We start from the raw sequence: 55,295 nt of genomic DNA, 5'->3' as shown, positions 1-55,295 counted from the left end.
GCGCGCGACGGCGCCCGGGCGCTCGCCGAGGACGGCCGCCGCGTCCGACAGCATCTCGGCTAGCCGCCGCGGCGATTCGAAGAAGACGAGCGTGCCGGGAATGGCGGCGAGTTCGGTCAACCGGCCGCGCCGCGCCGCCGCCTTGGGCGGCAGGAAGCCCTCGAAGAAGAAGCGGTCGGTCGGCAGCCCGGCCAGCACCAGCGCCGCCAGCACGGCGGAAGGACCGGGAATGCCGGTGACCGGCAACCCCTCCGCGACGACCTCCGCCACCAGCTTGTAGCCGGGGTCGGAAACCAGAGGCGTCCCAGCATCGGAGATCAATGCGAGCTTGCCGCCCTCGCGCAGCTTCCCGAGGATCTTGGGCCGCATCTGCTCGGCGTTGTGCTCGTGATAGGGGTAGAGCGGTGTCGAGATGCCGTAATGCGCCAGCAGCGTCTTCGAGGTCCGCGTGTCCTCCGCGAGGACGGCATCCGCTGCCGCCAGCGTCGCCAGCGCGCGAAACGAGATGTCGCGCAGATTGCCGATCGGCGTCGCGACGATGTGCAGGCCGGGCGCCAGCGCTTCCGCCTCCGCCCTGATCCCGAAGGCGGTGTAACTGGGTGCGCGGGGCGCGACGGGAGCGGGGGTCGACATGGCCACGAACCTGCCACAGCCGTCGCCAGCGCGCCATCCGCGCAGGCGACGGGCTCCACGCCCGCGGCCGCAACTCAGAGTTAACAACTTGAAAATACCCTGCCGCACTGGCAGGAGATTCCCCACGGTCGGGGGACTGTAACGCCGGATGGGCCTGCACCGTCCGGCACGAGATCTGGAGATCGCCCGTGTCGCGTCATCCGCTCAGGGAATCGGTCAGCCGCCGCAGCCTGTCATCGCTGGTGGCGCTGGCCTGTCTTTCGCTCGCCGCCTGCAGCGGCGGGCCGAGCGGGCTGCCGGGCTTCGACACCGGCACCCCGCAGGCGCAGCCGGCCCAGCCCACGGGCCAGACGATCGGCACGGGCAAGGTCAAGGTCGGGTTGATCCTACCCCTGACCGCGGAAGGCCAGGGCGCCGTCGTCGGCAATTCCCTGAGGAATGCCGCCGAGATGGCGCTCTCGGAATTCCCCAACGCCGATCTGACGCTGTTGGTGAAGGATGACCGCGGTACGCCCGAGGGCGCCCAGGCCGCGGCGCAGGAAGCGATCGCCGAGGGCGCCGAGCTCATCATCGGGCCGCTCTTTGCGCCCTCCGTCCAGGCGGCCGGCCAGGTCGCGCGGGGCGCGAACCGTCCGGTCATCGCCTTCTCCAGCGACACCAACGTCGCTGGCCGCGGGGTCTACCTGCTCTCCTTTCCGCCCGAGAACGACGTCAACCGCGTGATCGCCTATGCCTCGCAGCAGGGCCGCAAATCCTTCGCCGCCCTCGTGCCGGACACCGCCTATGGCAAGGTCGTCGAGGCCGCCTTCCAGCAGGCTGTCGCCGGGCGCGGCGGCCGCGTCGTCGTGATCGAGCGCTTCTCGCCTGACTCCAATTCCATGGCCGCCGCGGCCAGGCGCCTGGTTCCAGCACTGCAGCAGGCCGATGCGCTCTTCGTGCCCGCCGCCGCCGACACCATGCCGGCGCTCGGCCTCGCTTTGCAGCAGGCGGGCTACGATCCTGCCAAGGTCAAGCCGCTCGGCACCGGCGTCTGGAACGACGCCAATGTCGCGCGCGTCCCGGCGATCCAGGGCGGCTGGTTCGCCTCGCCCGACACGGCCGGCTTCAACGCCTTCGCCGGCCGCTATCAGGCGCGCTTCAACAGTGCCCCGACCCGCACCGCGACGCTGGCCTATGATGCGGTTTCGCTGGCGGCGGCGCTGGCGCGCACGCAAGGGTCGCAGCGCTTCTCGGAAGCTGTCCTGACCAACGTTTCGGGCTTCGCGGGTGCCGACGGCGTCTTCCGCTTCCGCCCCGACGGCCAGAACGAGCGCGGGCTCGCCGTGCTCGAATTGCGCAACGGTCAGATCGTCACCGTCAACGCGGCCCCGCGCGATCTCGGGGCGCGCACGCAGTAATGAAAGCACGTCATGCTCGGGCTCGACCCGAGCATCTCCTGCAGGAGAATCTCGCGTCTACGCTTTGCTCCGCCCGAGAATGACGGGTGTCACGCCGCCAGATCCGCCACCACCGCGTCCAGCACCAGCGCGCCTTCGGGCGTGCAGGCGAGCTTGCCGCCGGGCTTGCGGACGAGCAACCGGTCGAGCACGAGGCTGGTCACACGCCGTTCGTTCAGCGCGCGGCCCGACAGCGCCTTGAACACGGCGGGGTCGATGCCCTCGAACCAGACGCAGCCCCATCAGCAGATATTCGTCGCCCTGCGCCTCGGCATTGAGCCGCTCGTTCTCGACCAGCGCCTGACCCTCCGCCTCGACGCGCTCGAGCCAGGCCTCGGGACGTTTCTCGGTCGAATGCGCCATCCGTCCCTCGGCTGTGACCAGCCGCCCATGGGCTCCGGGCCCGATGCCGGCATACTCGCCATAGCGCCAGTAGACGAGGTTGTGGCGGCATTCCGCGCCGGGGCGGGCGTGGTTGGAGATCTCGTAGACCGGCAGTCCGTGCTTGGCCGTGATCTCCTGCGTGATCTCGTAGAGCGCAGCCCCCGCCTCATGGTCCGGCACGGCGAGCTTGCCGGCCTTGAACAGCCGCTCGAACATCGTGTCGGGCTCGATGGTGAGTTGGTAGAGCGAAAGGTGCTCGGCGGCATGGCTGATCGCCAGCTCCAGCTCCGCCCGCCACAAGGCCGGCGTCTGCTCCGGCGAGCGGGCATAGATCAGGTCGAAGGAGTAGCGCTCGAAGTATTTGCGGGCGATCGCGACCGCATCCAGCGCCTCGCGCGTCGAGTGCATCCGCCCGAGCGCCTTGAGATCGGCATCGTTGAGCGCCTGCACGCCGAGCGAGACGCGGTTGACGCCGGCGGCCCGGAAATCGGCGAAGCGGCCGGCCTCGACGCTGGTCGGGTTGGCCTCCAGCGAGACCTCGCAATGCGGGTCGATCGCCCAGACCTCGCCGATCGCGTCGAGGATCGCGCCGACGGTGCGGCCCTCCATCAGCGAGGGCGTGCCGCCCCCGAAGAAGATCGAGGTGACGGTCCGCCCCGGCGCCAGCGCAGCCCGATGGGCGATCTCGCGCCGGAAGGCTGAGACATAGCGGGCCTGGTCGGGCGGCTGCAGCCGGACATGCGAGTTGAAGTCGCAATAAGGGCATTTGGCCAGGCAGAACGGCCAGTGCACATAGACGGCGAAGCCCGCATCCGCGGTCGGATGCAGGATCGGGGAGGTCGGCGCGAGGGCGGTGGCGCCGATCACGCCGGGGCCCTGAGGCAGGCGGCTGCCAATTGCTTGAAGGCGCGTGCCCGGTGCGACAGTGCGTCGTCGGCGCCGCTCTTCACGGTGCTCGTCATTTCCGCGAAGGTCACGTCGTAGCCGTCGGGCTGGAAGATAGGGTTGTAGCCGAAGCCGCCCGTCCCGCGCGGGGCGTCGACGATGCGGCCATGGACGCGTCCCTCGAACAGCTCCTCATGGCCGTCCGGCCAGGCGATCACCAGCGCCGAGACGAAATGCGCCTTGCGCTGGTCCGGCGCCGTCGCGCCGCGCTTGGCCATCTCGGCCAGCACGCGCGCCATCGCCGGCTTAAAATCCTTGCCCGGCCCGGCCCAGTTCGCCGAGAACAGGCCCGGCGCGCCGTCGAGTGCATCGATGCAGATTCCGGAATCGTCCGCCAGCGCCGGCAGGCCAGAGGCTTTCGCCGCCGCATGCGCCTTGATCGCGGCATTCTCGGAGAACATGTAGCCGGTCTCGTCGGGCTCGGCTAAGCCGAGTTCGCCGGCCGAGACCAGCTCGATCCCGAAGGGCGCCATCAGCTCGCGCATCTCGACGAGCTTGCCCTTGTTATGGGTCGCGATCACGACCTTGCCGGTAAGGAGGCGGTGTTCAGTCACTGGTCCAGCCCTTCCTGGTTCGGAAACGCGCCGTCATCCCGGAGCTTCGCTTCGCTGCGTCCGGGATGACGACAGGTTCACGAGGCAAACGACAGGGCTGTTCAGGCCACAGCCGCCTTCTGCAGCGCCACGAGCTTGCTGACCCCGCCCTTGGCGAGCCGCATCAGCGCCATCAGCTCCTCCTCGGAGAAGGGCGCGCCCTCCGCCGTGCCCTGCACCTCGACGAGGCCGCCGGTGCCGGTGATGACGAAATTGGCGTCGGTCTGCGCGCCGGAATCCTCGACGTAATCGAGGTCGAGCACCGGGTTGCCGGCGACGATGCCGCAGGAAATCGCCGCGACATGGTCCTTCAGCGGGTTGGAGCCCTTCAGCATCGAGCGCGCCTCCATCCATTTCAGCGCGTCGTGCAGCGCCACCCAGGCGCCGGTGATCGAGGCCGTGCGGGTGCCGCCATCGGCCTGCAGCACGTCGCAATCGACGACGATCTGGCGCTCGCCGATCGCGGTCAGGTCGACCACGGCGCGAAGCGAGCGCCCGACCAGACGCTGGATTTCCTGGGTGCGGCCGGACGGCTTGCCGGAGGTCACCTCGCGGCGGTTGCGCTCATGGGTGGCGCGCGGCAGCATCGCATATTCGGCGGTGACCCAGCCCTTGCCGGTGCCGCGCAGCCAAGGCGGGCCCTTCTCCTCGACGGTCGCGGCGCAGAGCACTCGGGTCTCGCCGAACGAGACCATGCAGGAGCCTTCCGCATAGCGCACGACGCCGCGTTCGAGCGTGACCTTGCGCATTTCGTCTGCGGCGCGTTTCGAGGGTCGCATGGCGATATCCTGATTGTTCGGGGTTGGCGGCTTGTAGGCGGTCGCCGCGGGTGCGGCAAGGCGGACAGGGGTCGCACGCGTTTTCGCTTGATCGGGCGCCGGTCCGGATCAACAATAAGCCCATGTCGAGAAAGCCGTTTCGCCGCAGATGAGCGCCCACACGCCGCGTCCCGACACAGCCAGCGGGTTGATCGAGACCGATCAGCGCTCGCGCGAGATCTTCCGCCAGATCGTCGACGGCTATCTCGCCACTGGCGAGCCGGTCGGCTCGCGCAACATCGCCAGGCTGCTGCCGATGGCGCTGTCGCCGGCGACGGTGCGCAACGTCATGACCGATCTCGAACTGGCGGGGCTGATCTACGCCCCCCACACCTCCGCGGGGCGTCTCCCGACGGAAAGAGGCCTGCGCTTCTTCGTCGATGCGATGATGGAGGTCGGCAATCTGACCTCGGACGAGCGCACCCGAATCGAGGCGCAGATGAGGGCCGCCGCCACCGGCCGCACGCTCGACGGCACCCTGACCGAGGCCTCGGCCCTGCTCTCGGGCCTCTCGCGCGGGGCGGGCGTCGTCGTCACCACCAAGGCCAATGCCCGGCTGAAGCATATCGAGTTCGTCCGGCTCGACCCGACACGCGCGCTCGTCGTGCTCGTCGCCGATGACGGCACGGTCGAGAACCGGCTGCTGAGCCTGCCGCCCGGCCTGCCGGCCTCCGCCCTGATCGAAGCCGCCAACTTCCTCAACGCCCGCATCCTCGGCAAGACGCTGGGCGAGTTGCGCGCCGAGATCGCCCAGCATCGCGAGCAGATGGAGCGCGAGCTCGACTCGTTGACCGCAAGGCTGGTCGAGAGCGGCATCGCCACCTCCTCGGGGCCGACGAGCGACCGCCATCTCATCGTGCGCGGCCAGGCCAATCTGCTGGAGGATCTCAAGGCGCAGGAGGATCTGGAGCGCATCCGCCTGCTCTTCGGCGATCTCGAAACCCAAACCGACGTCATCGACCTGCTGGCGCGGGCCGAGGCCGGCGACGGCGTGCGCATCTTCATCGGCTCGGAGAACAAGCTGTTCTCGATGTCCGGCTCCTCGATGGTGGCGGCCCCCTTCCGCGATGCCGAGCAGCGTATCGTCGGCGTCGTCGGCATCATCGGGCCGACCCGGCTGAACTATGCCCGCATCGTGCCGATGGTGGACTACACCGCCAAGGTCGTCGGGCGGCTGCTGGACGGGGAGCGGTAGAACGACCGTTCGTACACGGCCTCCCACTCGCCGGCCTGCCCGTTTCGTGCTACATATCATTTCGATCTGATATGTACCGGAGGGTGCCTGTGACCGGAGCCAGAGCGAAGACCGCCCGATCGAAGGCGAGCCCTCCCGGTGAAGCCAAGCTGTTCTGGTCCGGACGCTCCCAGGCCGTGCGGCTGCCGAAGGAATTCCGCTTCGAAGGAGAATCGGTAAAGATCCGCCGTGAGGGACGGCGGGTGATCATCGAGCCCGTCGAGGACCAATGGGCTTGGCTGGACAAGATCACGGGAGAATTCGACCCGTCTTTCGAAGATGCGATCAACGAGGAGGTGCCTCAGCAGGAGCGACCCGAACTCGATGACTTCTTCAAATGATCTACCTGCTGGACACCAACGCCATCACGGCATTGATGCGGGGTCATAACGCCGTTCGCGAGAGGATAAGGGGTTCCGACATCGGCGACATCGCGCTCTCCAGCATCGTGATGCACGAGTATTATTACGGCGCGTTTTTTGGCAGCCGGACGGATGATACCCTGTCGCGGGCCGAAGCGCTCCCGTTCGCCCGTCTCGATTTCACCGACGCCGACGCCCGCAGCGCCGGCCGGATTCGTGCCGCGCTCCGCGCCCGTGGCACGCCGATCGGCCCCTATGACGTCCTGATCGCGGGACAGGCACTGGCGCGAGGGCTGGTCCTCGTCACCAACAATACCGCCGAGTTCGCCCGGGTCGATGGGCTGCGCGTCGAGGATTGGCAGGGCTGATCTGCAGGATTTGGCATCGCCGCCGGATCGCGCTACCTGTGCGCCAAGGCGGCCTGGCCGCCATCCGACACGCGATTCCTAAGGCTCCCGCCATGACCGACACGCTCCCCGACCGCCTATCCTCCAATCCCAACAGCCCGTTCTACAACGAGGAACTGCTGGCGCGGGACATCGGCGTGCGCTTCAAAGGCGTCGAGAAGACCAATGTCGAGGAATACTGCGTCAGCGAAGGCTGGGTGCGCCTGACCGCCGGCAACGCCAAGGACCGCTTCGGCAACCCGATGACGGTGAAGCTCAAGGGTGAGGTCGAGCCCTATTTCCGCCAGCCCACCGAGGGCTGAGCCGCCTCAGCGCAACTCCTTGTAGAAAAACGTCGAGCCGCAGTCGCTTCCATCCGGCATCAGCGCATAGCGCGGGATGGTGCCGACCTCGGTCCAGCCGAGCTTGCCGTAGAGCCGGCGCGCCGCGCTGTTTTCGTCGGTATCGAGCACCAGCAGGTCGCGCTTGGCGCATCGCGCCGCCGTTTCCGCCGCCTGCATCAGGGCTGCGCCGAGACCGCGCCTGCGTGCGCTGGAATGCACCAGAACCTTGGCGATTTCGGCGCGATGCGGCTGGTTTGGCTTGCCGATGAGCTGCAATTGCGCCGTGCCGAGCACGTCTGCGCCCTGGCGTGCGGCGAACAGGATCGTGCGTCCGGCCACCACATCGGCCGCGACGCCCGTCCAGAACGCGACATAATCGGACAGCCCGTTCCAGTGCATGAAGCCGACCGAGGCCCCGCTCTCGACGGCGTCGGCGAGGATCTCCGCCAGAGCCGGGATCGCGGCTCGCGCGGCCTCCCCATCGAGCAACTCGACCGTGATCGCATCGTCCTGTGTCATGGGTTCTCAGTCCGTCTCAGAGGTCTGCGGCGGTCAGCACCACCGCGTAGCGCGCTGGGACATCGCCCGGATTGTGGAAGGCGATCGGTCCGTCGAGCAGCATGGCGAGGCAGTCTCCCACCGCCAGCCGATGCTCGCGTCCGCCGACATTGAGGCTGAGCTCGCCCTCAAGCAGCCAGAGCTGCTGGTTGAGCCGGAAGCCGCCTCGCGGCGCGTCGAGCAGGACGCGCGCGCCCGCCGGCATCTCGACCTCCACGATCTCGAGGCGAGAGCCCGTTCCAGCCGGCGAGACGTTGCGCCGGACATAGCCGCTGGCGGGATCGGTCCAGACCGGTTGGTCGGCCCGCTTTGCCAGCGGGCCGGCTTGCGCCTCGTCTCTAAAGAGGGCCGACAGCACGATTCCGAGCCCGGCGCAGAGCCGGTCCAGCAGGGCTGCCGTCGGGCTCGATTCGCCGCGTTCCACCCGCGAGATCATCGCGCGGCTGACGCCCGAGCGTGCCGCGAGCTGGTCGAGCGTCAGGCCGCGGCTCTGGCGCAGCCCCTTGATGCGGGCGCCGAGACGGCGGTCCAGGTCGATGTCAACGAACGAATCCATGATGAGAGAATATTTCTATGATCTCGGAAATCAAGTGATTTCCAGCCGAACCGCCCCTACGCGCTCGCACAGTCCGTCAACGCGGATTTCACCACGATTCCAGCTTCCCGCCAGCGACCGGGCCGATCTTTCCAAAACATCAGGGAAACCGCGCTCATATGCGGGGAACGACGCTCAGAAGGGCGCTGGTCGAGGGAACGGCCATGGATCGAGGTCTGGAGTGGCTTGGGAAGGCCGTCGTCGGCTTCATCACCCGCGGCAGGGCGGAGCCGCGGGCCTGCGACGAGAAGGCCCTGGCGAGGCTGCGCGCGGCGCTGCGTCCCGGCGACGTGCTGCTGGTCGAGGGCGGCATGAAGGTCTCCTCGGCGATCAAATACCTGACGCAGTCGACCTGGTCCCATGCTGCGCTCTATGTCGGCGAGACCGGCGAGTTCTCTGACGAGGGTGAGCCGCTCGTGCTGGCCGAGGTCGAGATGGATGTCGGCTGCGTGCTCTCGCCGCTGTCGAAATACGGCGCCTTCGGCACCCGCATCTGCCGCCCGCAGGCGCTCGACGACGAGGGCCGCACCGTCGTGGTCGAGCATGTCCTCAGCCGGCTCGGCACCCAGTACGACCTCAAGAACATCATCGACCTGATGCGCTGGCTGATTCCGCTGCCCTGGGCGCCGAAATCCTGGCGCCGGCGCATGATCGCGCTGGGCTCGGGCGATCCGACGCGGGCGATCTGCTCCACCCTGATCGCCCAGGCCTTCGAGGCGGCGCGCTACCCCGTGCTGCCGACCATCGAATATGCCCGCGCCATGGAGGAGGCGGATTTCGAGGAGATCCTGCACATCCGCCATCACTCGCTCTACATGCCGCGCGACTTCGACATCTCGCCCTATTTCGCCGTGGTGAAGCCGACGCTGGAGGCGGGCTTCGACTACCGCGCCCTGACCTGGGCCCGCGAGGCCGCGCCGGCCGGCCACCGGATGGCTGCGGCGGAATAGCCGGGCTCGCGGCAAACCCTTGGCGTGCTGGGGCTTGGCTGCTATGGCCCGCGCATGAGCACCCGCACCTTCGACAACATCCGCAACTTCTCGATCGTGGCCCATATCGACCACGGCAAGTCGACGCTCGCCGACCGTCTGATCCAGCAGACCGGCACGGTGGCGGCCCGCGACATGAGCGAGCAGATGCTCGACTCGATGGATATCGAGAAAGAGCGCGGCATCACCATCAAGGCGCAGACCGTCCGGCTCGATTATCGCGCCCAGGACGGCAAGGATTACATCCTGAACCTGATGGACACGCCCGGCCATGTCGACTTCGCCTATGAGGTCTCGCGCTCGCTGGCGGCCTGCGAAGGTTCGCTGCTGGTCGTCGATGCCTCCCAGGGCGTCGAGGCGCAGACGCTGGCCAATGTCTACCAGGCGCTCGACGCCAACCACGAGATCGTCACCGTCCTCAACAAGATCGATCTGCCCGCCGCCGAGCCTGAGCGCATCAAGCAGCAGATCGAGGACGTGATCGGCCTCGACGCCTCGGAAGCCGTCGCGATCTCGGCCAAGACCGGCATCAACATCGAGGGCGTGCTGGAGGCGATCGTCCAGAAGCTGCCGGCCCCCAAGGGCGACAGTGAGGCCCCGCTGAAATGCCTGCTGGTCAATTCCTGGTATGACGCCTATCTCGGAGTCGTCGTGCTCGTGCGCGTCATCGACGGCGTGCTGAAGAAGAACATGACCATCCGCATGATGCGCGCCAACGCCGCCTATGGCGTCGACCGCGTCGGCGTGTTCAAGCCGAAGATGACCGAGGTCAAGGAACTGGGCCCCGGCGAGGTCGGCTTCTTCACCGCCTCGATCAAGGAGGTCGCCGACACGGCGGTTGGTGACACCATCACCGACGAGAAGCGCCAGACGCCCCAGGCCCTGCCGGGCTTCAAGCCGGTCCAGCCGGTGGTGTTCTGCGGCATCTTCCCGGTCGATGCCGCCGATTTCGAGACGCTGCGCGCCGCGATGAGCCGCCTGCGCCTGAACGACGCCAGCTTCTCCTATGAGATGGAGACCTCGGCCGCGCTCGGCTTCGGCTTCCGCTGCGGCTTCCTCGGCCTGCTGCATCTGGAGATCATCCAGGAGCGGCTGGAGCGCGAGTTCAACCTGAACCTCATCTCGACCGCGCCTTCGGTCGTCTACCACCTCAAGCTGCGCGACGGCACGGTGCTGGAACTGCACAACCCGGCCGACATGCCCGATGTGATGAAGATCGAGACGATCGAGGAGCCCTGGATCAAGGCCACGATCTTCACCCCCGACGAATATCTCGGCTCGGTGCTGAAGCTCTGCCAGGACCGCCGCGGCGTCCAGACCGACCTGTCCTATGTTGGCTCGCGGGCCAAGGTCGTCTACGATCTGCCGCTGAACGAGGTGGTGTTCGACTTCTACGACCGGCTGAAGTCGATCTCGAAGGGCTATGCCTCCTTCGACTACGCCATCACCGACTATCGCGAGGGCGACCTCGTGCGGATGTCGATCCTGGTCAATGCCGAGCCGGTCGATGCGCTCTCCATGCTGGTCCACCGCTCGCGCGCCGATGCCCGCGGCCGCGCCATGTGCGAGAAGCTCAAGGACCTGATCCCGCCGCACATGTTCCAGATCCCCGTCCAGGCGGCGATCGGCGGCAAGATCATCGCGCGCGAGACGATCCGCGCGCTGCGCAAGGACGTCACCGCCAAATGCTATGGCGGCGACGCCACCCGCAAGCGCAAGCTTCTGGAGAAGCAGAAGGAAGGCAAGAAGAAGATGCGGCAGTTCGGCAAGGTCGAAATCCCGCAGGAGGCCTTCATCGCCGCGCTGAAGATGGACAGCTGAGCCGTGGAGGTCGCTATCCTACCGCATGCGCTGGAGCGGGCGGAACTGAGGGGCGCGACGGCAGAAGAGATCGTCGAGACGGTTCGGCAGGGCGAGTAGGCTCCTGCCAAACTGGGAAGAACGACCTTTACGCTCAACCATCCGGGTCGCTGGATGTGGCGAGAGCGCAGTTATGATACAAAGCAACTTGAGGTGATCGCCGTCTTCGAGGACGGGGCTTGGTTGGCCATCACTGTGATCGTGAAGTTCTTCTGAGGGGTCGGGCCGCGATGCAATTCACCTATGATGCGACACACAACATTGCCTATCTGCGCTTCGCCGAGGCTGCTGGAGATGTCGAGACGGTACGCGTCAGCGAAGATGTGCTGATCGATCTCAACCCCGATGGCTCGGTCTGCGGCATCGAGTTGCTGGATGCCGGCAAGCAGCTTGCCGGCGTAGGTGGGGCCTCTCTTCTGGTCGAAGCCGGCGGCCGCACTGTCACTCTGCCGCTGGTCGCAGCGGAATAACGCTACAGGCTCGTCGACGCGTCATCCCGGACAAGCTGCGTAGCAGCGCAGATCCGGGATCCATCGAAAGGCGCCGGAGCTCTATGATGGATCCCGGCGCTTCGGCCGGGATGACCCGTGGTGGCTCCGGCGCCGGTGCCGGATCAAAGCGCCGAGAAAAGCTTCACCAGCCCAGCGCGCAGCCGTCCTTGCGGTGGTCGGAGCCGGCCGACAGCACGCCCGTGACGGGATCGATCGCGATCGCCTGGCCGCCGCCGATCGCCGCTCCCGGCGCCGTGAAGACGAAGCCGCGGCGCTCCAGCTCGGCGCGCGCGGCCGTAGGCACCGTCTTTTCCGCCTCGATCGCGGTCTGCCCCGGGCGCGGGAAGACGCGCGGCAGCGAGATCGCGCTCTGCAGGTTGAGCCCGTAATCCAGTAGCTTGCTGACCAGATGGGCGTGGCCCATCGCCTGGTAGTGGCCGCCCATCACGCCGAAGGACAGGCAGACCTTGCCGTCGCGCAGCATCATGCCGGGGATGATCGTGTGCAGCGGGCGCTTGCGCGGCGCGATCGCATTGGGGTGGCCGGACTTCAGCACAAAACCCTGGCCGCGGTTCTGCAGCAGCACGCCGCTCTTGGGCGCGACCAGCGCGGCGCCGAAGGGGTGGAACACCGAGTTGATGAAGCTCACCGCCATGCCGTCGCCGTCGACGACGCTGATATAGACCGTGTCGGCATGCTCCACCTCGGTGGGCGCGAAGCTCGGCAGCTCCTTGATCGCCTGCTTCAGGTCGATCTGGCTGCGCAGCTGCGCCGCCAGCTCTTCCGAGAGCAGCCAGTCCAGCGGCACGTCGCTCTGGCTCGGGTCGGCCAGCACGGCGTCGCGCACCGAATAGGCGAGCCTGGCCGCCTCGATCTCGATATGCAGCCGGTCGGCCGACAGCGGGTCCTCGCCCGGCTCGAAGCCGGAGAGGATGTTGAGGATCATCAGCGCGATCACACCCTGGCCGGCGGGCGGGCACTCGAACACGTCATGGCCGCGGAAGCGCGTGTGGATCGGCGTGACATAGCCGCCCTTGGCCTCGCGGAAATCCTCAAGGGCATGCAGGCCGCCGAGCTCGCGCAGCCGGTCGACCATGTCCTGCGCGATCGCGCCCTCGTAGAAGGCGCTCGGCCCTGTCTCGGCGATGGCCTGCAGCGTCGCGGCCAGTTCGCGCTGATGGTGGATCTCGCCGGCGCGCGGCGCGCGGCCCTCGGGCAGGAAGACGCGGGCCGTCGGCTCGTCCTTCGCCATCAGCGCGGCCTGCCCGGCCCAATCGGCGGCGGCACGCGGCGCGACCACATAGCCGTCCCGCGCCAGATCGATCGCGGGCTTTAAGAGCTGAGCCAGCGGCAGGCGGCCATGGTCCTTGACCAGCGTCGCCCAGGCCTCGACCGAGCCCGGGATCGTCACGGCATGGGGGGACTGGCGCGGGATCTCGCTGAAGCCCTGCTCCAGATACCAGTCGAGCGTCGCCGCCGCCGGCGCGCGGCCCGAGCCGTCATAGGCGAGGACTTTGTCGCTACCGCTCTTGGCCATCAGCACGAAGCAGTCGCCGCCGATGCCGGTCGAGCCCGGCTCGACCACGCATTGAACCGCGCAGGCCGCCACGGCGGCATCGATCGCATTGCCGCCGGCCTGCAGGATGTTGATCGCGGTCAGCGTCGCGGTCGGGTGGGAGGTCGCGGCCATGCCGCGCCGGCCCATCACCACGGAACGGCCGGGGAGTTCGTAATCACGCTGGTTCGGGTTGCTCACGTCGTCGTCTCCCAGGGCGGCCGGCTTTGTCAGGCTCTCCAGACCGCACTCGCTTAGCCGGCCGGATTTGGCAAGCGCCGCTGGCGCGCTGCGGCCCTGCAATGGGTTCCACACGGGCCGGAGCGCTGATAGGACCTGAGGATCGCGAAGAGATTCCGGCGTCGAGGAATCCGAAGCTGGGGAGATCGCCACCGTGCCGCTACCGACCACGCTCGCCGGGCGCCTGCGCCTGCCCGCCATCGCTTCGCCGATGTTCCTCGTCTCGGGCCCGGATCTCGTCGTCGAAACCTGCAAGGCCGGCATCCTCGGCACCTTCCCGGCGCTGAACCAGCGCACCAGCGAGGGCTACGCCGCCTGGTTGTCGGAGATCGAGGCGCGCCTTTCGGATGTGCCCGAGGCCGCGCCCTTCGGCGTCAACCTGATCGTCCACCGCTCCAACCCGCGGCTGGAAGCGGATCTGGCGATCACCGCCAGGCACAAGGTGCCGCTGGTCATCACCTCGCTCGGCGCGGTGCCCGATCTGGTCAAGGCCGTGCATGGCTATGGCGGGCTGGTCTTCCATGACGTCATCAGCCTGCGCCATGCCCAGAAGGCGGCCGAGGCCGGCGTCGACGGCATCATCGCGGTGGCGGCCGGCGCCGGCGGCCATGCCGGCACGATGAGCCCCTTCGCGCTGGTCTCCGAAATCCGCCGCTTCTTCGCGGGCACGATCGTGCTGGCGGGCGCGATTTCCAACGGCGCCCAGATCGCAGCCGCACAGATGATGGGCGCTGATCTCGCCTATCTCGGCACCCGCTTCATCGCCACGACCGAGAGCATGGCGGATCCCGAATACAAGGCGATGCTGCTGCGCAGCCAGGCCTCCGATATCCTCTACACCCCGGCGATCAGCGGCGTGAACGCCAACTTCATGCGCGAGAGCATCCAGGCGGCGGGGCTCGACCCCGACAACCTCACCGGTCACGGCAAGCTCGATCTCGGCAACGAGGCCAAGGTCTGGAAGACGATCTGGTCGGCGGGTCAGGGCGTCGGCGCGATCGAGGACGTGCCGACCACGGCAGAGCTGGGCGCGCGGCTGCTCGCCGAATACCGCCAGGCGCGGGCCTCGCTCGCGGGCTGAGCGAGCCAGTCGGCCGGCCCGTCATTGCGAGCGAAGCGAAGCAATCCAGGGGACGTCGAGCGAGCCGTTCTGGATTGCTTTGCTACGCTCGCAATGACGACTTCACATGCAAAGACTTGATCATCCCGGGCAAGCCCGGGATGACGGTCGTGGGTCCGAGCCCGCTGTAGGCCCGATCAGCCCTTCAGCTTGGCGTTGCACTGGCTCCAGTAGCCGCCGCCCTTCTCGATCCACTTCAGCTCGCCATTGGCGTTGGCGGTCTTGTTGGCGTTGTACTGGTCGGCGCAGGTCTTGAGGCGCGCCTTGCCGGCGGTGAGGTCGTTGTACTTGGTCGCCACCGCCTTCGGGAACACTGCGGGTTTGGCTTTGGCCGTGCTGGCGGGCTTGGCCGGCGTGGTCGCCGGGGCGCTCGCGGGGGTCACGGCCGGCTTGGCGGGCTCGCTCACGGCCGCGGCGGCCTCGGCCTCGTCGGCGTCGTCATCGGCGCATTGGGCCTTGCGGAAATCGTTCCACTTCTGGCCCTTCAGCGTGTTGGCCGTCTTCGCCGCCTGGTACTTCGCGCTGCATTCCTTCATCGTCAGGGCCGCCGCCGGGGTTACCGGCAGGGCGGTCAGCGCCAGTAGGGCCGCGCCGGCAAGGATGGTAGTCCTCAACATGGTCGTCTCCATCGCAGGGGCGCGTCTGCCCCTGCGGCATGGCACTCCCATTCCGGCCGGCTGGCAAGCGGGATTTTTGACGACCAGCCGGAATCCCGACGGACGCGGCCGGAGGATCAGCCCAGCGAGCGGAGGTCGAAGGCCGGGTCGCCCGCCTGCTCCGGTGTCGGCGAGAGGCCCGCTGCGATCAGGCGCCGGCCCATCATATGGTCGGCCGGCCGGTTGATGCTCTCGATCGCGGCGAGGCGGGGCCCGTCATAGCGAAACAGCGAGAAGCGCCCCTCGGCCGGCGAGCCGCGCAGCACGGCGGGTCCACCCGGAACGCCGATCCCGACCATCTGCAGCTTGACGTCGTACTGATCCGACCAGAACCAGGGCACGGCGGCATGAGGCTCCGCCCTGCCGGCGATTGTCGCGCCGACGATGCGCCCCTGATCATTGGCGTTCTGCACGGAGCTGAGGCGCAGGCGCCGCCTCGCATGGACATTCGGGTGGCTGGTGCAATCGCCCGCCGCGAAGATCAGCGGGTCGGAGGTGCGCCCGCATTCGTCGACCGCGATCCCGTCCTCCATCGCGAGGCCCGCGGCCGCTGCGAACTCGACATTGGGCACGGCCCCGACCGCCGCCAGCACGAGGTCGCAGGGCAGGCGGGACCCGTCGGCGCAGAGGACTGCCGTGACCCTGCCACCCTCGCCCTCGATCCGCTCGACGCGGGTGTCGAGGCGAAGAGTGACGCCATGGCGCTCATGCACGCCCTGCAGATAGGCGGAGATCTCCGGCGCGACCGCGTGGCCGATCAGCCGCGGTCCGGCCTCGACCACCGTGACGGGCTTGCCGAGCGTTACCGCGGCGGACGCGACCTCGAGCCCGATGAAGCCACCGCCGATGATCACGATCGCCTGCGCTGCCGCGAGCCGGGCGCTGAGCGCCTGCGCGTCGTCGAGCGAACGCAGGGCGAGAACGCCGTCGCGCTCCGCACCCTCGCAGCGCAGCGTTGCCGCCCGCGCGCCGGTCGCGAGCGCCAGTTGCCCGTAGCTCAGCACCGAGCCGTCCGCGAACCGAACCTGCCGTGTCTGCCGGTCGAGCGCGACCGCATGCCGGCGCGGCAGGAAGGCGATGCCGGCCTCGGCGAAGAAGGAAGCGGCTTTCAGCGGCAGATGGGCCCCGGCCTTGCCCAGCAGGAAGCCCTTCGACAGGGGCGGGCGCTGATAGGGCAGTTCGGCCTCGTCGCCCGCGAGCGCGATGCTGCCGGCGAAGCCCGCCTCCCGCGCGGCCGCGGCGATGGCGAGCCCCGCATAGGAGGCGCCGATCACGAGGAGATCGAACGCGTCGGCGGGCGGCGGGGTCGGGGAAGGGGTGGTCGGCATCGGGCGGACGTCCAGGCTCTCGGCGCCCGAGGGGATATCCGGGGCGCACCACGCCCGAAGGCGCGCCCCGTATCTAGGCGAGACGGCCGCCGCCGCCTATCCGAAAAGCAAAGGCGGCGGCTGCAGCGGATGGGGCTTCAGAACGAGGTCGTGAGCCGCGTCAGCCACTCCGGCGAAGCGGCGACGAGGGCGGCTTCGAGGCTCTTGTCCCAGCCGGTGAGGATCAGGATGCCGACGGCGACCAGGAAACCGCCCAGCGCCGTCTTGAAGCCCTGGCCGGCCGACATCATGCGGTTGCGCAGGCTCATCAGCCGGGCCCGCGACAGCATGCCGAGCGCGATCAGTGGCAGGCCGGCGCCCACGCCGAAGGCGAGCATCGTCAGCGTCACTGCCCCGAGATTCTCCCCCTGCGCGGCAAGCACCGAAGCCGCCCCCAGCGTCGGCCCGACGCAGGGGCTCCAGACTGCGCCGAGCAGGAGCCCGACGCCGAACTGGCCGCGCAGGCCGTTCGGCGAGAAGCCGCCGAAGCGCTGCTCGGTCCAGTTGCTGAGCGGGCCGCCCGCCGCCGCGACCCGCGCATGCAGCACGGGCAGCATCAGCACGAGGCCGAGCAGGACGAGCATGACCGCCGCCGCCATCCGGAAGACGCCGGTATCGAGGCCGATCGCGAAGCCGATCGTCGCCACGAACAGCCCGATCGCGGTGAAGGACAGCGCCAGCCCCGCCGCCAGCGCGACCGGCCCGTGCCGATGCTCCGACACCGCCGTGCCGAGCACGATCGGCAGCAGCGGCAGGACGCAGGGCGACAGGATCGACAGGATCCCCGCAATGAGGGCGAAGCCGGCGCTGGCCATGATGAAGCCGCCTCAGATCGCGCGGGCGAGGAGGGCTTCGATCGACGTCTTGTTGGTGTCGCCGACCGAGCGCCCCATTTCCGCGCCGCCCTTGAAGACGATCAGCGTGCTCTGCTGCTGCGCCTTCAGCCCGCGCAGCGCCTCCTTCTGGCTGTCGAAGTCGACATTGAAGACGACGAGGTTCTTGAAGCGCGGCTGCTTGGCGAGCTCCGACAGGATCGGCGCCTGGGCCTTGCAGGTCGGGCACCAGGGCGCAGAGACGTCGATCAGCACCGGCTTGCCGGCCTTCATCGCGGCGTCGAAGGCGGCCTGCGAGAAAGCGGTCTTGTCGAGTGCGAGGGCCGTGAACCCGGACAGTGTGACGGCCGAGGAGGCGAGGGCAGCGAGAGCGTGGCGACGGTTGAGCATGGGAACCTCTGCGGATGACAGGACGGCGGGACTCTGAGGAGCCGACTTTCACCTCTTCGGCCCGCCGGATGTTTCCGTTACGTCTTCACATCGAGTTGATGACGAATCGCGGGTGAGGCCCGGCCCGAAGACAGTCCGAGACCATGGTCCGCGCAGGACTCCGCCTGAGCCCTGACCCGTGCCGCGAGGTGCCCGTCTCCAGTCCCGGCACTTAACCTGGCTGCGCTCTTGCCCGAGGCCGGTGGCATGGGGCAGGACCAGCATCGTGGCGGCCGCTGCCACCAAGGCGGCGACATCACCCCTGGTCTCAGTCATCATGTCGGCGCTCCCCGTCGAAACCTCGGTGGTCGCCGCTGGGGGGGCTAGCAGAGCGGTCGCAGCCGCGGGACGCTGCGTGGAGATGTGAGCGTAACGAAACGCAGCCTTGGCCCGAAACATGGTTATGGGCGGCGCGGGTCTTCAACGGTGCCCTACGCCATCCCGTCAGTCCCCTGCATTCGATGATCGGGCCACGATGATGCAGCGATTCGATCTGATCCTCGCGGCCGCCAATGCCGATTCCACCGGCAGGAGCATGGTGAAACACGCCGCTGGGGCTTGGCCGCCGGCCCATGCCCCGCACCGGTTGCGGCCGCTGGTCGCTTGCGTCCAGCGCTGGCGGCGGGGCTAGCCATGCTGGACCGTTTTCTCCTGCCCGTCGTCAAAAGCGTTCTGCAGCCGGTCGCCGCGGCGCTGGCGCGGCGCGGCGTCGGTGCGGACGGCCTGACGGTGGCGGGCTTCGCCATCGGCCTGGGTGCCGTGCCGGCACTGGCCCTGCAGTTCTACGGGGTCGCACTGATCGCGATCCTGGTCAGCCGCCTGTTCGATGCGCTGGATGGGGCGGTGGCGCGGTTGAACGGCCCGACCGAGCGCGGCGCCTTTTTCGACATCACTCTCGACTTCGCCTTCTATGGCTGCATCCCGCTGGGCTTCGCGCTCGCTGATCCGGCCCAAAACGCATTGCCGGCGGCGGTGCTGCTCGCGGCCTTCATCGGCACGGGATCGAGCTTCCTTGCCTTCGCCGCCATCGCCGCCAAGCGCGGCCTCACCAGCGACGTCTATCCGCAGAAGGGGATCTACTATCTCACGGGCCTGACCGAGGGTGCCGAGACGATCGCAGCCCTGGCCCTGATGTGCGTCTTCCCGGGGTCGTTTCCCCTCATCGCCTATGTCTTCGCCGCCGCCTGCCTCGCCACCACGCTGACGCGGCTGCGCCAGGGCTGGGTGGTCTTCGCGCCGCCGCCGCCCGGGACCGACGGGAAGCCCTTGCGGCCGACGCCGCCACGGGACGCGGGTTGATGGACTCTGCCGGCGCGCTCGCCCACACGCCGGCAGAAACGGTCAGTTCAGGAACTCCGGCGAGATCAGGCTCGGCAGGAACAGCGAGACGCTCGGCCACATGATGATCAGCGCGAGCACCAGGAACATCGGGATCAGCATGATCAGCGTGTCGCGGATCGCCGAGCGCATGCTGATGCCGGCCACCGAGCACGAGATCATCAGGCACAGCCCATAGGGCGGCGTCACCAGTCCGAAGGCGAGGCTGACGATGCCGATCATGGCGAAATGGACCGGGTCCATCATCACCGTCTTGGCCAGCGGCGCCAGGATCGGCCCGACGATGATGATGGCGGGAATCGCGTCGAGGAAACAGCCGACCAGCAGGAAGACGCCGGAAATGAAGAAACCGGTCTCGTAGAAGCTCATGCCCCAGGCCGAGACGCCGGTCAGGATCGCCTGCGGCATCTTGTAATAGGCCATCAGCCAGCCGAAGGCCGACGCGGTGCCGACGCAGAACAGCGTCACGCCGGCGAGCCTGCCGGTGTCGAGCAGGGCCGCATAGAGCCCCTTCAGATTCATCTCGCGATAGACGAAGAGCGACAGGAAGCCGGCATAGACGACCGCGATCGCCGCCGATTCCGTCGCGGTGAACCAGCCGAACACCTTTCCGCCGATGATGATGCCCGGCGTCAGCAGCGCCAGCGCGGCCCGCTCGAAGGCCGAGAATACCTGTCTGATGGAGGAGCGCGGATAGGTCGGGTAGCCGCGCCGGACCGCATAGGTGTGCACGGTCGCCATCTGCGCCACGCCGATCAGCAGGCCGGGGATGACGCCGGCGAGGAAGAGCGCGCCGATCGACGTCGTCAGGATCCCGCCCCAGACGATCATCAGGATCGAGGGCGGGATAATGACCGCCAGCACGGCGGAGACGGCGGTGATCGCGACCGAGAAGCTGTCGTCGTAGCCTTCCTTGCGCTGAGCGGCGATGAAGATCTTGGACTGGCTCGCGGCATCCGCCGTCGAGGAACCGGAGATGCCGGCGAAGAAGAAGGACAGCACCACGTTGATCTGGGCCAGCCCGCCGGGGAAATGTCCGACGAGCGCCCGCGATAGGTTCATCAGCCGGTCCGTCACCCCGCCGACATTCATCAGATTGGCCGTCAGCAGGAAGAACGGGACGGCGAGAAGGATGAAGGAGTTGAACGCGTTGAACGTCTCGCTCATCAGCGTCATCGTATCGAGCCGGGGCTCGATGAGCAGGATCGGGAGACAGGCCAGGCCGAGTGCGAAGGCGACGGGGATGCGCAGGAAGAGGCCGAGGAAGAAGCAGCCGAACAGGATCATGGCAGCCTCGCCCGACGAGAGAACGCTGCCGGTCATGGGCTGATGGTCTTTCCGAAGAGAACGCGAAGATCGTCTGCGAACTGCTCGCCGAGGAAGGCGATCCAGCTCACCCCGGCGATCGGCCAGGCGACATGGATGAGCCAGAGCGGCAGTTCGGCCAGCTCGGAGGTCCTGTTCCAGGCGAATTGGGTGAATTCGATGCCGCCGGTGACGAAGACGATGGCGATCGCGAGCACGCCGAGCTTGGCGACGATGCGCATGAAGGCATCCCCCCGGGCGCCGAGCGGGGGCAACAGGTCGACGTCGAAATGGGCCGAATGGCGGACGCCCAGCATCGCGCCGATCATCACCGTCCAGATGAACAGGAAGCGCGCCAGTTCCTCGGTCCAGATGTAGGACGGAATGAGGTTGGTGTAGCGCGAGACGATCTGCAGCATCACCGGCACCACCAGGATGGCGACGGAAAACACGACGATGGCCGACAGCAATTGTGCATAGGCCGCCGTAAAGCGCCGCCACAGGCCGGGCCTGCCAGACAGAGAGGCATCCATGAGAGGGTTCCGCATGCGAAGGCGAGGCCCTGGGCGCGCAGGCGCCCAGGGCTGGCGGGATCGGGCTGAGGGGCTCAGACGCCGGCGATGGCAGCCTGGATGCCGCTGGCGTCGATTTCCTTCGCATAGGCCTGCATGATCGGCTCGGCGAGCTTCTGCATGGTCGGCCGGTCCTCGAACGGGATGCGCTTCAGGCGGCCCGCCGCCTCGAGCCTGGCGAGGATCTCGGAATCGCCGCCCGACTCGACCTTGCGCTCATAGTCGGCCGCTTCCTTGCCGGCTTGGATCACGGCCGCCTGCAGGTCCTTGGGCAGGGTCGCCATGGTCTTCATCGAGAAGCAGATCGGCCTGACCGAGACGGCGTGCTGGGTCATCAGGATATTGGGCGCGACCTCGAAGAACTTCATCTGCTCGATGCCGGCCGCCTCGTTCTCGGCCGCCGAGATGACGTTGTTCTGGATGGCGTTGTAGACCTCGTTATAGGCGATCACGGTCGGCGACATGCCGATGGCCGCGAAGCTGCGCGACCAGATCGGCGCGCCCTGGACGCGGACCTTCAGCCCCTTGATCTCGGCGACGTTCTTCAGGGGCTTGTTGGCGAAGAGATTGCGCACGCCGCCGCCGCCATAGCCGATCAGGCGGACGCCGGCCTTCTTCTCGATCTCGTCGGCGATCGGGTTGAGCAGACCCTTGTTCACCACCGCTTCCATATGGGCGAAGTCGCGGAACACGAAGGGCGCGTCGATGAAGGGCGCGGCCTTGGCGAAGGTCGACATATGGGCGGGCGAGACGATCGCGTAGTCGACGTTCTTCCCCTGCGCCATATACTCGAAATACTGCTTTTCGAGCCCGAGCGAGGAATCCTTGTGCAGGGTGAAATTGACCGGCTTGTTGTAGAGCGCCTTCACGCGCTCCTCGAACTTGAGCAATCCCTGCGTGAACGGATGCGCGTCGTTGAACTGCACGGCGCCGACAAGGGTCGGCACGGCCTGCGCCCTGACGACCGCGGGGGCGGCGATGGTGGCGGCCACCGCACCGATGCCCTTGAGCAAGACTCTGCGTTCCATGAAATGATCCTCTCCCTGCACGCCCCTCTGATGGGAGCTGTCGACAGTTTGTCAGACAAGATCCGGTTTGGCCATCATGTTGAAAGGCCAATTGAAAAACATATGGAAGCGTCTGATATATAAGCGGAACCAGCTGGGCGCCGGTCCTGTCGGTCGGCGCAGTCGTCGTCACATTTCACCGTGATCGCACCGGAGCCGTCCGGCGATCCGCTCGTGATTCACGCGCCGTCGGGTTCCTGACCGTCATCGGCGGAAGGTGGCTCGCCAGTGGGTTGGTCGATGGGGCTGGTGGGCGATCGACGCTGGTGCGCCCGCCGGAAGCACGGTCGTCGGCGTCACCTCATGCACTACTGCATCTGCCTGAGCAGAAGATCTTGCAGCAGATTGTTTGGGAATTGGCGTGCGATCGTGACAGCATAGAAGCGCTCGACGATGCCGGGCAGCGCCGCCCCGATGGCGAGAAGGCCCTGGGAGAGTTCGTCCTGGATCACGATGGGCGGGAGTACGCCGAGGCCGACGCCCTCACGCACCAGAAGGCGCATCATCGCCATGTCGTCGACCTCGGCAGCGATCCGCAGCGTGACGCCGGTCCGGTCGACCAGCGCGTCGATGTCGTCCCGCAGGCCGCTGTGGAGCGGCGGCAGGATGACCGGATGGCGCGCGAGAAGGCTCTCGAAGCCTGCGGCGTCCGCCACCAGATCATGACGGCCGACGAGGCTGACCGGCTGCTCCGCCAGCTTGTGGGTGAGGAAGGCGCGTTCGGGGTCGGCGGCCGGAGGCTGGTTGGTCAGCACCGCATCGAGCTGATGGGCGCCCAGCGCCCGCAACAGTTCCAGCGTTGCGCCGGCTTTCAGCACGACTTCGACATCCAGCCGCCCGAGAATCGGGCGCAGGAAGGCGAGCTGGAAATTGCGTGACAGCGTCGCCTGCGCCCCGACGCGCAGCACATGCCGCGACAGGCCGCTTTCCCGCAGCGTGCCGAGCAGGTCGTCGCCCGTGGCGAAGATGATGTCGGCATGGTCGCGGGCGATGCGCCCGGCCTCGGTCAGCAGCAGGCCGCGCCCGGCGCGCTCGAACAGCCGGTGGCCGAGTTGCTCCTCGAGCCGCTTGATCTGCACGGACAGGGCCGACTGCGTCAGGTTCAGGCGCTGCGCCGCCCGGCCGAGATGGCCCTCCCGCGCGACCATCCAGAAATAGCGCAGGTGATTGTAGTTCAGCCCTGACATTGTTCGATTATAGCGAACGGAATCACGCAAACAATGAATTTTTAGCGCATGAAGCACGGTGCTATTGCGGTGCGAGATCATCCCGTCCGCGAGCCTCGCCGTGCCCCAATTCGCTCTCCCGCTCCTTGCCCCGGTCATTCTCGCCACGGCGGCACTGTTCCTGCTGCGGCGCGAGCCGTCGGCGGCGAAGGGGCAGGGGCCGCTGGCCGAGATCGCCGCGGCGCTGGCGCTGGTCGTCGCCCTCGGGGCGGCCGTGCAACTCGCCCTGTCCGGCCCCGCGACACTGACGCTGCTCGCCACCCGCGGGCTCGGCCTCTCGGCGCGTCTCGACATCGTCGGCGTGTCGATGCTGCTGCTGATCACCTTCGTCGGCTGGGTCGTCCTGCGCTTCAGCCGCGGCTATCTCGCCGGCGAGCCGGCCGAGCGGCGCTTCACCGGCTGGATCTGCGCCACACTCGCCGCGGCCCTCCTGCTCGTCTGTGCCGGGAACCTGCTGCAGCTTCTCGCCGCCTGGATCGCGACCAGCCTCTGCCTGCATCGGCTGCTGCTGTTCTATCCCGCCCGGCCGGCGGCGCAGCGGGCGGCCCGCAAGAAATTCGTCGTCGCCCGGCTGGCGGACGCGGCCTTGCTGCTGGCCTGCCTCGTCCTGTTCGCGGGCTACGGCACCGGTGACATCGGCACGATCCTGGCGCAGGCACGCAGCGGCCCGGTCCCGGCCGGTTCGGGCTGGGCGGTGGCGCTGCTGGTGACGGCGGCGCTGCTGAAATCGGCGCAGTTCCCCGCCCATGGCTGGCTGGTCGAGGTCATGGAGGCGCCGACGCCGGTCTCGGCCCTGCTTCATGCGGGCATCATCAATGCCGGCGGCTTCCTGCTGATCCGCTTCGCCGATCTGCTGCTGACGGCGCCGGGCGCACTGGCGGCGCTGGTGCTGATCGGCGGCTTCACTGCCCTGCTCGGTGGTCTGGTGATGCTGACCCAGTCGGCGATCAAGACCTCGCTGGCCTGGTCGACCGTGGCGCAGATGGGCTTCATGGTCCTGCAATGCGGGCTGGCGCTCTTTCCGCTCGCGCTGCTGCACATCGTCGCCCACTCGCTCTACAAGGCCCATGCCTTTCTGTCCTCGGGCTGGGCGGTGGAGCAGGTCGCGGCGACCCGCCGCCCGGGGCCGGTCGCGGTCGCCGGCCTTCGCGTGGTCGCGCAGGCCTTCGCCTTTGCGCTGGCGCTCTACGCCCTGCTCGGGCTGAGCTTCGGCTTCGCCGACAAGTCGCCGCAGGCGATCGCGCTCGGCGCCATCCTGGTCTTCGGCGTCGCCTATCTGATCGCGCAGGGCCTGGCCGACGCCGCGCCACGCGCGCTCACCCTGCGCACATCGGCGGCCGCCATCGCCGCCTCGCTCTCCTACTTCCTGCTCCAGCGCTTCGCGCAGTGGCTGACCTCCGCGACGTTGCCGCCGATTCCGCCGCCGACCGCTTTGGAATGGGCGCTGATCGTGCTGACGCTGCTCTCCTTCGGCGGCGTCGCCTTCGCCCAGGCCCTGTTCCCGCACTGGGCCGGCCACCCGGCCCTGACCGGGCTGCGTGTCCATCTCGCCAACGGCTTCTACGGCAACGCCATCTTCGATCGTCTCACCGGCGGCTGGGCCCGGCCCAAATCATCCCACCTGACCAGCGAAAGGAGCCCGTCATGACCGCGCAGCCCGGACAGGACGCCCTGCAGGCGGCCCTGATGGCACAGGCCGCCCGCGCCGCCCGCATCATCCCGCCGCTCTGGCCGCTCTCGGCCTCCGTCGCGGTGAACCCCTTCCTCGGCCTCGCCGGAGAAACGCTGCCCATGGCCGCGGCGCGCCTCGGGCGGGCAGGGGGCATCCCCGTCACCATGCCTCGCAGCTTCTACCGGGAGCGCTGGCAGACGGGTGAGATCACGCCGGGTGATCTCGCCGCCGCCATCGCCGATCATCCCGGCGCGCCCGATCGCGTCGCCGTCGAGGCCGCCCTCGCCGGGGACCCGGCGCCCGCATCCCCGATCCCGACCGTCGCGGCGCTCTGCGCCGACGCCACCGGCATCGATTGGCCGGGCTTCGTCGCGGACCGGATCGGCGCCTGGGCCTCGGGCCATTTCGATCTCGGCCAGGCGATGTGGCCGAAGACCCAGGCCGCCGGCGCCTATGAATCCTGGCGCGCCTTTGCGACGCAGGATCTCTCGCCCGAGATCGCGGGGCTGAAGGGTTTCTGCCTTCGCATCTCGCGGGAGCCGCAGGCCGCCCCGGCGGCGATCCGGCGCGCCTGCCTCGCGCTCGGCCTGCCGCAGGACGCGGCCGAGAGCTATTTCACCACGCTACTGACCGGGCTCGGAGGCTGGGCGCAATATGCTCGCCATTGGCACTGGCAGGCGGAGCGCGACGGCGGCACCGACGCGACGATCAGCGACCTGCTCGCGATCGCGCTTGCCTTCGAGGCGGCCCTGCAGGCCCAGTTCGGGCGGCAGATCGCCGAGCCCTGGCGGCAGGCGATCGACGCCCATGCCGCTCCCGCCGAGCCCAGCTCCGACCAGATCATCGACGCTCTGCTGCAGGAAGCCTATGACCGCGCCGCGCAGCGCCGGTTTTTCGCGGCCTGGCGGCCGGCTGCCTCCCGGACGGAGCCGCCCGCGCACCTCTCGGTTCAGGCCGCCTTCTGCATCGACGTTCGCTCCGAGATCATCCGTCGTGCGCTGGAATCGCTGGATCCCGGCGTGGAGACGCTCGGCTTCGCCGGCTTCTTCGGCATCGGCGTCTCGCACCGTCGGCTCGGCTCCCTGAATGGTGAGGCGCGGTTGCCGGTCCTGCTGAAGCCGGGGCTCGGCTCCTTCACCTGCGACATTCCCGTCGAGGCGGCGGAGGAGAAGCAGCGCATCGGTGCCCGCGCCCGACGCGCCTGGGGCCGCTTCAAGCGCGCGGCGGTCTCGTCCTTCGCCTTCGTCGAGGCGAGCGGGCCGCTCTACCTCTGGAAGCTCTTCCACGACTCCGTCATGGCCGATCACCGCCCGAACGGCGACGGGGCCGCGCCGCGGCTCGACGCCTCGCTCACGGTGGCACAACGGGCCGAGATGGCGGCGACGATCCTGCGGGCGATGTCGCTGACCTCGCGCTTCGCCCGGCTGGTGCTGCTGGCCGGCCATGGCGCGCGGCTGGTCAACAACGCCCATGCCAGCGCCCTGCAATGCGGCGCCTGCGGCGGCTTTCCCGGAGACGTCAATGCCCGCCTGCTGGCCGGGCTGCTGAACGACGACGCGGTCCGCAGCGACCTCGCGGCACAGGGCATCGAGATCCCGGCCGACACCCGCTTCGTTGCGGGACTGCACGACACGGTCAGCGACGAGGTCACGCTGTTCGACCGCGAGGCGCTGCCGCCCTCGCACGCCGCCGATCTCGCCAGGCTGGACGCGCTGCTGGCCTCCGCCGGACGTCTAGCCCGAACCGAGCGGGCGTTGCGCCTGCCCGGCGCGACCGGCGAGAGCGATGTCGCCCGGCGTGGCCAGGACTGGGCGCAGGTGCGGCCGGAATGGGGGCTCGCCGGCTGCAAGGCCTTCATCGCCGCGCCGCGTCGGCACACGGCGGGGGCTTCGCTCGCCGGGCGCGCCTTCCTGCACAGCTATGACTGGCGCGCCGACCCCGGGTTCAAGGTGCTCGAACTGATCCTGACCGCGCCCGTCGTCGTCGCGAGCTGGATCAGCCTGCAATATTATGGCTCGGCCGTCGCACCGGCCGCCTTCGGTGCCGGCAACAAGCTGCTGCACAACGTCGTCGGCGGGATCGGCGTGTTCGAGGGCAATGGCGGCCTGCTACGCGGCGGTCTGCCCTGGCAGTCGGTGCATGACGGCGAGCGGCTGATGCACGAGCCGCTGCGCCTCTCCGTGGTCGTCGCGGCCCCGCGCGAGGCGATCCTCGGCGTCCTCGCGCATCATCCGAACCTTCGGGCGCTGTTCGACCAGGGCTGGCTGGCGCTGTTTACGATGGACGATGCAGGCCGCCTGGACGGGCGCTACCACGCCACGAAGGGCTGGACCGATGTCGAGATCGAGCAGGAGGCGGGGCCCCTGGCGGCCTGACGCCTCGCCGGCCGTCCAGATCGCCGTCGCGCCCGCTCGTGACCGGCGGCCTGGGCCATGGGGGCAACCGTCACCGCCCGGCGAAGATGGGCGCCCGCTTGCCGAAAAAGGCGGCCGCGCCTTCGTGGAGATCATCCGAATCGAAGATGCGCTGCTGAGCGACATTGGCCTGCATCAGCCCGGCGTCGAGCGGCAGATCACCGGAGCGGTCCACGATCTCCTTGGCCAGACGGTTCGAGATCGGGCCGCGCTGGGCGATTTCGCCAGCCATCCGGCGCGCGGCGTCGAGCGCCGAACCCTCGGACGCGACCTCGTTGACCACACCCCAGGCGAGAGCGGTCTCGCTGGAGATCGAGGTTCCGGTGAAGAGCATCTGCTTGGCGCGGGCCGGGCCGATGAGCCTCGTAAGCCGAACCGCGCCGCTGCCGGCGAGCCCGCCGAGGTGACATTCCGGCAGGCCGATGGCGACCCCGGCTCGGAGAACCCGCAGATCGCAGCAGAGCGCGAGCTCCAGCCCTCCGCCCAGCGCAGGCCCGTCGATCGCGGCGATGGTCGGCATCGGCAGCCTGGCCAGATTGCGCAGCACCATGTCCTCGAACAGGATCTTGCGCTCGCTGGCATCGGCTCCGAGCGGGCCGAACTCCTTGATGTCGCTGCCGGCGCAGAAGGCGCGCGCCTCCCCGCCATGCAGGATGACGCAGCGCAGGTCGGTACGCCCTGCGAGTTGGCGCAGAATGCGGTTGAGCTGCCGCAGGAGCGGGCGCGTCACCAGATTGAGCGGTCCGTTCGCCATCGCGATCTCCGCGACGGGGCCCCGCTCGGTCAGCACGGCGCCTGCTGTCGCCGGCGCGTCGGCGATGTCGGCCGGCATGCTCAGGCCGCGCTCTGTTGCGGCAGCGTGATGCCGTGCAGCACGCCCATGCGCTCGAACTGATGGTGGATGCGGTCGACATAGGCCGCGAAGGCCGCAGCGTCGCCGAGCACGATCGGGCGAGGGCGCGGCAGGTCGACCTGGATGTCGTCGATCACCTCGCCGGGGCTCGGGCTCATCACCAGAATGCGGTCGGACAGGCCGACGGCCTCCTCGACGCTGTGGGTGATGAAGAGCACGGTCGGGCGCCGGCGCAGCCAGAGGCTTTCGAGGTCGGTGCGGACCTGCAGCCGGGTGAGGGCGTCGAGCGCGCCGAAGGGCTCGTCCATCAGGATCAGCGGCGGTTCGTGGACGAGGGTGCGGATCAGCGAGACGCGCTGGCGCATGCCGCCCGAGAGCTGGTTGGGATATTTGTCCATCGCATGCTCGAGCCGCAGCTGCGCGAAGAGGTCCTTCGCGCGCCGCGCCAGCGTCTCCCGGTCGAGCCCGCGAATATCGGCATGCAGCATGACGTTTTCGAAGGCGGTGCGGAAATCGAGCAGGAGATGATCCTGGAAGGCGATGCCGAGATCGGTGAGCGGCCGGGTCACGGGGCGCCCATCGACGATGATCTCGCCCGTCGAGCGGGCGAGCAGCCCGGCGACCATCAGCATCAGCGTGCTCTTGCCGCAGCCCGAGGCCCCGACGACCGAGATGAACTGGCCGGCGGGAATCGTGATGTCGAGCGGCTTCAGGGCGCGGAAGGGCTTCTCGTCCTCGGCTCCGAAGATCTTGGAGACGTTGCGGATCTGGATCGTCACACCGGACTTCTGGTCGTGATCGGTCATGGCCTGTCCGTCAGTTGGCCGCAGGGGCGGTGGTCGAGGCCGCGACGGCATCGAGCGGGACCTTGGAGACCAGCAGGGCCTTGCGGCCCTGCTGCACGAGGGTGCCGTCCTGCTTGACGACCTTGACCTCGAAGGTCGCGATCGCCTGCGTCGGCCGCGAGCGGCTGTCGCGCAGTTCGGCGAGTTCGTAGTCGACGAAGATGGTGTCGCCGACGAAGACCGGCCCGACGAAGCGCCAGCCGTCGATGCCGAGGAAGGCGATCGCCGTCTCGCGCAGTTCGCCGGTGCGCGCCCACATCAGGCCATGGGCATAGGCGAGACCGAGCATGCCATGCGCGACCCTTCGGCCGAACTGGCTGCTCTGCGCATAGACGTCGCTGGTGTGCAGCTCCGAATAGTCGCCGGTCAGCCCCGAGAAGCCGACGAGATCGGCGTCGGTGATCGTCCGGCCGGGGCTGCGGAAGCGCATCCCGACAGAGAGATCGTCATAGCGGTAGCCCAGTCTCGGTTTGTCCTGCATGGCGTGCGCCGTGGTCCTGGTGTGAGGGAAGCGGGGCGGCCTGCGTTTACTTGCAGGCGCGCATCTCGCTCACCGGCGGCAGATAGTCGTTGGTGTAGTAGTTCTTCGGATCCTGACCCTCGGGCAGGAGCTTGACCTCGGAGAGCAGGGCCTGGGTGCGGGTCCAATGCGCGTCCTCGGCCTTGCCGATGAACTTCGCGCCGCCGCTGCAGAACAGCGGGGTGATGGCGGCGAGCTCGGCGCTGGCGAGCTTGACGTTGGTGTCGGGGAACAGCGTCTTGACGTGCTCGGTCGCCTTGGCCGGGTTGTCGAGGGCGAAGGACCAGCCCTTCAGGCTCGCGGCGATGAACTTCTTCAGGACGTCGGGATTCTGCTTGATGAAGTCGTTCGAAGCGAAGATCGAGGTCGCGACCGTGGGCACGCCATGGTCGGCGAAGGGGAAGTTGGTCAGCTCGGCGCCCTGCATCTCGAGCTGGATCTGGTAGGCGTCGAGCGAGCCGAGAATGGCGTCGACCTGGCCCTGCAGCAGCGACGGCACCATCGCGGCCACCGGCATGTTGATCAGCGTCATGTCCGACTCCTTCAGGCCGTTGGCCTTCAGCAGGAGCGGCAGCATGGGACCCTGGGAGGAACCGGCGGGAACGCCGACCTTCTTGCCCTTGAGATCGGCGATGGACTTGATGCCGGTCTTCTTGAGCGCGTTCACCGAATTGGGGTTCGACTGGTAGACGGTCGAGACGATCTTCATCGGCGCGCCCTTGGCGATGAGCTGGCTGACCGCCACGGCATCGGCATAGGCGAGCTGCGAGCGCCCGCTGGCGACGAGCTGGGCGGTGTTGCCCGAGCCGTTGCCCTGCACGACCGTCACATCGAGGCCGGCGGCCTTGTAGTAGCCCTCGCCGACGGCGGCGGCGAAGCCGGCATTGGGTCCGCCCGCGGTCCAGTTGAGCTGGAAGGTGACCGGCGTCTGCGCCAGAGCGGCGGACAGGCCGAGACCGGCGGCAAAGGCCGCGGCCGTGATCGAACGGTTGATCCAGTGCTTCATGTGACGTCCTCCCTTTGGTTTCTTGTCGTGAAAGCCGTTCGCGGCTCGCGGGTCAGCGGCGGCCGCCGCGTTGCCACGGCGTCATCAGCCATTCGCTGAACTCGACCGCGTAGTTGATGACGATGCCGATGATGGTGAGCACCACGAGCACGGCGAAGGTCAGCTCGATGTCGAGCGTGCTGGTGCCGCGCAGGAGCACATAGCCGAGGCCCTGATTGGCCCCGACGAACTCGGCCACGATGGCTGCCGTCGCCGCGATCGTCGCCGAGGTCTTGATGCCTGCGAAGATCACCGGCAGCGCGGCCGGGAAGCGCAGGTACCAGAAGGTCTGCCAGGTGCCAGCCCCCATCGACTGCGTCAGATAGAGCAGGCGCTGATCGAGAATCTGGAAGCCGCTGATGCTGGCCAGCAGCAGCGGGAAGAAGGTCATCAGCAGCGTCAGCAGGACCTTCGATTCGATACCGAAGCCGAGCCAGACCAGGAAGAGCGGCGCAACCGCGATCTTCGGCACGAGCTGGAGCAGCATGATCGGCGGATAGAGCGTCTGCTTCGCGAGTGGCGAGAGCGCGATCAGCAGGCCAAGCGGAATCGCCAGCACGACGGTGAGCCCGAAACCGAGCACGATCTCGGTCAGCGTGACCTTGGCGTTGAGCCAGAGCATCGCGGCATCGGTGATCACGCGCTGGAACACGGCGCCCGGCGCCGGCAGCAGATAGGCCGGGATCTTGAAGATCTGGATCGAGAGCGACCAGAAGCCGACGATCGCGACGAAGGTCAGCGGCGGGATCAGATTCCAGCCGATCGTCCGCAGCCGCCGCATCATGGGCGAGCGGCGCTGCGGCGCCAGCTCCGTCGCGGCGGGGCCACCGAAATCGGACGCCGCTCGCGACGCCATCTGCGAAGCCATCTCCGGCTCTCCTTCCCTGACGAACGGCGCCGGTCCCCGTGAGGCCGCGCTCTTCACGAGGCATGGTGACGCCAGCGCGCCCCTTCCTCCTGTCGATGCCCGGACGCTAGTGCAGCTCGGGCGGCATGACAAGCAAAATGTATCCGCTTACATTACGGTTCGGAGGCGCCCGCCCTCCGCAAGGGAGAGAGCCGATGACGGATCCGCATGTCGTGGTCGCAGGCGCCGGGGCGATGGGCAGCCTGTTCGGGGGGCTCCTCGCCGAGAACGGGCTGCGCGTGACCCTGCTGGTGCGGCGCGAGGCGGATGCCGCCGGACTGCGCGCGCAGGGGCTGCGCATCCTGGGCGAGGGCGGCGAGCGAACCGTGCCGATCGGTGCCGCCCATTCGGTGGCCGATGTGCCTGCCGCGGACATCGTCTTTGTCCAGTGCAAGGCGCATGCGACGCGGGCGGTCAGTGGCGCCGTGGCGTCGCTGATGCGGCCCGGCAGCATCGCGGTCAGCTTCCAGAACGGTCTCGGCAATGAGGAGATCATGGCGGAATCCTTGGGGGCCGGCGCCGTGCTCGGCGGCCTGACCTCGCTGGGCGCGACGCTGGAAGCGCCCGGTGTCGTGCGCAGCTATGCCGTGCTGCCGACACTGGTCGGAGAGATGGCCGGGGGCGTGTCAGCGCGGGCCGAGGCCCTGGCGGCGCTGATGAGCACCCATGGCATCCCGACGCAGTCCAGCGACGCCATCGTCACCGAGAAATGGCGGAAGCTGATGCTCAACGTGGCGATGTCGGCCACCAGCGGGCTGACGGGACTGACGATCGGCGGCGTCGCCGGACTGCCCGCTCTGGCCGTGGTCGCGCGGCGCGCCATGGACGAGGCCGCCGCCGTCGCGCAGGCCTGCGGGGTCGATCTGCCTCCCGAGACGCGCTACCGGGTTTTCGACGGCATCGTGGCGAGCGGCGCGGCGCGCAACAAGACCAGCATGCGCCGCGACATCGAGGCGGGTCGTCCGAGTGAGGTCGAGGCGATCTATGCCAGCGTGATCGCGCGTGGCCACGCGCAAGGCGTGGCGACACCGACGCTCGAGGCCTTCGCGGCTCTCATGCTCGGGCTGGAACGGGCGCGGGACGAGGCCTGAGCCTCAGGCCGGCTCGGCCACGCCCGCGACACGCCGGGGGCTGTCCTTCAGGCCCAGCCGGCGTCGTGGCTGGCGGGCCTGCGAGCCGAGCGCTGCGATGTCGCGCCTCAGGCCCATCGGCTCCGCCGCGAAGAGGCGCGCATCCATCGTCCTGAGATCGGCCGCGATGGCGGGGCGGAAATCCATATGAGCGACGATGTCGCGCTCGATGTCGATGCCGGGCGCGACCTCGCAGAGTTCGAGCCCGCTGGCGCCGACGCGGAAGACCGCGCGCTCGGTGACGAAGACCGCCTCGCGGCCCTGCTCGCGGGCGAAGCGACCATTGTAGCAGATCTGCTCGACGGAGCGGACGAACTTGCGGCTGCGCCCTTCCTGGAGGATGCGCAATTGTCCGTCCGTGGTGGCGATCTGCAGCCCGCCGGCGGTGAAGGTGCCGCTGAACACGACCTTGCGGGCGTTCTGGCTAATGTTCACGAAGCCGCCGATGCCGACGATGGTGTCGCCGAAGCGGCTGACATTGACATGGCCCTCGCCATCGACCTCGGCGAAGGAGAGGAAGGCGATGTCGAGCCCGCCGCCATCGTAGAAGTCGAACTGGTAAGGCTGGTCGACCATCGCGTCGTAATTCTGCGCGGCGCCGGAATCCGGCCCCGTCAGCGGCGCGCCGCCGACGAAGCCCTGCTCGTTGGTCAGCACGACCTCGTCGAGAAAGCCTTCCTCCGCCGCGACCGCCGAGACGCCCGTCGAGATGCCGGCGCCGAGATTACACACCGCACCAGGCCGAATCTCCATGGCCGCGCGGCGCGCGACGATCTTGCGCTCGGTGAAGGGCAGCCGGCGCAGGCCCTCCAGCGGAATGCGCATCTCGCCGGAATAGCTGGGATTGTAGTCGCTGAAGTAGGTCTGGCGCTGGTTCTCGTCGACGACGACATGGTCGACGAGGATGCCGGGAATTTTCACCGCGCGCTGCGGCAGCGTCCCGCGCCGCGCCAGCCGCTTGACCTGCACGACGACGACCGCGCCGAGGCGCCGGCCCGCCTGGGCCGAGGACAGCATCTCGCCGGGCACCGCCTCCTGCTCCATCGTGATGTTGCCGTCCTCGTCGGCGGTGGTGCCACGCAGCAGCACGACATCGAGCGGGAAGGGCTTGAAGCGCAGCCATTCCTCGCCGCCGATCTCCAGCAGTTCGACCAGGTCCTCGCGTGCCGAGGCGCTCTGCCGCGCGCCGCGCTGGCGCGGATCGACGAAGGTGTGCAGCCCGGTCTTGGTGATGACGCCGGGGCGGCCGGCCGCGATCTCGCGCGTCATCTGCGCGATCACGCCCTGCGGCAGGGTGTAGGATTCGATCAGGTTCTTCTGCGCCAACTCGATCAGCGGCGGGGAATCGACCAGTGCGCCGGTGATGCTGCGCCTGAGCATGCCGGGATGGCGGAAGCGCGCGGCGCCCTTCAGCTTGCGGTCGCCGATGCCCACCGCGTGGATCAGGCAGAGATCGCGCGGGGCGCCGGACTCGAGAAAGCGGGCCTCGATCGCCTCCAGCACCGCCTCGGGCACGCAGTGGCCGCCGCCCGAGCCGCTGACCAGGATGCTGTCGCCGGGCTGGATGAGCGAGGCGGCCTCGCTCGCGCTGATCACCTTCATCGGTCGCTTCCTCGCTGCGTCCGGCATCGGAGCGATTGACTTTCGCAGCCGGTTTTGTAACCGCTTGCATAGAATTGGGAGTCGACCAGTGTCAAGTCCGAGCCGCCTTGCCCCGACCCTGAGAGGCCCTGCCGACACGGCCCCGGGGACGATGCCGTGAAACGGGTCGCGATCGTCACCGGGGCGGGCCGCGGCATCGGCGCGGCGATCGCGCAGGCGCTCTCGGCCGCGGGCTTCGTCGTGGCGCGCGTCAGCCGCGAGCCGGCCGCCGAAGCGGAGGGCATCCCGGCGGGACCCGGCGCCTATTACAGCTGCGACGTCGCCGATCTTTCGGGCCATGCCGCGCTGATCGAGCGGATCGCCGCCGATCTCGGCGAGCCGGACTGCCTGGTCAACAATGCCGGCATCACCTCGCGCCAGCGCGGCGACCTGCTCGATCTCGCGCCGGAGAGCTTCGACGACACGCTTTCGGTCAATCTCCGCGCCGGCTTCTTCCTGACGCAGGCCTTCGCCCGCCGGCGCCTGGCGCGGGCGCCGGGCCAGCCGGGCTCGATCGTCTTCATCGGCTCGGCCAATGCCGAGATCGTCGGCGAGAACCGCGCCGATTACTGCATCAGCAAGGCGGGTGTCGGCATGATGGCGAAGCTGTTCGCGGCGCGTCTGGCCGCCGAGGGGATTGCGGTGTTCGAGGTGCGGCCGGGCGTGATCCGCACCGCGATGACCGCGCCCGCCACGGAGAAATACGATGCGCTGCTCGCGGCCGGCGGCATTCCGATGCAGCGTTGGGGGGAGCCGTCCGATGTCGGGCGCACCGTCGCCGCCCTCGTCACGGGGGCGATCCCCTATGCGACCGGCATCCACATCGATGTCGGCGGCGGGCTGCAGTTGCACAGGGTCTGAAGGAGAGAGCGACGTGGCATTGGCGGGCAAGGGCGTGCTGGCGATCTGGAACGGCATCGCCGAAGAGGCGGAGGCCGATTTCGTCGCCTGGCATATTGGCGAGCACATCCCCGAGCGCGTCGCCGTGCCGGGTTTCCTGCGCGGGCGCCGCTATGTGGCGCAGCGTGGCACGCCGAAATACTTCAACTTCTACGAGACGGAGACTCCCGAGGTGCTGGTCTCGCCGGATTATCTGGCGCGGCTGAACGCGCCGTCGCCCTGGACGCAGCGGGTCGTCCGGCATTTCCGCGAGACCTCGCGGACGATCTGCCGTGTCGCGCAGAGCAGCGGGCTCGGCGACGGGGCCTTCGTCGCGACGCTCCGGCTGGCGGCGTGCGGCGAGCGTGACGCATTCTTTGCCGGTCTCAGTGCGGTGATGGGCAAGCTGCAGGCGTCGCCGTCGATCGTCGCGGTGCATCTGCTCGAAGGGCAGGGTGGTGGCGGCGGCGCGACGGCCGAGAAGGCGCTGCGCGGCGAGCCCGACCAGACCGCGGACTGGATCCTCCTGGTGGAGGCGGTCGAGGCCGCGCCGCTGGAGGCGGCACTTTCCGCCCATGCGGCGCCGGAGACGCTGTCGGCCTTCGCATCCGGCTACGATCCTGCGCGCGATTGTGGCATCTACCGGCTGCAATACGGGCTGGCGAAAGGGCAGATCGCCTGACAGCCAGCTCATCTTTTGTCGGGAGCGATGAACCCCATGGCGAGGGCCAAGACAGCCGCGACGGCCGATTCCGTCGGCACCCCCGAAGCGACGGCGGAGGCGCCCCGCAGCGTCGGGCTGCGCGAGGTGGCGCGCGCGGCCGGCGTCTCGACGGCGACGGTCTCGCGCGCGATCAACAATCCCGACGTCGTCTCGGCCGATCTGAGGGAGCGCATCGCGGTGGCCGTCGAGCAACTCGGCTGGGTGCCGGACGGCGCCGCGCGGGCGCTGAGCACGCGCCGGTCGCAGACCATCGGGGCGGTCTTCCCGGCGCTGTCGGTCGGCGATTTCGCCCATGCGACGCAGGCCATCCAGTCGGAACTGTCGCGGGCCGGCTACACGCTCCTGCTCGCCTGCTCCGATTACGATCCCGAACTCGAGATTCGCCAGGTCCGCAAATTCGTCGAGCGGGGCGTCGATGGCCTCATCCTCGTGGGGCAGGCGCACCATCCCGATCTGCTGCCCTTCCTCACCCGTCGCGGCATGCCCTTCGTCAACACCTTCGTCTACGATCCGCAGACCCACGGCACCTGCGTCGGCCCCGACAACCGCAAGGCGCTGATGATGATGACGGACCATCTGGCCGATCTCGGCCATGTCCGTTTCGGCGTGATCGCCCAGTCGATCCGCAACAACGACCGCGCCAGCGCCCGTCTCGACGGCATTCGCGATGCGCTCGCCCAGCGCGGCCTGGCGGTGCGGCCGCAGCATTTCGCCATGGGCGAATGGTCCATCGCCGACGGTCGCAAGCTGCTGCGGCAATTGCTGGAGACGCGGCCGATCCCGACCGCGATCATCTGCGGCAACGCCCATCTCGCGGTCGGCGCCGTCCTCGAGGCGCTCGCCCTGGGCATCCGGCTGCCCGACGATCTCTCGATCGTGGGGTACGACGACATCGAGATCATGAGCCATCTGCCCGTGCCGGTCACCACGGTCCGCGTGCCCGGCGCCGAGATCGGCCAGGTGGCGGCGCAGGTGCTGATCGCGCGGCTGGAGGGGCGGGACTGCGCGGCCTCCTTCGAGGCGGAGGCCGAACTGGTGATCCGGGCCTCCTCCGGGCCCCCGCCACAGATCTGAGCCCTCTCATCCGCTCGTCCGAAAAGGTTGCCCGATGCCCGCAGACGCTCCCCAGCCCGCGATCAGCGGCACCACACGGCTCCTCGGGTTTCTGGGCGACCCGGTCATCCATGCGCGCTCGCCGCAGAACTTCAATCCGCGGCTCGCGGCATCGGGTCATGATGCGGTGCTTGTGCCGCTGCACGTACCAGCCGATCGCTTCGAGGCCGCGATCCCCGGCCTGCTCGCGCTCGCCAATCTCGACGGCCTCGTCGTCACCATGCCCTACAAGGAGCGCCTGATCCCCTGGCTCGACAGCATCAGCGAGCGGGCGCGCGACGTGGGGGCGGTGAATGCGGCGCGGCGCCTGCCGGACGGCAGCTGGGTCGGCGACATCTTCGACGGCATCGGGCTGGTCGGCGCGGTCGGGAGCCTCGGGCTCTCGCCCGCGGGGATGCGCGCGGGCCTCGTCGGGGCCGGCGGAGCCGGCGCGGCGATCGCCTTCGCGCTGGCGGAAGCGGGCGTCTCGGCGCTCTCGATCGTCGATCAGGACGAGGCCAGGGCCAGCCAGCTCTGCGCCCGCATCGCGGCCAAGGGCCGGCTTGTGCCCAAGGCGGGCCGCTTCGAGTTGGCCGATCTCGATCTGCTCGTCCATGCGACGCCGGTCGGGATGATGCCGGAGGACGGCATCGCCATCGACATCGCCGGCCTGTCCGCTCGCACCGCCGTCGTCGACATCGTCACCAAGCCCTCGACGCCGCTGCTGCGGGCGGCGACCGAAGCCGGCTGCCGCGTGGCCGGCGGCGGCGCCATGGTCGCGGCGCAGACGGCGGCGATCGCAGATTTCCTGGGCTTTCGGCTGCGATGAGCGCGCCGCGGGGTCGGAGCCTGCCTCCTCCTCTCGACGTCAGGTAAGAACAGAACGGTGCAGTCATGCGCGGCGAGATCGTCCGGGCTCGCCACCGGGGCGCGGCGCGTCGTCCCGTGGCCGCGCGCGATCAGCCTGAACAGCGTTGCAGACCGGACATGGGTCCATGGGGCGTATCGGACGCAGACGCGACTTCGAAACCGGTCATCCGCCGCTTCCCAGCCCGAGCGTCAGAAGCGCGGTTCGAGCAGACTTTCGACCAGCCGGCTCAGCCGCCGCTGCCGCGTTCGCGCTGATCGCCGGCATTCTGCCGGGTCATGCTGATCACCGCCTGGGTCGTGGCGAGATGGCCGGCCCGGAGTTCGAGAAGGCACGGGTGGATGCCGGTGATCCCCGAACGGCGCGGCCTGCCTCTCAGCGGCGCGCGGGTTCTTTGCTCAATGAAGCAATGATATGATGGCGGACAGGGCGGGATTCGAACCCGCGATACGGTTTCCCGTATACACACTTTCCAGGCGTGCGCCTTCAACCACTCGGCCACCTGTCCGGCGCGCTGCTTATGACCGCGGGGCGGGTGACTTTCAAGCGTGTTCTCGCGGCTCTCGGCAGAAGATGCGGCGGCAGCGCCCCGACGACGGTGTTGCAATGCCGCGGACGAAGGGGCACATCCCGATACCGACACGGGCACTGTGGGCCCGGCCGCCATGGCCGGCCACCCGGCAGCGCCTGCGATCGGATGGAGGAGAGTGACGCGTGCGGTTCCTGCTGCGGCTTGCCGGTTATCTGCTCGTCGCGGCCGGCTTCGTGTCCCTGGTGATCGACGGCGCCCGTTCGATCGCCAATTCCGGGCTCGTCTACACGCCGCTCGATCTCGCGCTGTCGACGCTGACGGGCCTGCGCGGAGAAGCGCTGAAGCCGCTGGTCGAGCGTCTGCATCCCTGGCTGTGGGATCCGGTCCTGGTTCAGCTCCTGCAGGTCCCGGCTGCGCTCCTCGCCCTGCTGTTCGGCTTCCTGCTGCTGAAGCTCGGAACGCCGCGCGAGCCCGTCATCGGCATCGTCACGCGACGGTGAAGACCGCGGGCGCGCATTGCGCCTGTCAAGATGAGGGCCGCATCCCCATATCCTGATCCGAAACCGCGATGGAGCCCGCCATGTTCTTCCTGCGCAAGAAGACCTCCCTGCCCGAGGCCCATGAGGCCCTGCCCGGCCGCGACGCACCGATCACGACTGCCGAACGCCACTTCGTCAACCAGCGCCCGCTCGCCGGCCCCTATCCCGAAGGGATGCAGACGGCGATCTTCGGGCTGGGCTGCTTCTGGGGCGCCGAGCGCAAGTTCTGGCAGATGGTCGAGGGTATCTGGGTGACCGCCGTGGGCTATGCCGCGGGCTTCACGCCGAACCCGACCTATGAGGAGGTCTGCTCGGGCCGCACCGGCCATAACGAGGTGGTGCTGGTGGTCTTCGATCCCGCCGTGCTGCCTTATGAGGCGCTGCTCAAGGCTTTCTGGGAAAGCCACGACCCGACCCAGGGCATGCGCCAGGGCAACGATGTCGGCACGCAGTATCGCTCGGGCATCTATGTCACGGATGCGAGCCAGCGCGCCGTCGCCGAGCGCTCGCGCGCCGATTATCAGCAGGCTCTGGCGGCGCGCGGATATGGTCCGATCACGACCGAGATCCTCGACGCGCCGCCGTTCTATTTCGCCGAGGCCGGCCATCAGCAATATCTCGCCAAGAACCCGGCCGGCTATTGCGGGCTGGGCGGCACCGGCGTGTCCTGCCCGATCGGGGTCGGTGTCGCGGCCGCCTGACCAGCCGCGGCCAGAGCACAGGCACCGCCCTTGCCGTGGGCCGCAGTCGGCGGCTCCGGCCGGAACGAGCCGGATCCCCGCGTAGGCGATTTGTGGCTGGACAGGGAGGGGGCGCAGACGCGCCCTGATGCACGCGTGTTGACGGCATAACCATGCCTTAACTTTTCGGTTGATCGGCCCGGCAAAGCCCAAGACAGTGCCTCTCCTCACCGGGGAGACCGACATGTCACTGCATCTTCGTTCCAAATTCGTCGTCGCCGGCCTGGCTTTGGGCGGCGCCGCCCTCGCGGCCGGCCTGGCGCTGGCCCAGGCTCCGGCCTTCTTCCGCATCGGCACCGGCGGCACGGCCGGCACCTATTACCCGATCGGCGGCCTGATCGCGAACGCGATCTCGTCGCCGCCGCAGCTGGTTTCGACCGCCGTCGCGTCCAACGGCTCGGTCGCCAACGTCAACGCCATCGTCGGCGGCGCGGCGGAATCGGGCTTCGCGCAGGCCGACGTCGCCTTCTGGGCCTATTCCGGCACCGGCGTCTTTGCCGGCAAGCCCAAGGTCGAGGAACTGCGCTCGATCGCCAACCTCTATCCCGAGAGCGTCCACCTCGTCGTGCGCAAGGCCTCGAACGTGAAGAGCGTCGCCGACCTGAAGGGCAAGAAGGTTTCGCTCGACGAGCCCGGCTCCGGCACGCTGCTCAACGCCAAGGCGATCCTCGCCGCCTTCGGCGTCGGCGAGAAGGACATCACGCCGGAATATCTCAAGCCCAACCAGGCGGCCGAGAAGATGAAGGACGGCTCGGTCGATGCCTTCTTCTTCACCGGCGGTTTCCCGGCGGCGGCGATCTCGGAACTGGCCTCGACCGGCTCGGGCATCGACATCCTGCCGATCACCGGCGCGGCCGCCGAGAAGCTCGCCAAGGACTTCCCCTTCTTCGCTGTCGACGAGATTCCCGCCGGAACCTACAAGGGTGTCGGCGCGGTCAAGACGGTCGCCGTCGGCGCTCATTGGGTGACCTCGTCCAAGATCTCGGCCGACACCGTCTATGCCGTGACCAAGGCGCTCTGGAGCGACAAGACCCGCGCGGCGCTCGATGCCGGCCACGCCAAGGGCAAGGCGATCCAGAAGACGACCGCGCTCAATGGTCTTCTCGGCGTTCCGCTGCATCCCGGCGCCGAGCGCTTCTACAAGGAAGCCGGCCTGCTGAAGTAAGCAGGCCCCGACCGCTCACAGCAAGCGCGCCGTCATCCCGGACGAGCCGCGAAGCGGCGACGATCCGGAATCCATCAAGGGCCAGCTCCTTATGATGGATTCCGGGTCTCCGCTTTGCTCCGCCCGGAATGACGGCGCGCGTGAATTTTCGCCCCAACAAGCGAACCGCTCCCGATGACCAGCCAGCCTTCCGCCGCCGAACTCGCCAAGCTCGAGGAAGAACTCGATCCCGAGATGCAGTTCCGCAAGGTGCCGCACGGCACGGCGCTGCTCGTCGGCGGGCTGCTGCTCGCGCTCTCGGCCTTCCATTACTACACCGCAGGCTTCGGCCTGATGCGCGAGACGACGCATCGCGGCATCCACCTCGCCTTCGTGCTCGGGCTGATCTTCCTGGTCTTCTCGGCCCGCAAGAGCCAGGGCCGCACGGTCCACGCCTCGTCGCTGTGGAGCCCGGGCGGCGTGCCGCTCTATGACTGGGTCTTCGCCGTGGCGGTCGCGGTCTCCAGCCTCTATGTCCCCTGGATCTTCGAGGACATGGTCTTCCGTATCGGCAACCCCTCGACGCTCGACGTGGTCATGGGCTCGATAACGATCATCCTGATGATCGAGGCGACGCGCCGTGCCATCGGCTGGGGCCTGCCGCTGATCGCGTTGTTTGCGATGACCTATGCGATCTTCGGCAACTGGTTTCCCGGCATCTTCCTGCATCCAGGGGCGACCTGGTCGAACCTCGTCAACCACCTCTATTTGACCAGCCAGGGCGTCTATGGCGTAGCCCTCGGCGTCGTCGCCACTTACGTCTTCCACTTCGTGCTATTTGGTGTGCTCGCCACCCGCATCGGGCTGGGAAGGCTGTTCCTCGGCGTCGCTGCGGCCGTCGCCGGGCGTTATGCCGGCGGTCCTGCCAAGGTCTCGATCTTCGGCTCGGCGCTGTTTGGCATGATCTCGGGCTCCTCGGTCGCCAACACCGTGACCGTTGGCTCGCTGACGATCCCGATGATGATCCGCCTCGGCTATCGCCGCCATTTCGCGGCGGCCGTGGAATCGACCGCCGCGACGGGCGGCCAGATCACGCCGCCGATCATGGGCGCCGCCGCCTTCCTGATGGTCGAGTTCCTCAACCTGCCCTACGCGTCGATCGTGATCGCGGCGATCATTCCCGCCTTCATGCATTTCTACGGCGTGTTGATGCAGGTGCATTTCGAGGCGCGAAAGACCGGCATGGCGGGCATGACCGATGCCGACGCGCCGAAGCTCTCGGAGGTCTTCGCCCGCGACTGGCCGACGATCGCGCCGCTGTTTGCGCTGATCACGGTGCTGTTCACCGGCTACACGCCCTATCTCGCCGCCTTCTGGGGCATCACAGGCTGCATGCTCGTCGGCCTCGCGCATCACCGCGCCGCCTCGGCCCTGGTCTTTGCGCTGGCGATCGGGCTGGCCGCGCCGACCGAGTTCCTGCGCGTGCCCGGCGTCAACTTCGCCTTCACGGCGGCGGCCTTCCTCGTCATGGCCCATGGCGTGCTGATGAAGTCGACGGAGGGTCGCAAGCGCGTCGACGACATGATCGACGCCTTCATCCTCGGCGCGAAATACGCCATCGGCGTGGGCGCGGCCGCGGCGACCGTCGGCATCATCGTCGGCGTGGTCACGCTGACCGGCGTCGGCTTCAAGATCTCCTGGATCGTGACATCGCTCGCCGACCAGTGGGCACGCGGTTTGTCCGAGCTGATCCCCTTCTTCCCGTTCGAACTGAAGAGCGCGACGCTGTTCTTCACGCTGCTGCTGACGGGCCTGGTCTGCATCCTGCTCGGCTGCGGCGTGCCGACCACGGCCAACTACATCATCATGGTCACAGTGGCGGCGCCGGCGCTCGGCATGCTCGGCGTCAACCCGCTCGTGGCGCATTTCTTCGTGTTCTATTATGGCGTGCTGGCGGATATCACGCCGCCGGTCGCGATAGCCGCCTATGCGGGCGCGAGCATGGCGGGCGCCGACCCCTTCAAGACCGGCAACACCGCCTTCCGGCTCGCGCTCGGCAAGGTGCTCGTACCCTTCGTCTTCGTGTTCTCACCCTCGATGCTGATCATGGCGCCGGGCTTCACCTGGACCGAGCTCGTCGGCTCGACCGCCTCCTGCATCGCCAGCATCACCCTGCTCTCGGCCGCTTTCGCCGGCTGGTTCCTGGCTCCGTTGGCGCAATGGGAGCGCTGGCTGATCGCGCTCGCCGCCCTGCCGATGATCCTGGCGACGCCGACGAGCGTGCTGATCGGGCTTGTCATCGCCGCGCCCGTGCTGCTGCGGCAGGTCGTGGCGCGGAAGGCTGCGATCGTGGCGTAAGTTCCCGATCTGTTCTTGCGTGGGGCGAGAAGCTCCGCTAGCCTCCTCGCGGGTCATGGGGTGGCGCTGATGGTGACGCGGGTCGCGACGGTGGCGTTCGAGGGCATCGAGGCGCGCGCCGTCGATGTCCAGGTTCAGGTCACGCCCGGCGGCGTCAATTTCATTCTCGTCGGCTTGCCCGACAAGGCGGTCGGCGAGAGCAAGGAGCGGGTGCGCTCCGCGCTGATCGCTTCGGGCCTGGCGCTGCCGGCCAAGCGCATCACGGTCAATCTCGCCCCAGCCGACCTCCCCAAGGAGGGCAGCCATTACGATCTCCCGATCGCGCTCGCCGTGATGGCGGCGATCGGCGCGATTCCTGCGGACGCGCTGGCGGGCTACACCGTGCTCGGCGAACTCGCGCTCGATGGCTCGATCACCGCGGTCGCCGGCGTCCTGCCCGCCGCGATCGCCGCCTATGGCCGCGGTCAGGGGCTGATCTGCCCGCATGCCTGCGGGCCCGAGGCCGCCTGGGCGGCCGCCGACATCGACATCCTTGCGCCGCGCTCGCTGATCCAGCTCGCCAACCATTTCAAGGGCACGCAGGTGATGGCGCGGCCGGAGCCGGCGGTGGCGCGCCCATCCGGCCCGCTGCCCGATCTCGCCGACATCAAGGGCCAGGAAAGCGCCAAGCGCGTGCTCGAGATCGCTGCCGCCGGCGGGCACAATCTCCTGATGAATGGGCCGCCGGGTGCCGGCAAGTCGATGCTGGCGAGCCGGCTGCCCTCGATCCTGCCGCCGCTGAGCCCGCGCGAACTGCTGGAGGTCTCGATGATCCTCTCCGTCGCGGGACACCTCGCCGACGGCGCGCTGACCGACCGTCGGCCCTTCCGCGCTCCCCACCATTCGGCCTCGATGGCCGCGCTGGTCGGCGGCGGCCTGCAGGCCAGGCCGGGCGAGATCTCGCTCGCCCATCACGGCGTTCTCTTCCTCGACGAACTGCCGGAGTTCCAGGCCCAGGCGCTCGACGCGCTGCGCCAGCCCATGGAAACCGGCGAGGTTCTGATCTCGCGCGCCAATCACCGCGCCGTCTACCCCGCGCGGTTCCAGCTCGTCGCGGCGATGAACCCGTGCCGATGCGGCAGGGCGACCGAGCCCGGCTTCGCCTGCCGGCGTCAGCAGAACGAGCGCTGCATGGCGCAGTATCAGGGGCGAATCTCCGGCCCGATGCTGGATCGCATCGACATCGCCATCGACGTGCCGGCCGTGACCGCTGCCGACCTCATTCTGCCGGCGGCGAGCGAGGGCTCCTCGGAGGTCGCGGCTCGCGTCGCCGCGGCGCGGCGCCTCCAGACGGCGCGCTTCGAGGCGCTCGGGCTGAGCGGGATCAGCACGAATGCGGGCTGTCCGGTGCCGGTACTCGACGAGATCGCCCGGCCCGACAATGCGGGGCTGGCCCTGCTGCGCGAGGCGGCTGAGGCCATGCGCCTGACCGCACGGGCTTATCATCGCGTCCTCAAGGTTGCGCGCACATTGGCGGACCTCGACGGGGAGGCGAAGGTCGGCCGGATCCACCTCGCCGAAGCCCTGTCCTATCGGGCGCGGGGCGACCAGGTCGCGCAGGCGGCCTGAAGCAGCGCGGGACCGCGCAGGCTCCTGCGAAGGTTAACGAATTCCCTGCCGCGATCCCTCTGATTTGTCGTTGTTCCCAACGGTTCCTCAACGCGCCTTCGCTAGGGTCGGCGCCATGGGATCTCTCGCCACGACCTGGGCTGCTCTCTCAGTGATCGCGCTCGCGCTGTTTGCGGGTGGCGCCACGCTGATGCTGCTGCGTCAGCGCGACCGGATCGTCCGTCAGGCGGCCGAACTGGCGGGAGACGTCGAGGCGCTGAACGACCGGCTCTGGGTGCTCGCCGACAGCGAGGAGCATTACCGCAGCCTGATCGAGGCGCAGGGCGACCTGATCGTGCGGCGCGACGGCGCGCGCATCGTCTATGCCAATGCGGCCTTTGCCGCCTTGCTCGGGCTCGACGAGACGCAAATCGTCGGCTCGGTCGCGCAGCCTCGATGCATCGCCAGCCGGCCGGCCCTGGCGCTGGAGGGCGGGGCGCGCGTCTTCGACGAATGTGTGGCGACGCCGGAGGGCGAACGCTGGATCTCCTGGGTCGAGACGGTCGTCCCCGTGGCGCTGGGTCAGAGCGTGCTGCAGAGGGTTGGGCGCGACATCACCGCCCGCATCGCCGCCGAACAGGAACTGGTCGAGGCCCGCGCCCGCGCCGAGAGCGCCAACGAGGCCAAGTCCCGTTTCCTCGCGACCGTCAGCCACGAGTTCCGGACACCGCTCAACGGCATCCTCGGCATGGCCGATCTGCTCGGCGACACCGGGCTCGAACCCGAGCAGGCGACCTATGTCCGCGCGCTGCGGACATCGGGTGAGGCGCTGCTCGGCCTCGTCGATGATATTCTCGACTTCGCCAAGGTCGAGGCCGGGAAGCTCGAACTCGCGCAGGAGCGGTTCGACGTAGGCCTGTTGCTGGAGACCGTCTCGGAACTGATGGCGCCGCGCGCCCAGGCCAAGGGCATCGAGCTCGCGGCGCATCTGTCTCCGGACATGCCGACCCATTTCGTCGGCGACCGCGATCGCCTGCGCCAGATTCTGCTCAATCTCGTCGGCAACGCCATCAAGTTCACCGATCGCGGCGGCGTCGGCATCCGGATCGGTCGCGAGGGAGATCTCGTCGACATCGAGGTCGCCGATACAGGTCCGGGCGTTCCCGAGGACCGCCGCCTGGCGATCTTCGAGGAGTTCGAGCAGGCGGACAATTCCTCGGCCCGGAGCCATGAGGGCACCGGTCTGGGCCTCGCCATCGTGCGTCGCCTCGTCGGGCTGATGGGCGGCTCGGTCTGGGTCGAGGCCCGGATGGGCGGCGGCTCGGTCTTCCGCGTGCGGCTGCCCTTGATGGTGGCCGCGGACGCGGCACCGCCCGCCCTGCCGGAATGGCACGGGAAACACGTCCTCATCGTCTCGGCCGCTCCCTTCGGCGCAGCCTTCCTGCGGGAATCGATCGCGGCGGCCGGTGGCAGCGCCACCCAGTCCGTCGATGCGGCGCAGGCGCAGGCGTTGCTCCGCTCCGATGCCGGTTATGGCGCCGTCCTGATCGACCAGGACATCGGCCGGGACGGAGCCGTCGCTCTCGCTCAAGCCGCGCGTCTGGCCGGCGTGCGGGAAAGCCTGATCATGCTCTCGCCGCTGGAGCGGCGTCAGTTCGGGTCTCCGCGCGAAGCCGGCTTCACCGGCTTCCTGGTCAAGCCCGTCCGGGCCCGCTCGCTCTATCAGCGCCTGTCGCCGCGTCCGACGAGTGCCGCACCCGTCGATATGCAGGGGAGCGGGCCTTCCTCGATCCTGCGCCCGCGCCTGACCGTGCTGGTCGCGGAGGACAACGAGATCAACGCCCTGCTGGCGACCCGCACGCTGGAGCGTTTCGGCTGTGCGGCGATCTGGGCCCGTGACGGGCGCCGTGCCCTGGCCGCGGTCGCGGAGGGCTTCGCCGGGACGGGCCCGTCCTTCGATCTCGTCCTCCTCGATATCCGCATGCCGGAACTCGACGGGCTCGCCGTGGCCCGCGCCGTCCGCGAGCTCGAACAGGCGCGTCCGCATCTGCCGCCCCTGCCCATGATCGCCGTCAGCGCCAATGTCGCGGAGGGGGACAGGGCGGCCGCGCTGGCTGCCGGCATGGATGATTGCCTGGCTAAGCCCCTCGATCGTGCCGCCCTGCAACGTTGGCTCGATCGCGTTGCCGCGCCGCAGCCGATCGATCGCTCGGCCTGACCGTTCGTCATCGGCGTGCCGCAGTTCTGTCGCGAGATTGTCAGAACCATGGTGCATTTCTGCAATGTTGCGGAAAACTGCGACCTGGCAGACAAGGCGAGCGATGGCACCCGAGCTCCACGCACATCAGGCTGAGCCGGCTCGTCATGGGCCTGTTGGAGGCCTGCTGTTCTCTCGCCTGTCTCCGCTTCGACTGATCGGCAGCGAGACAATCCTTCGCTTCGGGCGCCAGACTGCAGAGCCAGCTCCGCTCTCGGGGAGCCTCGGCCGCAGCGGCACCCTCGAGGTCAGGCTGGCCCGGGGGCCGGCCGAGATCTGGCGGGCCCAGCGCCTGCGCTACCGAGTATTCTACCAGGAAATGTCGGCGCGGCCCGATGCCGTGTCGCGCATGTTCCGTCGCGACGCCGACCGTTTCGACGCGGCTTGCGACCATCTGCTGGTCATCGATCACGCCGCGCGCGGCCGCTTCGGCGGCGTGAAGCCGAAGATCGTCGGCACCTACCGGCTGATGCGGCAGGGCGCGGCCGAGCGGCTGGGCGGCTTCTACACCCAGGGCGAGTTCGATCTCGCCCCGCTGCTCGCGCGTCATCCGGGCAAACGTTTCCTCGAACTCGGCCGTTCCTGCGTGCTCGAGCCCTATCGCAGCAAGAAGACGGTTGAGCTGCTCTGGCACGGCATCTGGGCCTATATCCGCCATCACCGGATCGACGCGATGTTCGGCTGCGCCAGCTTCGACGGCACGGATCCGCAGACCCTGGCCCTGCCCTTGAGCTTCCTGCACCACCATGCCCGCTCCGCCGGCGAGTGGAGCGCGACGGCCCATGGCAACCAGCGGGTCGATATGGGTCTTTTGCCGGCGTCGATGGTCGATGCCAAGCTCGCCCTGAAGCAGATGCCACCGCTGATCAAGGGTTATCTGCGGCTCGGCGCCCGCTTCGGCACCGGCGCCGTGATCGACCGCCAGTTCGGGACCACCGACGTCCTGGTCATCCTCCCCGTGGAGGCGATCGACCAGCGTTACGTCGCCTATTACGGCGATGAAGGGCAGCGCTACGCCGCGTGAGCGCGCGGGCGGGGCTCAGTCCCCACCGGCCAGCAGAACCGGCAGCGCCTCGCGATAGGTCGGGTAGCGGAAGGCGTAGCCGAATTCGCGTTTCACCAGCGCGTTCGAGACGCGCTTGTTTTCACCATAGAAGCTCGCCGCCATGGGAGAGAGCTTCGCCGGGTCGAACGGCGTCTCCGGTGGCGGTGTCAGCCCCGCCAGCGCCGCAGCATGGACCACGACATCCTGCGGCGGCGCGGGCTCGTCATCTGTGACGTTGTAGATCGCACCGGGACGTGGCGCGGCGATCGAGGCCATCAGGATGCCCGCGATATCGTCGACATGGATGCGGTTGAACACTTGTCCCGGCTTGACCAGCCGCGTCGCGGTTCCCGTCCGCAGCTTCACGATCGGATTGCGGCCGGGCCCGTAGATGCCCGAGAGCCGGAAGATCTGCACGGCCTTGCCGCTCCGCTCGCCCAGCGCCAGCCAGTCGCGCTCGATCTGCAGGCGCAGCCGCGAACGGAAGCTCGGCCGCGGCGCGGTCGCCTCGTCGATCCAGGCGCCGTCATGGTCGCCATAGACGCCAATGGTTGAGAGATAGCCGATCCAGCGCAAGGCGGGCGCCGCTTCCAGCGCCGGGCCGAGCGTGTGGAACGCCGGATCACCGGCCTCGCCCGGCTGCACCGAGACCAGCACGGCTTCCGCCTCGGCGACCGCCGCCGCCAGTGGCGTGGAGACCTCCGAGCCGTCGAAGACGAGCATGCGCAGGCCCTCGCGGCTCAGCCGCTCCGCCTTTTCCGCCGTGCGCACCGTGCCGGTCACCTCCCAGCCGCGGGCCAGCGCCTCGCGAGCGTAGAAGCCGGCGGAATAGCCGACGCCGAGAATCAGGAGCTTCATGAGGCGGCATCCATGGCAGGCGGGAGCGCCAACCATTCGCGGCGCACCTCTTCATCCTTTTCCATGGCGAGCGCCCGGCCGGCAAGGCCGCGGGCCTGCGGCGGATCGAGCCGGATCAGCGCCCAGACCGCCATCGCCCGCACCAGCGGCGAGGGGTCGGCCAGCACCGCCACGGCGCTCGCAGCGAGGTCCGGTCGGCCGCTGTTGCCGATCGCGATCAGCACATTGCGGGTGAAGCGGTCGCGCCCCGTGCGCTTGACCGGAGTGCCGGCGAAGAGCGCCCGAAACGCCGCGTCGTCGAGGCCGGCGAGGTCGGCCAGCGGCAGCGCATCTAGCTCGTCGCGCAGCGACAGGCGTGTTTCGCGGGCCGCCTGCGCGAACTTGTTCCAGGGGCAGACGGCGAGGCAGTCGTCACAGCCGAAGACGCGGTTGCCGATCCCTGGCCTTAAGGCGGGGTCGATATGGCCGGGATGCTCGATCGTCAGATAGGCGATGCAGCGGCGCGAATCGAGCTGGTAGGGCGCCGGAAAGGCGTCAGTGGGGCAGATGTCGAGACAGCGCCGGCAGGACCCGCAATGGTCTGTTTCCGGCTCGTCCACGGGCAGATCGGCTGTGGTGTAGATCGCGCCGAGAAACAGCCAGGAACCGTGCTCGCGCGAGACCAGAACGGTGTGCTTGCCCTGCCAGCCGAGCCCGGCCGCCTGCGCCAGCGGCTTTTCCATCACCGGCGCGGTGTCGACGAAGACCTTGACGTCGGCCCCGCCCTGCGCCGCGAGCAGCCCGGCGACGCTCTTGAGCTTGCCCTTGATCACCTCGTGATAGTCGCGCCGGCGCGCATAGAGCGAGATCGCGGCCCTATCGGGATGGCCGAGCACCGCCAGCGGATCGCTCTCGGGCGCATAGCTCATGCCGAGCATCACCACCGAGCGAGCCTCGCTCCAGAGTCGGCGCGGTGCGGCGCGCTGATCCGTGCGCTCCTCCATCCAGGCCATCTCGCCCTGGTGGCCCTGCTCCAGCCAGGCCGCGAGCCGGCCGGGTGCCTCCGGGATCGAGTCGGCCGAGGCCACCCGCGCCACGGAGAAGCCCTCAGCGAGAGCGCGGGCGACGACCGCCTGCTTGAGGCGCTCGGGCTTCAGAAGTCGAGGTTGTCGTAATGGGCGCTCGGCGCCATGCCCGGCACCCGGTCGCTCAGCAGCGGCCGGAAGCTCGGCCTCGACTTGATCCTCGCATACCATGCGCGCGCCGCTTCATCCTCGTCCCAGGGCACGTCGCCGAGATAGTCGACGCAGGAGAGATGCGCCGCCGCGGCGAGGTCGGCATAGCTCAGCTCGGAGCCGGCCAGCCAGTTCCGCTTGGCCGTCAGCCAGGCGATGTAGCGCAGATGATAGCGCACATTGGAACGCGCGGCGCGGATCGCGCTCATCTCCGGCGGGCCGCCGCCCTCCTCGCGGCCCATGAAGCGCTTCATCACCTTTTCCAGCACGAGCGGCGCGGTGATCTCCTCGTTGAACTTGATCGAGAACCAGTCCAGAAGGCGGCGCACCTCGACGCGCGGGCCCGGCCCTTCCGGCAAAAGCCGCCGCTCTGCCAGCGCCAGCCCCCGCGTCTCGTCGAGATATTCGGCGATCGGGCCGGCACCGGGCACGGCGAGCCCGGTCTCCTCGCGGAATACCGGCGTCGTGCCGGCCGGGTTCATTTCCAGGAAATCGCGCCGTCGCTCCCAGACGCGCTCCTCGACCAGGGTCGCCTCGAGGCCGAACTCGCCGAGCACCAGGCGGATGAAGCGCGAATGCGGACATAGCGGATAGTGATGAAGCGTCGCCATGGCACTCATGAAACAGGCAGGTGGGGCCGAAGCAGGGCCGCAGGACAAAAAGACGTCGGGAAAGGCGCAGCGCGCCGCTATAAGGCGGCCCGGTGAGGCTCACAACCCGCCCAGCGGCCATAACGGCGAATTGCAGGGTTCTGGTTCGGGTTTTGGTAACCAATTCGCAAAGAGCTGCGCCTATCGATGCGGAGCTGGACGAGTGCCGGGCATAGCCCGGACCGACGAGGACGAGCCGCCATGGAAAACCTGTTCGAGGCGCTCATCCTCGGGATCGTCGAGGGGCTGACCGAGTTCCTGCCGGTCTCCTCCACCGGGCACCTGCTCCTGCTCGGCCACTTCCTCGGTTTCGAATCGAATGGAAAGTCCTTCGAGGTGCTGGTCCAGCTCGGCGCCATCCTGGCGATCACGCTGGTCTATTTCCGCCGCCTGCTCGACATCGCTCTGCGCATCCCGAGCGATCCGGCGGCACGGCGTTTCGTGCTGGGCGTGCTCGTCGCCTTCCTGCCGGCGGCGCTGATCGGCGCGCTGCTGCACGGCTTCATCAAGAGCGTGCTGTTCAATCCCGTGATCGTCTGCTGCACGCTGATCGCCGGCGGCCTGATCCTGCTCGTGGTCGATGATCTGGAGCTGGAGGAGAAACACCAGGACGCCACCACCTTCCCGCTGGCGATGTATCTGAAGATCGGGCTGATCCAGTGCCTGGCGATGGTGCCCGGTGTCTCCCGCTCGGGCTCGACCATCGTCGGCGCCATGCTGCTGGGTGCCAGCAAGCGCGCCGCGGCGGAGTTTTCCTTCTTCCTGGCCATGCCGACCATGGCGGGCGCCTTCGCCTACGATCTGCTCAAGAGCTACAAGACGCTGACGGTGGACGACGTCACGCTGATCGCGGTCGGGTTCGTGGCGGCCTTCGTTGCGGCCCTGATCGTGGTGCGCAGCTTCCTCGACTTCGTCTCGAAGCGCGGCTTTGCCCCCTTCGCCTGGTGGCGGATCATCGTCGGGCTGTTCGGGCTCGCCGGGCTCTGGATCCACGGCTGAGCCGCCTCAGCCCGTTTCGCTCTGCGCGTCCCGGTTCTGTTGCGGGGGCAGGCCGCGCGGCAGCGTCGCCGTCTCGCGCTCGATCATGCGGTGGACGACGGGGGGATTGGGGCCCTTGTGCAGGGCCCGCACCCGGTCGGCGATTTCGGCGTCGGCCTGGGTGATGCGCTGGGCCTGGCGCACATATTCGACCCAGGTCGGTGTGTCGTAGCGCTCGACCCAGAGCTCCGGATCGGTCAGGTCGCGCAGCAGCGTCCAGTGCCGCGCCCCGTCGCGCCGACGGATGCGGCGGCGCTCCGCCATCGCCTTGAGGAACTCGACCACGTCCTCCTCGCGGATCAGCCATTCGATCGTCACGATCACCGGCCCGCTGCGGGGCTCGATGCCGACGGCGACCTTCGGCTCGCGCCAGCGGCTGAGCGGGTCCAGATTGAGCGCCTCCAGCGGTGGCAGCTGGTAGCGCAGGCCGAGTGCGGCACCCGCCAGCAGCGCGAAGGCCGAGATGATGAGCGCCTGCTCCGCGCCGAAATGCAGCACGGCCTGGCCCCAGACCCAACTGCCCGATGCCATCCCGCCGAAGGCCGCCATCTGGTAGATCGCCAGAGCGCGGCCCACCACCCAGCGCGGTGCCGAGAGCTGGACCGTCGCGTTGAAGGTGGACAGCGTCATCACCCAGCAGGCACCGGCGACGGCGAGCGCGGGCATCGTCAGCCACATCGTCGTGCTGATGCCCAGAAGCGCGGCGGATGTCGCATAGGCGGCGAAGGTCGCCCGAACCAGCGCCTCCGTGGTCAGGACCCTGCGCAGCCTCGCACTGAGGAAGGCGCCGACCACGGCGCCGGCACCAAAGGCGCCGAGCAGGACGCCGAACACGATCGGGCCGCCCTTGACCAGATCGCGCGCGATCAGCGGCAGCAGCGCCAGCGCCACGATGCCGCCGAAGCCGAAGGCGAAGGAGCGCAGGATGACGCTGCGGATATTGGGCGACATCGCGACATAGCGCACGCCGGCCCCCATCGCGATCAGCAGCGTCTCGCGCGGCAGCACGCGCTCCACCTTGGGGGGCCGCCAGCGCGCCAGCACGGTGATCAGCGCGACATAGCTGAAGGCGTTGAGCACGAAAGCCGCGACCGCGCCCGCCGCCGCGACGATGGCGCCGCCGATCGCCGGGCCGACGCTGCGCGCGATGTTGAAGGCGACGCTGTTCAGCGTCACCGCGGCCGGCACGTCGCGGCGCGGCACCATGTCCCCGACCGAGGATTGCCAGGCCGGGTTGTTCAGCGCCGTGCCGCAGCCGATCAGGAAGGTGAAGCCGAGCAGCAGCCAGGGCGTCATCAGCTCGAACCAGGCGAAGACCGCCAGCAGGATCGAGACCGCCAGCATGAAGCCCTGCGCCGTCAGCATGATGCGCCGGCGGTCGTAATTGTCGGAGATCGCACCGGCGGCGAGCGAGAACAGCATCACCGGCAGGGTCGTCGAGGCCTGCACGAGGGCGACCATATCAGGTGAATCGGCGATCGCCGTCATCATCCAGGAGGCGCCGACCATCTGGACGAGCCCGCCGAAATTCGAGGCGAGGCTGGCGAACCAAACAGCCCGGAAGATCGGCTGGCGCAGCGGCACGAAGGGCGAATTGCGCCCCGGATCCGGGGCGACCCCCTCGGCCGCGAGCTCGGCCCGCGCTACGTCGGCTGTCGGCTGAGCTTGGGGATCGTCAGGCATGCCATAGGGTTAGAGCCTCGCCCCCGGCCTGCCAACCGTGATTGCGCGCGGGGCCGGCTTGCATCAGGACACCGCGCCCGCCGGCGTGCCCGCCCGGCCGCGGCGCTCCGGCCGGTCGCCGCGGCGGCGGAAGGCCCCGCAAAGCGCAACCGCCAGCCCGGCGAGAGCGACCCAATGGCCCGGCCGCAGGGCGGTGAGATCCTGATAGACCACGACATCGGCATTGGCCTGGAAGACGAGCCAGGCCGAAGCCCCCGTCGCGAAGGCATACCAGGCTGTCTCGCACAGCGCCGTCACCAGACCCGTCGCCAAAGCGGCTGCGACCAGCACCGGGGTCGTCGGGGCCACTTTCAGCCGCTCCAGCCCGCGATAGACGATCAGCAGGGCGAAGAGCCCGATCATCAGCGCCGGCTGCGTCACGTCGATCTTGGACTGCAGGGCGAAATGCAGCAGGGCGAGCAGCATGATCGGATGGACGAGATTGTGGAGCGTCTGCCAGCGCCGCGTTCCCAGCCGCCGGATCATGCCGTCGGTCGAGGTCGCGCCCAGCGCGACGAGCCCCGCCAGCGCGGTGATGCCGACGAGCAGATAGAAGCGCTTGACGATCTCGGAGATGATCAGGCCCCAGTCGAAGGCGAGGTCGATGCAGTAGAGCGCGAGATGCGCCGTGGCATAGGCCAGCACCGAGAGCCCCAGCATCCGGCGCACGCCGATGAGCTTGCTCCAGTCGAGGATGCGCCGCAGCGGCGAGATCGCCAGGGTCACCAGCAGCAGACGCACCGACCAGGTGCCGGTGTCGTGGACCGCCCGCGTCCAGGGCTTGGAGCCGAGCTGCCCCGTCCAGGCCTCAAAAGCGAGGATCGCGGCCGGCACCAGCACCAGCACGAAGACGCCCAGCCGCAGGCCCGACAGGCGCCCCTGCCGGTCCAGCCATGGCAACCATTGCGTCATTGTGCCCTCCAATCTTGCAGCGGCTGCTTGCGATACGCGAGAGTTCGGGCATTTGTCTCACGCAGGCGCACACAAGCCCGTGAGCGCCACTCTGCTCATGGAAGCCCATCATGCCCACCGTCGTTTTCGATGTCGGCAACGTCCTGATCCGCTGGGACCCTTTCCGGGTCTATCGCGAGATGATTCCCGATGACGAGAAGCGCGCCTGGTTCCTGCAGAACGTCTGCACCGCCGCCTGGAATCTCGAGCAGGATCGCGGCCGCAGCTGGGAGGAGGGCGTCGCCCTGCTCGTCGCCAGCCACCCGGAATGGGAAAGCCAGATCCGCGCCTATGACGAGCGCTGGCACGAGGCCGTGCCCGGCCTGATCGAAGACAGCGTCTCCGTGCTGGAGGAAATGAAGGGGCGCGGCGACAAGGTCTACGCCATCACCAATTTCTCGCGCGAGAAATGGGCCGAGTGTCTGATCCGCTTCCCTTTCCTGCAGAGCTTCGACGGCGTGGTCGTTTCCGCGCATGAACGCGTGATCAAGCCCGATCCGGCGATCTTCCACATTCTGCTGGAGCGCTATGATCTCGCCGCCGCGGACTGCATCTTCGTCGACGACAGCGCCCGCAATATCGAAACCGCCCGCCAGCTCGGCATGAAGGGCGTCCATTTCGTCGAGCCGATCGACCTGCGGGCGGAACTGTCCCGCCACGGCGTCGCCTTCTGACAACGGGGGTCGGAGGATCGCTCGAAAGGCCCCGCCTTCTCTCCGGGCCAGAGCGTCGCG

General features: G+C 68.6%; 51 protein-coding genes, 1 tRNA gene and 1 pseudogene (1 of these 53 cut by a window edge). 26 read left to right on the top strand and 27 right to left on the bottom strand.

Annotated elements, in window-relative coordinates:
* On the bottom strand, positions 1-633 hold the 5' portion of the coding sequence (gene rsmI / locus SJY11_RS01605; RefSeq protein ID WP_376984731.1) for a 16S rRNA (cytidine(1402)-2'-O)-methyltransferase. Its footprint begins 282 nt before the window's first position; 633 of the gene's 915 nt are visible here — the first part of the coding sequence; it begins with the start codon at positions 631-633; its stop codon lies off the left edge, out of view.
* A gap of 188 nt (positions 634-821) precedes the next feature.
* Here rsmI and SJY11_RS01600 point away from each other — a divergent pair, with 188 nt between their 5' ends.
* Positions 822-2,030 carry a penicillin-binding protein activator gene (locus SJY11_RS01600; protein WP_376984730.1) on the top strand — a complete coding sequence of 403 codons (1,209 nt, stop codon included), beginning with the start codon at positions 822-824 and terminating at the stop codon, positions 2,028-2,030.
* A gap of 89 nt (positions 2,031-2,119) precedes the next feature.
* On the opposite strand, the pseudogene hemW reads toward SJY11_RS01600, so the two are convergent.
* From hemW to rph, 3 genes and pseudogenes are all read right to left on the bottom strand, one after another.
* Positions 2,120-3,281: pseudogene (gene hemW / locus SJY11_RS01595) on the bottom strand (radical SAM family heme chaperone HemW).
* Positions 3,282-3,316: 35 nt separating this feature from the next.
* Positions 3,317-3,952, bottom strand: coding sequence for an RdgB/HAM1 family non-canonical purine NTP pyrophosphatase (rdgB, locus tag SJY11_RS01590; protein WP_376984729.1), 636 nt, complete (start codon positions 3,950-3,952; stop codon positions 3,317-3,319).
* Positions 3,953-4,053: 101 nt separating this feature from the next.
* The gene (rph, locus tag SJY11_RS01585; RefSeq protein WP_376984728.1) at positions 4,054-4,770 is read right to left on the bottom strand and encodes a ribonuclease PH; all 717 of its coding nucleotides are present in this window, start codon (positions 4,768-4,770) and stop codon (positions 4,054-4,056) included.
* Positions 4,771-4,918: 148 nt separating this feature from the next.
* Here rph and hrcA point away from each other — a divergent pair, with 148 nt between their 5' ends.
* From hrcA to SJY11_RS01565, 4 genes are all read left to right on the top strand, one after another.
* On the top strand, positions 4,919-6,004 hold the full coding sequence (hrcA, locus tag SJY11_RS01580; protein WP_376984727.1) for a heat-inducible transcriptional repressor HrcA: 1,086 nt from the start codon (positions 4,919-4,921) through the stop codon (positions 6,002-6,004).
* 89 nt (positions 6,005-6,093) lie between these two features.
* Complete coding sequence (locus SJY11_RS01575; protein WP_376984726.1) at positions 6,094-6,384, top strand: antitoxin; 291 nt, start codon at positions 6,094-6,096, stop codon at positions 6,382-6,384.
* Positions 6,381-6,773 (top strand): type II toxin-antitoxin system VapC family toxin, encoded by a 393-nt coding sequence (locus SJY11_RS01570; protein ID WP_376984725.1) that lies wholly within the window; start codon positions 6,381-6,383, stop codon positions 6,771-6,773. Before SJY11_RS01575 ends, SJY11_RS01570 begins: the two co-directional genes overlap by 4 nt.
* A 92-nt stretch (positions 6,774-6,865) precedes the next feature.
* The gene (locus SJY11_RS01565) at positions 6,866-7,114 is read left to right on the top strand and encodes a DUF3297 family protein (RefSeq protein ID WP_376984724.1); all 249 of its coding nucleotides are present in this window, start codon (positions 6,866-6,868) and stop codon (positions 7,112-7,114) included.
* A 6-nt stretch (positions 7,115-7,120) separates the two neighbouring features.
* Here SJY11_RS01565 and SJY11_RS01560 read toward each other — a convergent pair whose 3' ends face one another.
* Positions 7,121-7,654: a GNAT family N-acetyltransferase gene (locus SJY11_RS01560; protein WP_376984723.1), complete on the bottom strand. Its 534-nt coding sequence runs from the start codon at positions 7,652-7,654 to the stop codon at positions 7,121-7,123.
* A 16-nt stretch (positions 7,655-7,670) separates the two neighbouring features.
* A complete protein-coding gene (locus SJY11_RS01555) occupies positions 7,671-8,249 on the bottom strand; it encodes a helix-turn-helix domain-containing protein (protein WP_376984722.1) in 579 nt (192 codons plus the stop codon).
* A 203-nt stretch (positions 8,250-8,452) separates the two neighbouring features.
* Here SJY11_RS01555 and SJY11_RS01550 point away from each other — a divergent pair, with 203 nt between their 5' ends.
* The 3 genes from SJY11_RS01550 (at position 8,453) to SJY11_RS01540 (ending at position 11,607) form a co-directional block, all read left to right on the top strand.
* Complete coding sequence (locus tag SJY11_RS01550; RefSeq protein WP_376984721.1) at positions 8,453-9,238, top strand: C40 family peptidase; 786 nt, start codon at positions 8,453-8,455, stop codon at positions 9,236-9,238.
* A 54-nt stretch (positions 9,239-9,292) separates the two neighbouring features.
* On the top strand, positions 9,293-11,098 hold the full coding sequence (gene lepA, locus SJY11_RS01545; protein WP_376984719.1) for a translation elongation factor 4: 1,806 nt from the start codon (positions 9,293-9,295) through the stop codon (positions 11,096-11,098).
* Between the two features lie 269 nt (positions 11,099-11,367).
* Positions 11,368-11,607 (top strand): DUF2283 domain-containing protein, encoded by a 240-nt coding sequence (locus SJY11_RS01540; protein ID WP_376984717.1) that lies wholly within the window; start codon positions 11,368-11,370, stop codon positions 11,605-11,607.
* Positions 11,608-11,770: 163 nt separating this feature from the next.
* On the opposite strand, the gene ggt is transcribed toward SJY11_RS01540, so the two are convergent.
* On the bottom strand, positions 11,771-13,333 hold the full coding sequence (ggt, locus tag SJY11_RS01535) for a gamma-glutamyltransferase (protein WP_376989226.1): 1,563 nt from the start codon (positions 13,331-13,333) through the stop codon (positions 11,771-11,773).
* 244 nt (positions 13,334-13,577) lie between these two features.
* Between ggt and SJY11_RS01530 the strand changes: the two genes are divergently transcribed.
* Positions 13,578-14,504, top strand: coding sequence for an NAD(P)H-dependent flavin oxidoreductase (locus SJY11_RS01530; RefSeq protein WP_376984715.1), 927 nt, complete (start codon positions 13,578-13,580; stop codon positions 14,502-14,504).
* Positions 14,505-14,680: 176 nt separating this feature from the next.
* Here SJY11_RS01530 and SJY11_RS01525 read toward each other — a convergent pair whose 3' ends face one another.
* The 4 genes from SJY11_RS01525 to SJY11_RS01510 all read right to left on the bottom strand — a co-directional run bounded on the left by SJY11_RS01525 (position 14,681) and on the right by SJY11_RS01510 (position 17,789).
* Positions 14,681-15,160, bottom strand: a complete 480-nt coding sequence (locus SJY11_RS01525) for a hypothetical protein (RefSeq protein WP_376984714.1) — start codon at positions 15,158-15,160, stop codon at positions 14,681-14,683.
* A gap of 116 nt (positions 15,161-15,276) precedes the next feature.
* Complete coding sequence (locus SJY11_RS01520) at positions 15,277-16,527, bottom strand: NAD(P)/FAD-dependent oxidoreductase (RefSeq protein ID WP_376984713.1); 1,251 nt, start codon at positions 16,525-16,527, stop codon at positions 15,277-15,279.
* Between the two features lie 137 nt (positions 16,528-16,664).
* Positions 16,665-17,381 (bottom strand): cytochrome c biogenesis CcdA family protein, encoded by a 717-nt coding sequence (locus SJY11_RS01515; protein ID WP_376984712.1) that lies wholly within the window; start codon positions 17,379-17,381, stop codon positions 16,665-16,667.
* Between the two features lie 12 nt (positions 17,382-17,393).
* Complete coding sequence (locus SJY11_RS01510) at positions 17,394-17,789, bottom strand: thioredoxin family protein (protein WP_376984711.1); 396 nt, start codon at positions 17,787-17,789, stop codon at positions 17,394-17,396.
* Between the two features lie 672 nt (positions 17,790-18,461).
* Between SJY11_RS01510 and SJY11_RS01505 the strand changes: the two genes are divergently transcribed.
* The gene (locus tag SJY11_RS01505; RefSeq protein ID WP_376984710.1) at positions 18,462-19,127 is read left to right on the top strand and encodes a CDP-alcohol phosphatidyltransferase family protein; all 666 of its coding nucleotides are present in this window, start codon (positions 18,462-18,464) and stop codon (positions 19,125-19,127) included.
* 42 nt (positions 19,128-19,169) lie between these two features.
* Here the strand turns inward: SJY11_RS01505 and SJY11_RS01500 are convergent, their stop codons facing one another.
* From SJY11_RS01500 to SJY11_RS01485, 4 genes are all read right to left on the bottom strand, one after another.
* Complete coding sequence (locus tag SJY11_RS01500; RefSeq protein WP_376984708.1) at positions 19,170-20,489, bottom strand: TRAP transporter large permease; 1,320 nt, start codon at positions 20,487-20,489, stop codon at positions 19,170-19,172.
* On the bottom strand, positions 20,486-21,004 hold the full coding sequence (locus SJY11_RS01495) for a TRAP transporter small permease (protein WP_376984707.1): 519 nt from the start codon (positions 21,002-21,004) through the stop codon (positions 20,486-20,488). Before SJY11_RS01495 ends, SJY11_RS01500 begins: the two co-directional genes overlap by 4 nt.
* Before the next feature lie 74 nt (positions 21,005-21,078).
* The gene (locus SJY11_RS01490; protein ID WP_376984705.1) at positions 21,079-22,071 is read right to left on the bottom strand and encodes a TRAP transporter substrate-binding protein; all 993 of its coding nucleotides are present in this window, start codon (positions 22,069-22,071) and stop codon (positions 21,079-21,081) included.
* A 347-nt stretch (positions 22,072-22,418) separates the two neighbouring features.
* The gene (locus SJY11_RS01485; RefSeq protein ID WP_326912283.1) at positions 22,419-23,297 is read right to left on the bottom strand and encodes a LysR family transcriptional regulator; all 879 of its coding nucleotides are present in this window, start codon (positions 23,295-23,297) and stop codon (positions 22,419-22,421) included.
* Between the two features lie 100 nt (positions 23,298-23,397).
* Here SJY11_RS01485 and SJY11_RS01480 point away from each other — a divergent pair, with 100 nt between their 5' ends.
* Positions 23,398-24,984, top strand: a complete 1,587-nt coding sequence (locus SJY11_RS01480; RefSeq protein WP_376984704.1) for a proton-conducting transporter transmembrane domain-containing protein — start codon at positions 23,398-23,400, stop codon at positions 24,982-24,984.
* Entirely contained in the window at positions 24,981-27,383 is a 2,403-nt protein-coding gene (locus tag SJY11_RS01475) for a YbcC family protein (protein ID WP_376984703.1), read from the top strand. The genes SJY11_RS01480 and SJY11_RS01475 overlap by 4 nt, the downstream gene beginning before the upstream one ends.
* 70 nt (positions 27,384-27,453) lie before the next feature.
* Here the strand turns inward: SJY11_RS01475 and SJY11_RS01470 are convergent, their stop codons facing one another.
* The 5 genes from SJY11_RS01470 to SJY11_RS01450 are packed head-to-tail and all read right to left on the bottom strand — an operon-like array spanning position 27,454 to position 31,553.
* Positions 27,454-28,254: an enoyl-CoA hydratase/isomerase family protein gene (locus tag SJY11_RS01470; protein ID WP_376984702.1), complete on the bottom strand. Its 801-nt coding sequence runs from the start codon at positions 28,252-28,254 to the stop codon at positions 27,454-27,456.
* A gap of 2 nt (positions 28,255-28,256) precedes the next feature.
* Positions 28,257-29,081: an ABC transporter ATP-binding protein gene (locus SJY11_RS01465; RefSeq protein WP_376984701.1), complete on the bottom strand. Its 825-nt coding sequence runs from the start codon at positions 29,079-29,081 to the stop codon at positions 28,257-28,259.
* 10 nt (positions 29,082-29,091) lie between these two features.
* Positions 29,092-29,601, bottom strand: a complete 510-nt coding sequence (locus SJY11_RS01460; protein WP_326912278.1) for a MaoC/PaaZ C-terminal domain-containing protein — start codon at positions 29,599-29,601, stop codon at positions 29,092-29,094.
* A 46-nt stretch (positions 29,602-29,647) separates the two neighbouring features.
* Positions 29,648-30,646 carry an ABC transporter substrate-binding protein gene (locus tag SJY11_RS01455; protein WP_376984700.1) on the bottom strand — a complete coding sequence of 333 codons (999 nt, stop codon included), beginning with the start codon at positions 30,644-30,646 and terminating at the stop codon, positions 29,648-29,650.
* 52 nt (positions 30,647-30,698) lie between these two features.
* Positions 30,699-31,553 (bottom strand): ABC transporter permease, encoded by an 855-nt coding sequence (locus SJY11_RS01450; RefSeq protein ID WP_376984699.1) that lies wholly within the window; start codon positions 31,551-31,553, stop codon positions 30,699-30,701.
* 194 nt (positions 31,554-31,747) lie between these two features.
* Between SJY11_RS01450 and SJY11_RS01445 the strand changes: the two genes are divergently transcribed.
* The gene (locus SJY11_RS01445) at positions 31,748-32,683 is read left to right on the top strand and encodes a ketopantoate reductase family protein (protein ID WP_376984698.1); all 936 of its coding nucleotides are present in this window, start codon (positions 31,748-31,750) and stop codon (positions 32,681-32,683) included.
* Between the two features lie 3 nt (positions 32,684-32,686).
* On the opposite strand, the gene SJY11_RS01440 is transcribed toward SJY11_RS01445, so the two are convergent.
* Positions 32,687-34,324, bottom strand: a complete 1,638-nt coding sequence (locus SJY11_RS01440; RefSeq protein WP_376984697.1) for an acyl CoA:acetate/3-ketoacid CoA transferase — start codon at positions 34,322-34,324, stop codon at positions 32,687-32,689.
* Between the two features lie 156 nt (positions 34,325-34,480).
* Between SJY11_RS01440 and SJY11_RS01435 the strand changes: the two genes are divergently transcribed.
* From SJY11_RS01435 to SJY11_RS01420, 4 genes are read left to right on the top strand one after another with little or no spacing between them, the layout of a single operon-like run.
* Complete coding sequence (locus tag SJY11_RS01435; RefSeq protein ID WP_376984696.1) at positions 34,481-35,224, top strand: 3-ketoacyl-ACP reductase; 744 nt, start codon at positions 34,481-34,483, stop codon at positions 35,222-35,224.
* Between the two features lie 13 nt (positions 35,225-35,237).
* Positions 35,238-35,924, top strand: a complete 687-nt coding sequence (locus tag SJY11_RS01430) for a hypothetical protein (RefSeq protein WP_376984695.1) — start codon at positions 35,238-35,240, stop codon at positions 35,922-35,924.
* A gap of 36 nt (positions 35,925-35,960) precedes the next feature.
* Entirely contained in the window at positions 35,961-37,040 is a 1,080-nt protein-coding gene (locus SJY11_RS01425) for a LacI family DNA-binding transcriptional regulator (RefSeq protein ID WP_376984694.1), read from the top strand.
* 34 nt (positions 37,041-37,074) lie between these two features.
* On the top strand, positions 37,075-37,887 hold the full coding sequence (locus tag SJY11_RS01420) for a shikimate dehydrogenase family protein (RefSeq protein ID WP_376984693.1): 813 nt from the start codon (positions 37,075-37,077) through the stop codon (positions 37,885-37,887).
* Between the two features lie 457 nt (positions 37,888-38,344).
* On the opposite strand, the gene SJY11_RS01415 is transcribed toward SJY11_RS01420, so the two are convergent.
* Positions 38,345-38,434: transfer RNA gene (locus tag SJY11_RS01415), tRNA-Ser, on the bottom strand.
* A 206-nt stretch (positions 38,435-38,640) separates the two neighbouring features.
* On the opposite strand from SJY11_RS01415, the gene SJY11_RS01410 reads away from it, so the two are divergent.
* The 7 genes from SJY11_RS01410 (at position 38,641) to olsB (ending at position 48,107) form a co-directional block, all read left to right on the top strand.
* A complete protein-coding gene (locus SJY11_RS01410) occupies positions 38,641-38,958 on the top strand; it encodes a PetM family of cytochrome b6f complex subunit 7 (protein ID WP_376984692.1) in 318 nt (105 codons plus the stop codon).
* Positions 38,959-39,038: 80 nt separating this feature from the next.
* Entirely contained in the window at positions 39,039-39,698 is a 660-nt protein-coding gene (gene msrA / locus SJY11_RS01405; protein ID WP_376984691.1) for a peptide-methionine (S)-S-oxide reductase MsrA, read from the top strand.
* A 223-nt stretch (positions 39,699-39,921) separates the two neighbouring features.
* On the top strand, positions 39,922-40,902 hold the full coding sequence (locus SJY11_RS01400) for a TAXI family TRAP transporter solute-binding subunit (RefSeq protein WP_376984690.1): 981 nt from the start codon (positions 39,922-39,924) through the stop codon (positions 40,900-40,902).
* 174 nt (positions 40,903-41,076) lie between these two features.
* Positions 41,077-43,239 carry a TRAP transporter permease gene (locus tag SJY11_RS01395; protein WP_376984689.1) on the top strand — a complete coding sequence of 721 codons (2,163 nt, stop codon included), beginning with the start codon at positions 41,077-41,079 and terminating at the stop codon, positions 43,237-43,239.
* A gap of 69 nt (positions 43,240-43,308) precedes the next feature.
* Positions 43,309-44,847 (top strand): YifB family Mg chelatase-like AAA ATPase, encoded by a 1,539-nt coding sequence (locus SJY11_RS01390; RefSeq protein ID WP_376984688.1) that lies wholly within the window; start codon positions 43,309-43,311, stop codon positions 44,845-44,847.
* Between the two features lie 115 nt (positions 44,848-44,962).
* Complete coding sequence (locus SJY11_RS01385; protein ID WP_376984687.1) at positions 44,963-47,044, top strand: ATP-binding protein; 2,082 nt, start codon at positions 44,963-44,965, stop codon at positions 47,042-47,044.
* Between the two features lie 103 nt (positions 47,045-47,147).
* Complete coding sequence (olsB, locus tag SJY11_RS01380) at positions 47,148-48,107, top strand: l-ornithine N(alpha)-acyltransferase (protein ID WP_376984686.1); 960 nt, start codon at positions 47,148-47,150, stop codon at positions 48,105-48,107.
* A gap of 15 nt (positions 48,108-48,122) precedes the next feature.
* Here olsB and SJY11_RS01375 read toward each other — a convergent pair whose 3' ends face one another.
* From SJY11_RS01375 to SJY11_RS01365, 3 genes are read right to left on the bottom strand one after another with little or no spacing between them, the layout of a single operon-like run.
* Positions 48,123-48,986, bottom strand: coding sequence for an SDR family oxidoreductase (locus tag SJY11_RS01375; RefSeq protein WP_376984685.1), 864 nt, complete (start codon positions 48,984-48,986; stop codon positions 48,123-48,125).
* Positions 48,983-50,221 carry a tRNA epoxyqueuosine(34) reductase QueG gene (queG, locus tag SJY11_RS01370; protein WP_376984684.1) on the bottom strand — a complete coding sequence of 413 codons (1,239 nt, stop codon included), beginning with the start codon at positions 50,219-50,221 and terminating at the stop codon, positions 48,983-48,985. The genes SJY11_RS01375 and queG overlap by 4 nt, the downstream gene beginning before the upstream one ends.
* A complete protein-coding gene (locus tag SJY11_RS01365) occupies positions 50,119-50,811 on the bottom strand; it encodes a glutathione S-transferase family protein (protein WP_376984683.1) in 693 nt (230 codons plus the stop codon). The genes queG and SJY11_RS01365 overlap by 103 nt, the downstream gene beginning before the upstream one ends.
* A gap of 240 nt (positions 50,812-51,051) precedes the next feature.
* Here SJY11_RS01365 and SJY11_RS01360 point away from each other — a divergent pair, with 240 nt between their 5' ends.
* Positions 51,052-51,849: an undecaprenyl-diphosphate phosphatase gene (locus SJY11_RS01360; RefSeq protein WP_376984682.1), complete on the top strand. Its 798-nt coding sequence runs from the start codon at positions 51,052-51,054 to the stop codon at positions 51,847-51,849.
* Between the two features lie 6 nt (positions 51,850-51,855).
* Here the strand turns inward: SJY11_RS01360 and SJY11_RS01355 are convergent, their stop codons facing one another.
* On the bottom strand, positions 51,856-53,571 hold the full coding sequence (locus SJY11_RS01355) for an MFS transporter (protein ID WP_376984681.1): 1,716 nt from the start codon (positions 53,569-53,571) through the stop codon (positions 51,856-51,858).
* 63 nt (positions 53,572-53,634) lie between these two features.
* Positions 53,635-54,522 (bottom strand): protein-methionine-sulfoxide reductase heme-binding subunit MsrQ, encoded by an 888-nt coding sequence (locus tag SJY11_RS01350; protein WP_376984680.1) that lies wholly within the window; start codon positions 54,520-54,522, stop codon positions 53,635-53,637.
* A gap of 110 nt (positions 54,523-54,632) precedes the next feature.
* Here SJY11_RS01350 and SJY11_RS01345 point away from each other — a divergent pair, with 110 nt between their 5' ends.
* Positions 54,633-55,235, top strand: coding sequence for an HAD family hydrolase (locus SJY11_RS01345; RefSeq protein WP_376984679.1), 603 nt, complete (start codon positions 54,633-54,635; stop codon positions 55,233-55,235).
* The last annotated feature ends 60 nt before the right edge of the window (positions 55,236-55,295 follow it).

It is taken from the genome of Allobosea sp. R86505 (assembly GCF_042466375.1).
GTDB lineage: Bacteria > Pseudomonadota > Alphaproteobacteria > Rhizobiales > Beijerinckiaceae > Allobosea.
Note: the sequence above shows the minus strand (reverse complement) of the source record. Positions and strands in the feature narration are given on the sequence as shown.

What these genes read in the sequence shown, in the direction of transcription:
- rph (WP_376984728.1), bottom strand. Translation starts at nt 4,770, where the DNA reads ATGCGACCCTCGAAACGCGCCGCAGACGAAATGCGCAAGGTCACGCTC.
- hrcA (WP_376984727.1), top strand. Translation starts at nt 4,919, where the DNA reads ATGAGCGCCCACACGCCGCGTCCCGACACAGCCAGCGGGTTGATCGAG.
- SJY11_RS01570 (WP_376984725.1), top strand. Translation starts at nt 6,381, where the DNA reads ATGATCTACCTGCTGGACACCAACGCCATCACGGCATTGATGCGGGGT.
- SJY11_RS01565 (WP_376984724.1), top strand. Translation starts at nt 6,866, where the DNA reads ATGACCGACACGCTCCCCGACCGCCTATCCTCCAATCCCAACAGCCCG.
- SJY11_RS01560 (WP_376984723.1), bottom strand. Translation starts at nt 7,654, where the DNA reads ATGACACAGGACGATGCGATCACGGTCGAGTTGCTCGATGGGGAGGCC.
- SJY11_RS01555 (WP_376984722.1), bottom strand. Translation starts at nt 8,249, where the DNA reads ATGGATTCGTTCGTTGACATCGACCTGGACCGCCGTCTCGGCGCCCGC.
- SJY11_RS01550 (WP_376984721.1), top strand. Translation starts at nt 8,453, where the DNA reads ATGGATCGAGGTCTGGAGTGGCTTGGGAAGGCCGTCGTCGGCTTCATC.
- lepA (WP_376984719.1), top strand. Translation starts at nt 9,293, where the DNA reads ATGAGCACCCGCACCTTCGACAACATCCGCAACTTCTCGATCGTGGCC.
- SJY11_RS01540 (WP_376984717.1), top strand. Translation starts at nt 11,368, where the DNA reads ATGCAATTCACCTATGATGCGACACACAACATTGCCTATCTGCGCTTC.
- ggt (WP_376989226.1), bottom strand. Translation starts at nt 13,333, where the DNA reads ATGGGCCGGCGCGGCATGGCCGCGACCTCCCACCCGACCGCGACGCTG.
- SJY11_RS01525 (WP_376984714.1), bottom strand. Translation starts at nt 15,160, where the DNA reads ATGTTGAGGACTACCATCCTTGCCGGCGCGGCCCTACTGGCGCTGACC.
- SJY11_RS01520 (WP_376984713.1), bottom strand. Translation starts at nt 16,527, where the DNA reads ATGCCGACCACCCCTTCCCCGACCCCGCCGCCCGCCGACGCGTTCGAT.
- SJY11_RS01515 (WP_376984712.1), bottom strand. Translation starts at nt 17,381, where the DNA reads ATGGCCAGCGCCGGCTTCGCCCTCATTGCGGGGATCCTGTCGATCCTG.
- SJY11_RS01510 (WP_376984711.1), bottom strand. Translation starts at nt 17,789, where the DNA reads ATGCTCAACCGTCGCCACGCTCTCGCTGCCCTCGCCTCCTCGGCCGTC.
- SJY11_RS01505 (WP_376984710.1), top strand. Translation starts at nt 18,462, where the DNA reads ATGCTGGACCGTTTTCTCCTGCCCGTCGTCAAAAGCGTTCTGCAGCCG.
- SJY11_RS01500 (WP_376984708.1), bottom strand. Translation starts at nt 20,489, where the DNA reads ATGACCGGCAGCGTTCTCTCGTCGGGCGAGGCTGCCATGATCCTGTTC.
- SJY11_RS01495 (WP_376984707.1), bottom strand. Translation starts at nt 21,004, where the DNA reads ATGGATGCCTCTCTGTCTGGCAGGCCCGGCCTGTGGCGGCGCTTTACG.
- SJY11_RS01490 (WP_376984705.1), bottom strand. Translation starts at nt 22,071, where the DNA reads ATGGAACGCAGAGTCTTGCTCAAGGGCATCGGTGCGGTGGCCGCCACC.
- SJY11_RS01485 (WP_326912283.1), bottom strand. Translation starts at nt 23,297, where the DNA reads ATGTCAGGGCTGAACTACAATCACCTGCGCTATTTCTGGATGGTCGCG.
- SJY11_RS01475 (WP_376984703.1), top strand. Translation starts at nt 24,981, where the DNA reads ATGACCGCGCAGCCCGGACAGGACGCCCTGCAGGCGGCCCTGATGGCA.
- SJY11_RS01470 (WP_376984702.1), bottom strand. Translation starts at nt 28,254, where the DNA reads ATGCCGGCCGACATCGCCGACGCGCCGGCGACAGCAGGCGCCGTGCTG.
- SJY11_RS01465 (WP_376984701.1), bottom strand. Translation starts at nt 29,081, where the DNA reads ATGACCGATCACGACCAGAAGTCCGGTGTGACGATCCAGATCCGCAAC.
- SJY11_RS01460 (WP_326912278.1), bottom strand. Translation starts at nt 29,601, where the DNA reads ATGCAGGACAAACCGAGACTGGGCTACCGCTATGACGATCTCTCTGTC.
- SJY11_RS01455 (WP_376984700.1), bottom strand. Translation starts at nt 30,646, where the DNA reads ATGAAGCACTGGATCAACCGTTCGATCACGGCCGCGGCCTTTGCCGCC.
- SJY11_RS01450 (WP_376984699.1), bottom strand. Translation starts at nt 31,553, where the DNA reads ATGGCTTCGCAGATGGCGTCGCGAGCGGCGTCCGATTTCGGTGGCCCC.
- SJY11_RS01445 (WP_376984698.1), top strand. Translation starts at nt 31,748, where the DNA reads ATGACGGATCCGCATGTCGTGGTCGCAGGCGCCGGGGCGATGGGCAGC.
- SJY11_RS01440 (WP_376984697.1), bottom strand. Translation starts at nt 34,324, where the DNA reads ATGAAGGTGATCAGCGCGAGCGAGGCCGCCTCGCTCATCCAGCCCGGC.
- SJY11_RS01425 (WP_376984694.1), top strand. Translation starts at nt 35,961, where the DNA reads ATGGCGAGGGCCAAGACAGCCGCGACGGCCGATTCCGTCGGCACCCCC.
- SJY11_RS01420 (WP_376984693.1), top strand. Translation starts at nt 37,075, where the DNA reads ATGCCCGCAGACGCTCCCCAGCCCGCGATCAGCGGCACCACACGGCTC.
- msrA (WP_376984691.1), top strand. Translation starts at nt 39,039, where the DNA reads ATGTTCTTCCTGCGCAAGAAGACCTCCCTGCCCGAGGCCCATGAGGCC.
- SJY11_RS01400 (WP_376984690.1), top strand. Translation starts at nt 39,922, where the DNA reads ATGTCACTGCATCTTCGTTCCAAATTCGTCGTCGCCGGCCTGGCTTTG.
- SJY11_RS01395 (WP_376984689.1), top strand. Translation starts at nt 41,077, where the DNA reads ATGACCAGCCAGCCTTCCGCCGCCGAACTCGCCAAGCTCGAGGAAGAA.
- SJY11_RS01390 (WP_376984688.1), top strand. Translation starts at nt 43,309, where the DNA reads ATGGTGACGCGGGTCGCGACGGTGGCGTTCGAGGGCATCGAGGCGCGC.
- SJY11_RS01385 (WP_376984687.1), top strand. Translation starts at nt 44,963, where the DNA reads ATGGGATCTCTCGCCACGACCTGGGCTGCTCTCTCAGTGATCGCGCTC.
- olsB (WP_376984686.1), top strand. Translation starts at nt 47,148, where the DNA reads ATGGCACCCGAGCTCCACGCACATCAGGCTGAGCCGGCTCGTCATGGG.
- SJY11_RS01375 (WP_376984685.1), bottom strand. Translation starts at nt 48,986, where the DNA reads ATGAAGCTCCTGATTCTCGGCGTCGGCTATTCCGCCGGCTTCTACGCT.
- queG (WP_376984684.1), bottom strand. Translation starts at nt 50,221, where the DNA reads ATGGTATGCGAGGATCAAGTCGAGGCCGAGCTTCCGGCCGCTGCTGAG.
- SJY11_RS01365 (WP_376984683.1), bottom strand. Translation starts at nt 50,811, where the DNA reads ATGGCGACGCTTCATCACTATCCGCTATGTCCGCATTCGCGCTTCATC.
- SJY11_RS01360 (WP_376984682.1), top strand. Translation starts at nt 51,052, where the DNA reads ATGGAAAACCTGTTCGAGGCGCTCATCCTCGGGATCGTCGAGGGGCTG.
- SJY11_RS01355 (WP_376984681.1), bottom strand. Translation starts at nt 53,571, where the DNA reads ATGCCTGACGATCCCCAAGCTCAGCCGACAGCCGACGTAGCGCGGGCC.
- SJY11_RS01350 (WP_376984680.1), bottom strand. Translation starts at nt 54,522, where the DNA reads ATGACGCAATGGTTGCCATGGCTGGACCGGCAGGGGCGCCTGTCGGGC.
- SJY11_RS01345 (WP_376984679.1), top strand. Translation starts at nt 54,633, where the DNA reads ATGCCCACCGTCGTTTTCGATGTCGGCAACGTCCTGATCCGCTGGGAC.